Source organism: Tenacibaculum soleae (genome assembly GCF_030549005.1).
GTDB lineage: Bacteria > Bacteroidota > Bacteroidia > Flavobacteriales > Flavobacteriaceae > Polaribacter > Polaribacter soleae.
In genome coordinates this window covers 57,672-115,342 of sequence record NZ_JAUOSW010000003.1, presented here as the reverse complement: position 1 = coordinate 115,342, position 57,671 = coordinate 57,672, and the positions used below count along the sequence as shown (strand labels likewise).

The following is a 57,671-nucleotide window of genomic DNA, read 5'->3' as shown; positions in this document are numbered from 1 at the left end:
TAACCATTAAGATAAGATAGGCGAAGTCTCCCCTGATATCATTTATTGATGAAAGTTCATAATCACCAAACCAACTTATAAGTATTGGATCTTTTTTTTTCGAGAGTTTACTTTTTATAGATCATGCTTTTTCACTAAAGTTTTACTTCTTTTTTACTATTATCTTTCTTACCTATTGATAATATATTTGCAAATAATTTATAAGCTCCAGAAACACCCGCTGGTAGTTCTCTAAAAAAACTTAAACCTGTATAAATATAATTTCCTTTTCCATATTTAGCGATAAGTAGGCTACCTTTTTTGGCTGACTCTCCTTTATCACTCATTGATAAAATCGGTGTATATTCCTTACTCCATTGATTTGGAAAATACAATCCACGCTCTTGTACCCAACCATTAAAATCTGTTGTTGAAATTTTATTAGGATAATTTAAAATTGGATGTTCTTTTGCTAATAAAGAAACTTTCGCATTTTCATCTGTAACTCTATCTCTCGATAATTTTAATTCAAATGGCGCTTTTACATCTACTCTTCTATTTGTATTATATTGTACAATCATATTTCCACCATTTTTTACATAAGCTAACAAGTGTTTTTGTTTAAATTGTAATTCTGGTAAAGTATTGTATGCACGAATTCCTACAACTACAGCATCAAATTCCTGTAAATTTTTATCGTTGATATCTTTAGGATTTATTTCTATTACCTTATATCCTATTTGACGTAAGCTTTCAGGAATTGCGTCACCTGATCCTTGAATATAAGCAACCTTCTCACCTTTTTTCTTAATATCTAAACGAACTAACTTTGCTTGTGATGGCAATAAAATTGATTGTTTAGGTATATGATTGTAGTTAATTTCTACCAATTCTTTATCGTACGTTTTATCATCAATCGTTGCAACTGCTTTTAAAATTCCTTCAGATTGATTTTTAGAGGGGGTAACTTTAAAATCTACAACTTGTTTATCACCTTTTTGTTGGATATTAAAATTTGCTATTTTAGGAGATACTTCCCATCCGTTAGGAACTTGTAAAGCAACGGTTCCGCTTACATTTTTATCTCCAGAACGAACTTCTAATGATACTTTTTGCGACACATCATCAGAAAAAATAATAATTTTACTTTTTAATTTTGTTGTTACTTTTGGTAACACTTCAAACGGTTCGTAAATTTCTCCTTTATCTCTTTTAGAAAATCGATGTACAACAGGTATTGTGTATGAAATTGATGCACTACCTATTATTAAATTATATTGTATATTAATTGGTCGTGAACTTTCTGGATTTCCTATTAAAACCTGATTTTTTACTGTATACATTCCTAACCCCCAAGGTTCTGTTAACCAATAAGGTGACGAATAATCAACGTTTTTAATTGCAATACTTTCTTTAAAATTTTGTTTAGAATTTGGTACTAAATCTAATTCTTTTAAAATCGTTTTTTTACTAGGTAATATTTTAATAGATGCTAATTCTATTACTTGTTTACTTCTGTTTAAAACCTCAAAATTAACCTCAAAATTACTATTTGGTATTGAGCTAGATGAAGTTGCCGAAGCTTCTAAATACAGCCCTGCACTAGCTTTTATAATTTCTTTAAGTTCTTTAGTTTTTATTCTCTTCCAGTGTTCGTCTTTTAAATTCTGAACTAATTCATAAGCCTTCATTAATTCTGGTAAATGCTTTTCCGGATTTACAAAATCAAAACTTTGTTCAATTTTATATAAAATAGCTCCAATTTCTCCACCACCTACTACTCTATTCCATGTGGTATTGATTCCTGAAAAAATATCTTTTTTATCTTTCGGAAAATCACCTTTTAAAAACTCAACATATTCTGTTTGACTTCCACGTGTTGTTAAACGCCCAAAACCCTGACATAAATGCTGGCTACTTGCCATTGAAGCCAATTCATTATTTGATACACCTTTTAACGGATAATAAGTTCCGATATCAAAACTTAACATATTACTCTTGTCCGCTTTTTTAAATTTTTCTTGACTACCATAAAACCACCAAGAGGTATTAAAAAATAATCGTTTTGGTTGCCAAATGCTTGTGTTTTTAAGTTGATTTGTATACTTTGTTTTATCATTTGCTAAATCAAAAGCTTCTACACTTAACATTGCTGATGATGTATGATGCCCGTGCGTTGTACCAGGTGTTCTATGATTAAAACGATTTATAATTACATCAGGCTTAAAGGTTCTAATTGCCCAAACTACATCGGCCAATACTTGTTCTTTATTCCAAATTTTTAACGTTTCATCAGGGTGTTTAGAATAACCAAAATCATTAGCTCTAGAAAAACGTTGTTCACCTCCGTCTACTCTTCTGGCTGCTAGTAACTCTTGTGTTCTTATTACACCTAATAATTCGCGCATTTCTGAGCCAATTAAATTTTGTCCTCCATCACCACGAGTTAATGATAAATAACCTGTTCTTGCTTTTTCATGATTTGCTAAATAAGCAATTAAACGTGTGTTTTCATCATCAGGATGCGCTGCAATGTATAAAGCAGAACCTAGAAAGTTTAATTTTTGAATTTTCTCAAAAATCTGATTAGAACTTAATTTATCAGGCTTTTGTGCAAATATTGATATTGATATCAATAAAAAAGATAAACTTAAAAGTGCTTTTTTATACATTTTAAATTATTTAGTTGATGTAATTTTAAATTTTGTAACAAACAAATGTACTTTTTTTAGATCAAGATTTTATTAAATTAACAAAACACTAACATTATTTAATCTAAAAAATAATCGTCTTTAAAACCTATTAAATATAATTTTTCTTGTGCTCTAGTAACTGCAGTGTATAACCAACGTAAATACTCAACGCTTGGCCCTTCTGGTAAATAAGGTTGTTCTATAAAAACGGTGTTCCATTGCCCTCCTTGCGATTTATGACAAGTCATAGCATAAGAAAACTTTACTTGTAAAGCGTTAAAATATTTATTCTTTTTTACTCCTAAAAACTGTTTATATTTCGATTTTTCATCTGCAAAATCTTCCTTTACAGCTTCATATAATTTATTAGATTCTTCATAATTTAAAGAAGGCGTTTCACTCGAAAGTGTATCTAATAAAAGTACAGTTTCAAAAGGTTTCATATCAGGATAATCAATCATACGTACTTCTACCTCTGCAAATTTAAATCCGTATAAATCTTTAATAGTATTAATTCGCATTATCTCACAAATATCTCCATTAGCTATAAAACCTGCCGATGATGAATCTTTTAACCAGAAATAATTATTTTTAACAACCATAACATAATCACCTGTAGAAATTTCATTTTCTTGCCCTCTAACCTTTGTTCTAATTTGATCATTATATTGATTTGCTCTTTTATTTGAGCGGACAATAAATGCAGTATCTTCTACGCCCATATCTCCGTCATAAGCCATTGTTATAGCATCTTGAATATCATAACCATCTTCTAACCGAATAATATCAGGGTAATTTACATCAAATTTAAAATCAACGATATCACTTTGAATAAGTATACGTAAATCGGTTGCGTTGGCAAGAATTCCTGAATTTTGTTGTTGACGTACTACTTCATCTAACTCAATTTCTGTAACTTCTTTATTAAAGTCAAAGGAAAGCCTATCAGCCTCTAAAGCTGGGCTTACAGTTAATTTTACAGGTGGCAATTGTGCTGTATCTCCTATAAAAACAATTTTACAGTTTTTACCTGAATATACATACGAGATTAAATCGTCTAATAAAGAACCGTTTTCAAATAATTTTGAATTCTGACGACTATCAGATATCATAGAAGCTTCATCTACTAAAAAAATAGTATCTGTATGTTTATTAGGTTGCATTACAAAACTTACCCCGCCATTTCCTTGTTTTTTAGGAAAATATATTTTTTTATGTATAGTAAATGCTTGTTTTTTAGAGTAGCCAGAAATTACTTTAGCCGCCCTACCTGTAGGTGCTAATAATACAGATTTCTTACCTGTTTTCCATAAATTATTAACCACCGTACTAACTGTTGTGGTTTTTCCTGTACCTGCATATCCTTTTAATAAAAACAAAAGATCTTTGTTATCATTAAAGATAAAATTTGTTAACTCATTTAATAATTCTCTTTGTTTTTGAGTAGGTTGATATGGAAAAAACTTAAGTACTTCTTTGTAAAAATCGGGTGCAGATTTAATCATATTTTAAATAAATGTCAAAGATATATCTATTTATACAGAAATATTTTTATGATTGAAAAAAAATTGTAGATTTGCGAATATCATATTATTAAAACGAAAAAAATGAATTTATTATTAATGATTTTAGCAGCCGTAGTTGTTGCAATTCTTTTAGCTGTAATTATAGTTAAATTTGTACCATTGAAAATGAGATGGTTAGTCTCTATATTACTATTAGTAGCCACGGCATTTTTAGTTTCTAAAATATACAATGGTATTATGGAACCAATTCAATTTGCTAAAGAAAAACAAGTAAGATATGCTAAGGTTATTAAGAATTTAAAGTTAATTCGTGATGCTGAAGTAAAATATAAAGAAGTTTATAGAACTTACTCTGATAATAAAGACTCTTTAATTACTTTTATTGAAAAAGGACAATTAGCTATAACTCAAACAAGTAATGTTGAAGAAAAAGTAGATAGAGGTGGTGGTATTTTTATTACTGTTTCAAAAAAGCAAATTGATACTATTGGATATGAGCCAGTAGCTAAATATTTTGAAGGTAAAGATTATAAAGGAATGTTTGATGTTCCTGGAACTGACAAACAGTTTACAATAGCTACAGGTACTGTTGAAAAAGTAACTGGATTGTTTGTACCAGTTTTTGAAGTTAAAGCTGACAAAGCATCTATTTTAAAAGGATTAAGTACTTCTTTAGTTAAACAAGAATTAGAAGCTTTAGAAACTGACCAAATTAAAGGAGCTTATGTTTCTGTAGGTTCTTTAGCTGAAGTTACTACAGGTGGTAACTGGCCTCCTTCATATGATAAAGATGAAGCTCTTGATAAAAAAGACTAAAAAAAGCAGTAATATTATTGCAAAAAATAAAAATCTATCCATCCAATTTAGTTTGGATGGATTTTCTTTTTGTATAACTAATTCTGATACAAAAGAGTTTCTTTTATTTACCCAATATTCTTTTGAGCAATCTATTAGAACCCCTGAGTTATTATTAGAAAAAATAATAACAATCTTTGGTAACGATAAAGATTTACAACAAGATTTTGTTACTGTTTTTGCTATTCATCAAAATAACTTAGCAACACTTGTACCTAATGAATATTTTGATCGAAACAGTTTAGATTCATACTTAAAATATACCGTTAAAACGTTAGCGACCGATTTTATTACCTACGATTCATTAAAATCAAAAACAGCAGCTACTGTATATATTCCTTATGTAAATATTAATAATTATTTATTTCAAAACTTTGGAGAGTTTGAATACAAGCACCACTCAACTGTTTTGATAGATAAATTATTAAACTATTCAAAAGAAGATTCTGAAAAACAGTTTTTTGTGCATGTATCAACTAATCAATTAGATATTGTTGTTTGTCATCAAAATAATTTAGTTTTTTACAATTCATTTTATTTTACAACAAAGGAAGATTTTATTTATTATATTTTATTTACAGCAGAACAATTACAGATGAACCCAAACAAATTTCAATTAACTCTTATCGGAGCTATTGAAAAAACATCTGAACTTTATTCCATTACATACAACTATGTTCGTAATGTTCATTTCTTTAAACCTATTAAAAACTTCTTTACAGATAGTGAAGAATTTTCAAATCATTCTAATTTTATTTTAGTATCCTAATGAGAATTATTTCTGGAAAACATAAAAGTAAGCGAATTTCGGCTCCTAAAAAGTTACCTGTACGCCCAACTACAGACATGGCGAAAGAATCATTATTTAATATTTTAAATAATGATTATTATTTTGATAATATATCTGTATTAGACCTTTTTGCAGGTACAGGAAATATTAGTTATGAATTTGCCTCACGAGGTACAACAACAATACACGCTGTTGATGCTCATTTTGGGTGTATAAAATTTATCAATGAAACAGCTAAAAAACTTGATTTAGATATCAACACCTACAAAAGCGATGTATATAAGTTTTTAGAAAAAACTTCTTTAAAATCGGATGTTATTTTTGCAGATCCTCCTTATGATTTTGAAGAATCTAAATTTTTAAAAATAGCTGATCTTGTTTTTGAACGTAAACTTTTAAACGAAGATGGCGTATTAATTATAGAACACGATAAACATACCGATTTAACAAAACATCCTAACCATAGCTACGATAAACGCTATGGAGGTAATGTTTTTAGTTTTTTTGAAATAGAAACTACTTAATATTATTATTATAAAAAAGGCGAACCGTATGTGTTCGCCTTTTTATTGTTTGATGATTATTTTGAAGATAATTTGGGCGTTACCTAAAGGTCGGGCTTTACGCACTCGCTCTTTTTATTTTTTTAAAAGAAAAAATAAAAAGGAGCTCAAACAATTGCTTCAATCCCTAACGCAAAACAAGTAGCTATAAAATTTATTTTTCTATAAATTTGAATCTGTCAAAAGAAATTTATTTCAGTTTTGCATTATTTTATAAAATGCTTTTTTAGTCCTTTTCTATAAAATTAATCAAATCAATTTCTTTCATTATTTTGTCGGTTTCGGTTAAGGCTACGATAATTTTATTATAATGAAAAATATCTTCGTAATCTAATTCTCGTCCTTTGCGGTCTTTTAACCACTTTTGAGCAGGTTGATAACCGCCAATATAAAAATTCCAAGCAACTAGTGGTACATTATCAAAATAATTAATGTCGTTTATCCAAACTTTTCCGTGTGTATCGGTTACGGCTTCATAACCAATATCGGTTTTTGTTAATTTTCGGGTAATTATATTATCGCCATCGCCTAAATATTGGGTAATTGCATCTTCTACAATGGGGCTTTCTAATAAATGAATTTGGCGTATTTCTCCGCCTAATTTTACCAAGTCCCAAAATGTTTTTTCATCTTTAGGAAAAGGAACTCTAGGGAAATCTATCTTTAAAAATTCTTTGTAGGTTTCTCTATAATTTGGCGAGTGTAAAACGGCATAGATGTAGTCTAAAACATCAATTGGCGCAAAAGTTTTTGCGGTTTCTTCTTTTTCTGTAGTAAATTTTAAACCTAATTTTTTAGCAAGTTTATTGATTATTTTTTTATCTAAATTTGGAACTCGTGCTATTGCTTCTCCTTTTTTATCTTCGGAAAAATTAATATCTTTTTCTTCGGGATATAAATAGAGGGGGAATAAGGGAGAGCTTCCAAATTTCTTTGCAGTTCCTGTTAGATTGCAGTCGGTTGGATATTTTGAGATGAAAACATGCTTAAATTCTCCAGAAAATTGTCTTGGTGTTAATAAGCCTATATTTTTGTTAACCATGTGTTTCATGATGCTAAATGCAGGTCTTCTCTGTAGATTTTCGTCATAATATGAATGGCTAATATCAAAAGGGCGATAGTTTATCAGTCTTATTTTATTGTAGTCTAAGTTTGATAAATTAAACTTGTCTTGAAAGTGAAAGCTTGACGTGTTAGTTATTTTGAATTTATTTATTGTTTCCACTTTATTAGAAAATGAAGTTTCTAAACTTTTTTGTAATTCTTCTTTTGATTTTCCGTAGAAAAAAAGGTCTTTACCTGTTTCTATTCCGTTATTATATTTTATAAATAGTTCGTCAATTTTAAAACCATTATTATATTGTTTTTCTCCTTTAAAGTTTTTGTTGATAAAGAAATAATTAGGTTCTTTTGTTTCTAATGTTTTCCATTTTATTGATGCTAAATTATTTTCAGAAAGAAAACTATATTTAAAATCACGTTTTCCGAATAAATCGGCATGAAAAACTTTACCTAATTCTTTTGGTTTTTTATCGCCTGTTTTTACAAAAATATTAATAGAAACGCCTTGCATAATATCAAACACATTTTGGTCGGGCGAACCATCAGGAGAAGTTTCTTTTTTCTTTGCGTTTCCGTGTAAATCTAAAATATAAATTTTATCAAAAGTTTCTAATAAATTTTTTCGCATTTGTCGATGCGTTATTCCATCAATAAAACTATTATTAGAAATATACGCTAAAACACCGCTTCCATTTTTTTGGATAAAATGCTGTCCGTATCTTATAAATTTAACATAATCATCAGAAAGAGAATTATAACTTTTTTCTTTTAAATCTTTTTTATAATCTGCAATTAAATTTTGTATCCAATCACTTTTATTCGTGCTATTAACGGCATACGGCGGATTTCCAATAATACACATTACAGGGGCATCTCTTTTAATGGCATTTGCTTGGTCGGCTTCATCGGCTAACCAGCTACTAAATAAGGTACCGCTATCTTTGTGAGCTTCTTCTAAACTATTGGTTAAAAATATATTAAAACGCTGGTTGTCTTTGGGTTTGTAGCCAGTTTCGGTAAGTAGCATATCCATTTTTAGGTGTGCCATTGCATAACTTGCCATTAACAATTCAAAACCATTTAAACGAGGAATTAAATCTTTAGAAACATAGTTGCTCCAAATTCCTTGTTGTCCTTTAAATTTTTTGTGAAGGTGTTTTACAACTTCGGCTAAAAAAGTTCCTGTACCAGTTGCGGGGTCTAAAATTTGTACTTTGTGTACTTGTTTATCTACTTCTTTATAACCGCTTTTAAAGTTTTTATTAGCAATATCGGTTTTTACTTTAATGGTTGTTTTGCTGGTATCTGCTAAACCTTTCGAGAGTTTAAATTCTGATTTTAGCACATCGTCAACCGCTCTAACAATAAAGTTAACCACAGGTTGCGGTGTGTACCAAACACCACGAGCTTTTCGCAAATCGGGATTATATTCTCCTAAAAACGTTTCGTAAAAATGTACAACAGGGTCTTCTTGTTTGGTGCTTTTACCAAAGTTTTTCATGATGTCGGCAACATCACTAGCTAAAAAGATGTTTACCAATTCATCTACAATCCACGCAATACGATCATCTAAATCGTAACCTGCAATATCTTGAAAAAGTTTGCGTAAAAAAGGGTTACTTTTTGGTATTAGTTGAGCGGCTTCTGTTCTAGAAAAATTTTCTAATGTTGGGTCATGGTATCTTGCAGCAAACATACCATAAGCGATTGTTTGTGCATAAATATCGGCAAAAGCTTTGTTATCAATATCATGAATTAACATTTGTTGAAACGACAGCATTTGCGATTTTATATTCGAGCGATGTTCGTTTAAATCATCGTTATTTAATGATTTTTCAATAATATTAGCCATTAATTTGGCTTTACCCGCCATCATTTGTGCTAATACGGTTGGCGATTTTATGGTTTGCGATACTGTTTGTGCAAAGTTTTTTATAAGCTGTGTAAACTGCTTAAAGTTTTCGGGGATTCCAACAATTTGCCCATTTTCAATTTTTGCGATGGCAATTTTTGTGGTTAATTCACCATTTCTATAAAACTGAAATTCTAGATAATCGGTAAACGCTAAATTTGTTAAACCAGCTTTGTATCTGTTAAACTGTTCTTTTAGTGTTTTACTGTTTAAATCTACCCCAATATCTTTAGCTTCAATATACCCGATTGGAATGTTTTTGCGTGTTAATACGTAATCTGGCGCACCACAAGCAACTCTAATGTAATTAAATAATCATTCTGATTTTCTTTAAAATCTGTTTAAACTTCATTTAAAAAAATTCATGTTCGGGTATTTATCTTTTTCATAGAAGGCACTCTTTATTTTACTGATAAAAGTATCATTTTATTAGCAAAAATTATAAAAATAAAAGTGTAAAATTAAATGGCTATTAATTTACTATAAAAAATAGACCTCACAGGTTTTAAAAACCTGTGAGATCTGGGAATTAAAATTGTATTGAGAATTTGAATTTTTGATGATAAAATGATGTTTTATATGTTCTTCACTTTCATTATTAGTGTCGCTTAATTTTACAGCATTTATACAATTTTGTAATTCTATTATATAAAATTAGTAACCTCTTTTCTTAGTGGTTTATGTTTTCGGTATGCAGGATTTAAAGCTGTTCGGGTATTTATCTTTTTCATAGAAGACACTCTTTATTTTTACGGATAAAAGTATTATTTTATTAGCAAAAATTATAAAAATAAAAGTGTAAAAATTAAATGGCTATTAATTTACTATAAAAAATAGATCTCACAGGTTTTAAAAACCTGTGAGGTCTGGGAATTAAAATTGTATTGAGAATTTGAATTTTTGATGATAAATAAGTTTTCGATACCTTTTTTGTAAAAAACTCTCAACAAACAAATTTCTATGTAGGTTTTAAAACTAAAATTATTTTATGTTAACGCATTGCCTAGCCCCGATTGAAGCAATTGTTTGAGCTCTTTTTTGTTTTTTTTCAAACAAAAAAAGCGAGTGCGAAAAGCGGGAAACTGCTTCAAAAAAAAAGCATAAAAAAAGGAAGTACAATTATTGTACTTCCTTTTTATAAATATGTAGTAAAATATATTATGAATACATTTTATTTCTTAATTCTTTAACCTTTGGATCAGCTAAATAATCATCAAAAGTAGAATATTTGTCGATTACTCCCTTTGGCGTGATTTCTATAATCCTATTAGCTACAGTTTGCGCAAACTCATGATCATGAGTAGAAAATAATACCGTTCCTTTAAAGTTAATTAATGAATTATTTAATGACTGAATAGATTCTAAATCTAAGTGATTTGTCGGTTCATCTAACATAACAATATTTGCTCTTGTCATCATCATACGCGACAACATACAACGTACTTTTTCTCCTCCAGATAAAACATTACTTTTCTTTAAAGCTTCTTCACCTGAAAAAATCATTTTACCTAAAAACCCTCTTAAAAACACTTCCTCTCTTTCTTCTTCTGTTTGTGCATATTGGCGTAACCAATCTACCAAATCTAATTCTCCGTTTTGAAAAAAAGATGAATTATCTGCTGGCAAATAAGATTGTGTTGTTGTAACACCCCAAGAAAATTTTCCTGAATCAGCTTTTTCATTACCTGAAATTACTTGATAAAAAGCTGTTACTGCTTTTGAGTTTTTTGATATTATAGCAACTTTATCTCCTTTATTTAAATTAATGTCTACATTAGCAAACAATGGCTTTCCTTCAAAGTTTTTTGATAAACCTTCTATATTTAAAATCTGATCTCCAGCCTCTCTATCTCTATCAAAAATAATTGCAGGGTAACGACGACTCGATGGTTTAATTTCATCAACATTTAACTTGTCGATCATCTTTTTACGAGAAGTTGCTTGTTTAGACTTAGCCATATTTGCAGAAAAACGACGAATAAATTCTTCTAATTCTTTCTTTTTATCTTCTGCCTTTTTATTTTGTTGTGCTCTTTGCTTTGCTGCTAGCTGGCTAGACTCGTACCAAAAAGTATAGTTACCTGAAAAATGGTTGATTTTAGCAAAATCAATATCAGAAATATGTGTACAGACTGCATCTAAAAAGTGACGGTCGTGCGATACAACAATTACGGTATTGTCAAAATTTGCTAAGAAATTTTCAAGCCAAGCAATAGTTTCAAAATCTAAATCATTGGTAGGCTCATCCATAATTAATACATCTGGATTTCCAAATAAAGCTTGTGCTAATAAGACACGTACTTTTTTCTTAGAGTCTAAATCGGCTAATAAAGTGTAATGATCTTCTTCTTTAATTCCTAAATTAGATAATAGTGTTGCAGCTGATGAATCAGCATTCCAACCATCCATTTCTTCAAAAACAACCTGTAACTCGCCTATCTTTTCTGCATTTTCATCAGTATAATCAGCATACAGTGCATCAATTTCTGATTTTATTTTATGTAACTCTTTATTACCCATTAATACAGCTTCTAAAGCAGTATATTCATCAAAAGCATAGTGATCTTGGGTTAAAACCGACATTCTTTTTCCTGGTTCTAAATGTACATGTCCCGAAGTCGGTTCTTGTACTCCAGATAAAATCTTTAAAAAAGTAGATTTCCCCGCTCCATTTGCTCCGATAATACCGTAGCAATTTCCTTGCGTAAACTTTGTGTTTACTTCATCAAACAAAACTCTCTTACCAAACTGAACTGATAAATTAGAAACTGATAACATTTATAATTTTTTAAAATTCGGTGCAAAAGTATAAAATATAGTTGCTTAAAAAGAATTTGCGAGTAACTATTTAACATCTTACATTTGGCTTTTGATAATTCTTTTAACAACGAATTAACAACTAAATTATCTAGAGATGTTTACTTTTGAATGTAATATCTTAAAAAGATAACAACTAAAGCATGACTAAATACTTAGTACCCTTACTATTAATATTATTGATTGGATGTAATGACTCTAAACCCCTAAAACCTACTTATTTTGGTGGTAAAATTATCAATCCAAAAGCTAGTTATGTTACTTTATCAGATAATTATAACTTTAATGATACTATCTATTTAAAAAAAGATAATAGTTTTTTAGGTACCTATAAAAATTTAAAAAAAGGCTTGTATATTTTTGGCCATGGACCAGAACATCAATATGTATATTTAGAACCTAAAGATAGCTTACTTTTTAGATTAAATACATGGAATTTTGACGAGTCTTTAGTTTTTAGCGGTAAAAATGCGGCAAGAAATAACATATTAATTGAATCTTTTTTACAAAGTGAAGAGGATAAAAAGAATTTTGCTCAATTTTATACGCTTACACAACATGCTTTTTTAAATAAAATTGATTCTTTAAAAAACAGCAAACTAAATAATATTGAAAACTATAGAAATAACAATGAAAATGTTTCTGATGATTTTATAAACATTTTAAATATATCGTCTCTATATCCAGTATATACATACTTAGAACAATATGCACTTCATAATTTTAAAAAAGAAAAGCCACAAACATTAGCTAATACTTATTTTAATTACAGAAATGAAATAGATTCAAAGAAAGATTCTTTAATTTTCTTTGGCCCTTATTATCGTTTCATAATTGATAAAGTGTATAACGACGCCTATTTAAAAAATAAGAAATCGCCTAATTTTACAGTTGATTTATTAGAAAGTATTAACGTTAATATTACTTCTGAAAGTATCAAAAATAAGTTAATGTATAATACTGTAATTCGTCGTTTTTTCAAAAATCCAAATCAAAAAGAAAATACGCAACCTTTTTTCACTTTCTTTAAGCTAAACTCTAATATTGATCAAAAGAAAAATGTACAACGTTTAGCCAATGATCTTAAACTACTAAATACAACTGATAAATTACCCGCTTTTAATCTTATAAATGCAAAAGGCGAAGAAAAGTGTATTTTAGACATAACTAAAGGTAAAAATGCAGTGCTTTTATTTAAAGATTACGAATATACTTCAGATGAATGGATTGCTTCTCGTATTAATTACTTGATTAAAAAAAATCCTGATATTACTTTTGTAATAATCAACTTATGCTCTAACTCTAAAGAGTATACCAAAAACATTGCCATTAAACACCAGTATACCTTACCTAAAAAGAGTACTGTTTGTGAGTTTTCTTCAAGCAAGTTTCCACGAGTGGTTTTAATTGATAATAAAGGCATTATAAAGAACGGATACACTAGTTTATCTTCAAAAAACATTAATTTTGAAGTTCGAAATCTTCAAAAAAACAAATAAGATTCTTTAATCTATTTAATTTATCATACCTTTGCGGGATTTTATTTTTGAAATAAAATGAAATTTAGATTATTAACTACCAGATTATTAGCCATATAATCTATTGTCCAAAATAAGAATCAGGTTTACAGATACTGGCGTCTGTGAATCTAAAAAAGAACACAGACGTATATATGTCAACATTTTTAGATTTAGGCTTAAAAGAGCCTATCAACAAAGCATTAACAGATTTAGGTTACGAAAAACCTACTGTAATTCAAGAAAAAGCAATTCCACAAATTATTTCTTCAACTGAAGATTTAAAAGCGTTTGCACAAACAGGAACAGGAAAGACTGCCGCTTTTAGTTTACCAATTATCGAACAGATTGATAGTTCTGATAAAAATGTACAAGCAATCATCTTATCTCCTACGCGTGAATTAGCTGTACAGATTGGAAATAACATTAAAGAATTTTCTAAATACATACCAGACTTAAAAGTAGTAACTGTATATGGAGGTTCGAATATTGAAGAACAAATTAGAGGCCTAAAAAGAGGTGCCCAAATTGTTGTTGGTACTCCAGGTAGAACGGTAGATTTAATAAACCGTAGAGCATTAAAATTAGGGAATGTAAAATGGTTAGTCTTAGATGAAGCTGATGAAATGCTTAATATGGGCTTTAAAGATGAGCTTGATAAAGTTTTAGATGCAACTCCTGAAAGTAAACAAACCTTGTTATTTTCGGCAACTTTTCCTAGAGAAGTAGAGGCTATTGCTAGAAACTATATGACTAATCCTGTTGAAATTACATCAGGAGAAAAAAATCAAGGATCAGATAACGTAAGTCACGAATATTATTTGGTAACTGAAAGAACTCGTTACCCAGCCTTAAAAAGAATTGCTGATGTAAATACTGATATTTACGCAATTATTTTTTGTCGAACACGAAGAGAAACACAAGAAGTTGCCAATAACTTGATTAAAGACGGTTATAGTGCAGATGCTTTACATGGAGATTTATCTCAAGCACAAAGAGATAGTGTTATGGGTAAATTTCGTAAAAAGACAATCCAAATTTTAGTGGCAACTGATGTTGCAGCTCGTGGAATTGATGTTAACGATTTAACGCATGTTATCAACCATAAATTACCAGATCAGATAGAAAACTATAACCACCGTAGTGGTAGAACTGGTAGAGCTGGTAGCAAAGGTATATCTGCTGTATTAGTAAATAACAAAGAAAAAGGTAGGTTACGTGCTATTGAGCGAATTATTAAAAAGAAATTTGTTCCAACAAAAGTACCTACTGGAAAAGAAATTTGCCAAAATCAATTAATGCATTTAATTGACAAAGTTCAAAATATTGAAGTGAACAATGAGCAAATTGAAGAATTTTTACCAAGTATTTATGAAAAACTTGAAGGGTTAACAAGAGAAGAATTGGTGCAAAAATTTGTTTCGTTAGAGTTCAATTCTTTCTTAACTTATTACAATAAATCGGCAGACTTAAACGATTTATCATCATCTAGAGATAATTCAAAAGGAAGATCAAGAGATGAAAATATGACTCGTTTCTTTATCAACTTAGGTAGAAAGGATAAATTAAACCCTGCTTCATTAATCGGATTAATAAACGATCAAAAAATTGCAGATAAAATTGAAATCGGAGCTATTGATATTTTAGATACTTTTTCTTTCTTTGAAATTGATAAAAACTTTGAAAAAGAAACTTTAGATGCTTTTGCTAGTAATGATCCTGAGTTTAGCGGGCGTTCTGTAAATATTGAAATTACTAAATCTAACCGCGGTGGCGGTGGCGGAAGAAAACCTCGTAGAAATGGCGGTGGTGGCTTTAGCGGAAAAAGAAGAAGTGGCGGAAATGACAGAGGATCTAGAGATGGTGGTAATAGAAGCGATTCTAGAAGAAGAAATAATGATAACAGATCTTCATCACCAAGAAGAAGCGGAGATAATCCATCTGCAGGTTTTGGAAGAAAACGTAGGAGAGATTAAATTAAGAATCTGATATAAAAAAAGCGAACTCAAATTGAGTTCGCTTTTTTACTTAAGTACTTTAAGATATTATTGATTTCCTAAAATAATAGGCATTCCACTTTTACCAGCACCAATTAATACCACTTTACTATTTGGTGATTCCGATAATTTTAAAGTTGCTTCAATTCCTTTTTCTTGTAAAATTTTATCAGTTAATGATGCACTTAAAATTTTATTTGCTACCGCTTTACCTTCGGCATCAATTTTTTGTCTTTCAGCCTCTTTTTTTGCTTTTGCTAATCTAAATTCATACTCTAAAGATTCTTGCTCTTGCTTTAACTTGGTTTCAATAGCTGTTCTAATAGTTGTAGGTAACTTAACATCTTCAACTAAAACTCTTTTAACAATTAAAAACTGATCTTTTAAAATCAATTTTACTTCATCTAAAATTTCTTGTTCAATTACATCTCTTTTACTAGAGTATAATTGCTCTGGTGTGTAACGACCAACAACACTTCTTGCTGCAGCATTAACTGCTGGATCTAACAATTCACGTTCATAATCCTCACCTTTAGTTTTAATTAGCATTCCTAAGTTAGTAAATTCAGGTTCGTACCAAATAGTTCCGTTTACTTTTACCTCTAATCCGTTTACAGAAAGTACATTCATCTCATCAGAAATTGATTGTTGACGTACTTTTCTTATAATCATTTTATTCCAAGGTGCTACTATATGAAAACCTTCTCCATAAGTTTTATCGGTATTAATACCATCTCCTAAAGTTTCAAAAATAACTCCTCCTTCTCCAGGCCCTATGGTTACTGTTGCTTTTGTAAAAGTTATAATTGCTACTACGGCTAAAATTCCTAATAAAATTCCTCCTTTTGGTAACTGTAATTCTAATTGTTTGTTGTTGTTCATTTTTTTATTTGTTCTAACTTCAAATATACAGAATTAATCACAATCACTTTTGTATAATTCAATTCTATACTATAAAATGATTGTGATTAATTTTTATAGTTTTACTAAAACTCCTGCATTAAAAACAAATCCATCTGTTGGCGCCCAAATATCTGTAAAGGTTGGGTTATTATGTGGCGCATTAACCATTGATTGATAATTTTGTTGCTTGGTATCGGTAAAATTTTCAAAATTTGTATACAAACTAATTTTTCCGAAAGTACGCATTACCATAAACCCCATAGTCCAATAATTAGGTGTCGCTGTTAAATCATTTCTTAATTGTGAGCTTTTGTAATATGCTTCATAACCAATTCGCCATTTATCGTGCACTTCATACATTAAAACACCACCAATACTATGTGCTGGAGTTAATGCTTTTTGGGTATTATTTAGCTTTACATTATTATAGGCATAATTAGTAAATAATATAAAATCGTTGTATTTTAATTTTAAATTAGACTCTAATCCATAACTATTTAATGTACTTGATGCATTTTTAAATTGGTAATTAACTCCGTTTTTTTCTAATAAAAGTGAATTTTTTAACTGTGTATAAAAAACCAATTGATTAAATGATATTGATACATTATCGTTTAATATTTTAGTTTTATAATTTACATCAGCATTAAAACCTATAGAAGTTTCAGCTTTAAAATCAGTAACATTTATTGGCATTACATTTTGATATGAACGTAGTTCAGCATCTTCGGTAAAAATGGTTGGTATTTTATAACCTAGCCCACCACCTATTCTACTTGAAAAAGTATCATTAAATTTAATATAAAATGATAATCTAGGTAGTATAAAAGTTCCGTAATTATTATTATAATCGGTTCTTAAACCACTTTCTAACGTCATTTTTTTATTAAACCTCCAATTGTTTTGAGCAAAACCACCTACTGAAAATTGATTGTAACTACGATTCAAATTTGTTACTTTATCTTCTTTAAAGTTTTCAGTACTAATATTCCCCCCAAAAACCCAATCAGAAGTGCTATCGTATACATTATAAGTTGCTTCTGTAAAAGTTGCTATTTGATTTCCTTTAAATTGATACGTAGGCAAGCTTAACACTCGTTTAAAATAACTTATACTGTTTTTTAGTGTTACTGTTTTTTTATCAGAAATATCTTTATTATAAGTTATTTGCGATGCATAACGTTGTGATTTATTTTCTTCATAAAAATTGTGATCTGACGACATATTATCATTAATAACATCAACATCTCCTCCTATTCTTTTTTCGATTGATGCATTTAATGTTAAGCGCAACTGTTCTGTTTCGTTTGGATAATAAAAAAATGAAGGATTAAAACTGATACTTCTTACTTTTGGAATATCTGTAAAATGATCATTATTTACATCCGTAGCATTTTGATGATTAGTTGCTCCGTATAATGTTATTCCAAATTTATTAAATCGTTGCCTATAAAAAGCATTTAAAGTACTACCACCACGAGAAGTTTGATCAAACATTAAACTGATTTCTTTTTTTTCAGTAGGTTGTTTTGATACTAAATTTACCAAGCCTGCAATTGCTCCGCCACCGTATAATGTTGACGAACTTCCTTTTATAATTTCTACTTGTTTTAAATCTAAAGGCGGAATTTGCATAACACTTAATCCACTTGAAAAACCACCAAATAAAGGAAATCCGTCTTTTAAAAGCTGCGTAAATCGACCATCTAACCCTTGTATTCTTATTGATTGATTTGCAGAATTTGCAGAGGTTTGTTGCATTTGTATTCCAGTACTTTCACGTAAAACCATGGCAATATTGGCTGAGTTCATTATTGTTTTTTCGCCAAGTTCTTCGGCACTAACAACCTCTATTCGGGTTGGTATTTCAGCAATACTCCGCTTACTTCTTGTCGACTGAATTACAACTTCTTCTAACGACTCTTCATCTTCATGAAGTTCAATAATAATTTGTTTTTTTGATGTTGGAAATTGAATTGTTTTTGTTACCGTTTCAAAACCAATAAAAGAAACAATTAATGTTTGTTTTCCGGTTGGAATATTATTTATGGCTGTTACTCCGTTTAAATCTGTTTCACTACCTAATGTTGTATTTTTAATAAGTATTGAAGCGCCTGGTAATGGTTCTTTTTCATCTGAAATTACTTGTATCTTAATTGAGTTTTGAGCGATTAAATTCATGGTAAATAACCCTATACATAAGGTTAAAGCTATTTTTTTTATCATTTTTATATGATTTAATTAATTATAAATATAGGTGTGTAATTAGACATCTTTTAAATAAAAAAGATGCCTTGATTTCAATAAAAAATTGAAGTTTTATAATTAATTAAATCTGCGGAGGTTGAAGAAGTTCATCTAAAAAATTAGATGCATTTAAAACTTTATAAAAATGAATTTTCTTTTTTACTTGAAAATATTTTACAAATTGAAATTTAAATTCTGATATAATAATAGCGCTTGAAATGCCTAACGAGATACAATGATGATGATGTTCGGTATTTTTCTCTTCTTCGGTATCATTTTGATGATGCCTTTCAGAATGTGCTTTATCCATAGTATTGACATGAACTTTTGGCACATTATCATCATTAAAAATAATAGCATCTGTATGTGCTTGTACTGGAGGTACAAGCAGCAACAATGTTAATATGATGATGCTAATGTTTTTCAAACCTATAGATTTAAAGTACTACAAAAATAGAAAAATAATTAATAGCTTTATTATTTTAACCTATCTTTAGCATACTCTACTTTTGTTTTTCCGTGTGCAACAGGACTCCCATTATCATTTAAACTAACCATTATAATTTTATCAATAGCTATAATTGTTTTATGCGTAATTTTATTTCTTACTTCACAATTTAAAGTAATTGATGAATTTCCAAACTTTACAACTTCAATACCTATTTCAATAATATCTCCTTGTTTTGCTGAACTTACAAAATCAATTTCAGACATAAACTTAGTTACTGTTTTAGGTATCTCTAATTGAATAATTGCATATAAAGCTACTTCTTCATCAATCCATTGTAACAAACGCCCTCCAAATAAGGTTCCATTCGGGTTTAAATCTTCTGGTTTAATCCATTTTCGTGTGTGAAATTTCATGTTTTTTGTTTTATACAAATTTCGATAAAAAAAATCTATTTAACTACTTTAAATTATCAGGTTTTTATATTTTACCATAATATTTTCTGATAAACCATTCTAATGAAAATAATACAATTGATAAAAATAGTATCCATTTCCAATCAATTAAATTTTGTTTTTTAGTAATTGATTTTTGCACTGTGTAATACGATTTATCATTCGATAATTCACTTAATAAATTATTGATATTAGTAGGGTAAAAAAGCTTCCCATTAGTTTTTAAAGCCAAAGAATTTAATTTTTTATAATTCGCATTCGTAAATTGTTCTTCAATTTGATAATCGGTAATTTTAAATTTCCCTACGCTATGAATGTTTTGATTTACGACCGACACTTTGTAAGAGTAATTACCTGAAGTAAGATTTGCTACCGATACTTGATAGGAATTATTAACTAATGAAAAAGGAATTATTTTTTGCTGTTTTAATGCATCATTTGTTACCGTTAACTCTAACGAAGCTCTGTTATCAAAAAGGTAATTTTTATCAACATAAAAAGCAGCTATGTTTATGGACGCATTTGATGGGTATATAGGTGCACAATTAACTGTTAATCTTTTTCGCTTTTTATTAGATGCTAAATACTGTACTAAATTAGCTAAAAAAGCATCAAAAACCTCAAAAGATTGTTCTTTTAAAAAACTTGCTGCACGCCATTTCCAAATTCCTTCTCCCAATAAAACAGCATGTTTTTTAGAATTATTTTCTATTGTTGTTAATAACGTTTGTGTAGTGCTAACACCTGCAAATTTTTGATATAATAATGTTTGTTGCTTGCCTTTAAACTGTACCTCTCCAAATTTATCTAACAAAGGCGGAAAATCATTAAAACCAATATCTTTTTGTAAAAAAGTTAAAAAAGCATCATTATAAATAGCTTGATAATCTTCGGTTTGATTAATTACTTTTTTGGTTATTCCGATATTTTCAGCATTTAAAAAATTCCAATCTGTTTTTGTACCAGAAACAATTAAATAATTTGAATTTATTTTTTCAAAAACTTGCTTAAAAGAGCTATTGGGTTGGTATAAAATATAAAATTGATACGCATTATAATTAATATTTTTATCTTTAAGTAAAGCGATATCAACCTTACGTTGCTTGTTACTTACTATTGCTTTTTTTAAGGCTCCTAAATCAGGATGTAAAAACGAACTTAAAATTAATACTTTAGTTTGCTCATCAATAATTTCAACCGAAAAACTTTTAGAGTTATTTTTAGTATTTTTTTCCTCTTTAATTTTACTAACAGTTGCTGTGTAGTATTGAATACCTTTTTTTGCTGCTAATATATTGGTTGAAATTGTTTGTGTAGGTTTTGATGGAGAAAATTCAAGTTTTTTTGAAAACACTTTTTTTCCTTGGTGTGTAATCGAAAAAGTTGTGGTGATTTTTTCATCTCCTTTATAATATAATAAAGTTTCTACAGGAAACTTATTTTCGATATAACTGTATTTATTTACATTTAATTGTGTTATTTCAATATCTTGATATTGTGTTGTATCACCAACAACGACAGGGAAAATTTTATTTTTAGAATTTAAAAACTCATAATCATTTCCTTTAGTTTGATTACCATCTGTTATTAAAACAGTAGCATTTAACCTATTTTTATATAATTCATTTACCGAAGTTATTGCACTGTAAATATCCGTTTGAGGCTCATTAAACAACAAACTATCAATTACAGATACTTGATTTCCGAAAGAAAACGGCTGTATATCAAATTTATGTTGAATTTCCTTATTATTTTTTATCTCTTTTAAAATAGTTGCTACTGTTGCTTCTTGTTTAAAATATTTTGTAGATAATGAATTATCAACTAAAACATTTAAAACAGGTTTACTATTTGTTGTTTCAATTGTTTTTATTTTCGGGTTTATAAATAACAAAAACAATAAAAACAGGCTAATAAATTTTAACCCAAAAAGTAATATATTTATTTTCGGATTGCCTTTGGTTTTATAAAAATATTGAAAAAAAGCAATGGCAGTACTAAGCAAAACTGCCAAAACAATATAAATGATAGTTGTAGATTCCACTAAAAAATATTTTAGTTTGTGAAGATAAAAAAAGCAATCAAATAAAGTGCGTCAAACTTGTTTTTACTTTATGATTTAGGTCATAAAACAAACAACGTGTTCATTCTTAATTTTGTATCAAAATACTTTTAGGCATGATAACAACAGAACAAATACTCGTACAAAACTCAACTTTTAAATTTTATAAACTTAACTTTTTAAGTACTATAAACCACAAAATAGCACAAGAAAAAGAAAACGCCTTTGGAATTTCATTAATTTTATTGATGATTAGCAGTATGATAGCATCTTTTTCAGCTGCACTTGCTGTACATGGTAATGTAAATGTTTTTATACTAGCCATAACTTGTATTTCAGCTATGGGTGCCAATGCAGTAGCAATAAGCCAGCGTAGTTTAAAAACAGTAGTTTGGTCCTTTTTTGTAACTATTTTAATAAATGTTTTATTAATAATTTATCAAATTATTTTTTAGGTTTAGCTTCAAACATTTTAAAAAAGAGCATTGATGCAATATTTCGTGCTCTTTCTTTTGCTTCATTTGCTTTATTTCCAGTAAAATAAGTATCTAAAGTTTCAAACCATAATTGCAACCACCTACCAAAATGTTCTTGAGAAATACTATGATTAAAATTCGTATCCAAATCTTTGTGAGCTTTCATTGGGTTTCCTTTAAATTTTCGTACAAAAAAAAGATTTGTTTCCCAAAAATCGGTCAACTTTTGTAAATGTGATTCCCATTTTTCATCAGGAATAGTTTTTAAAAAAATAGGCCCTATAAAATCATCTTCTTTAATTCTATCATAAAAGGTTGATACTAATAAATAAACATCTTCTCTATTTTCAATTTCTTTTTTATCCATCTAAAAACTATATTAATCTGCCGTAAAAGTATATCTTTACACTATTGCAATTTATGACTTAAATCATAATGATACCAGAAGAACTTTTACTGAAATTTAGCGCTCAATTTAAAGAATTTAAAAAAGGGGAAAATATCTTTGCTGAAAATAACACAGCTTATAATTATTTTCAAATTTGTAGTGGTGCTGTAAAAATGAATAATTACAATGATGACGGCAAAGAATTTATTCAGGGTATTTTTTATAAAAACCAAAGTTTTGGCGAACCTCCTTTGTTTATAGATGTTAAATATCCTGCGAATGCAGTAACTATATCTGAAAGTAAAATTTTAGTAATCCCTAAAGAAAACCTTTTTAAATTACTTCAAGAAAACCCTGAAATTCATTTAAAAATCACACAAAGTTTAGCAAAACGTTTATATTATAAAGCAATTATAGCTTCTGAAATATCTAGTCAAGAACCCGCACATCGTGTACTTCGTTTTATTGATTATTTAAAAAATGATGTTTATAAAGTATCCGGTAATTTTACCTTTAAAGTTGACTATACCCGACAACAAATAGCTGATATTTTAGGGTTACGAGTAGAAACAGTAATACGAGTAATTAAATTGTTAGAAAAAAAAGGTGCTCTTAAAATTTTAAAGCGAAAAGTGTTTCGTTAAAATTCCTGACATATATCGGTTAAATAAAGCAAGTATTTTCTATTTTTGCTACTTACAACTCAACAACAAAACATGAATTTAACACAATTAAACGCCATCTCTCCTATTGATGGTAGATACCGTAATAAAGTTGCCGATTTAGCCAACTATTTTTCTGAAGAAGCTTTAATAAAATATCGAGTAAAAGTTGAAATAGAGTATTTTATTGCTTTATGTGAAATTCCTTTACCTCAATTGGCTGATTTTAATAAAGATTTATATGCCGATTTACGTAAAATATATGAAGATTTTTCGACTGAAGATGCTCAGAAAATAAAAGATATTGAAGCGGTTACTAATCATGATGTAAAAGCAGTTGAATACTTTATTAAAGAAAAATTTGACGCTTTAAACTTACAAAAACACAAAGAGTTTATTCACTTCGGATTAACCTCACAGGATATTAATAATACTGCTATTCCACTATCAATTAAAGATGCGATGGATGAAGTTTATTACCCAACTTTAGATACTTTGGTAAGTAAATTAGCCGATTTATCAGAAGAGTGGAATGCGATACCAATGTTGGCTCGTACGCACGGACAACCAGCCTCTCCTACCCGTTTAGGAAAAGAATTTTTTGTTTTTGTAGAACGTATTAACAACCAAGCAATACACATACAACACACACCACATGCAGCTAAATTTGGTGGTGCAACTGGTAATTTTAATGCACATAAAGTTGCATATCCTGATATTGACTGGAAAAACTTTGGAACCCACTTTGTTGAAGATATTTTAGGCTTACACCACTCTTTTCCTACAACACAAATTGAGCATTATGACCACATGGCTGCTTTATATGATGGATTAAAACGTGTAAACACAATTTTAATTGATTTAGATAGAGATGTTTGGACCTACGTTTCAAACGATTACTTTAAACAAAAAATTAAAGCAGGTGAAGTTGGTTCGTCAGCAATGCCACACAAAGTAAACCCTATTGATTTTGAAAATTCAGAAGGAAATTTAGGAATTGCAAACGCTATTTTTGAGCATTTATCAGCAAAATTACCAATTTCAAGATTACAACGTGATTTAACCGATAGTACAGTTTTACGTAACGTTGGTGTGCCTTTTGGACATACATTAATTGGTTTTGCATCTACCTTAAAAGGATTAAATAAATTACTTTTAAACGAAGCAAAATTTGCTGAAGATTTAGAAAATAATTGGGCGGTTGTAGCAGAAGCTATTCAAACAATATTACGTCGTGAAGCATATCCAAATCCATACGAAGCTTTAAAAGGTTTAACACGTACTAACGAAAAAATAAACAAGCAATCAATTGCCAACTTTATTGACACTTTAGAGGTTTCATCTGAAATTAAAGAAGAATTAAAAGCTATTACACCAGCTAATTACACAGGAATTTAATGAGATATTTACTTAGTTTTTTAGTTGTTTTTTTAGTTTACTCTTGTACTCCAGAAAAAAAAGGTGACCCGAAACGTTTTGTATACGGAACGTTTGAAATTCCTGCAGGTGATAATTATGGAAAAACTACTATTGTACGAAAAGACAGCTTACAGATAGAAGAATACTCTAAAAAAGTTAGTATATCTACCGATAGTTTAGTTACAGAAAAAGAAGTTAAACATATTGATACTCTTTTTATCAAATGGAAAAATAACTTCGCCTATTCATTGCGAATGAAAACACCAAAAACTGATTTAGATAAAGATCCTATATTTGTTCAAATAACACAAGTAACTGATAGTTCGTATAACTTTACAGCAAAAATTGGTTATTCAAATTTTAAACAAAAAGGAACCGTATATAAAGTTGACTAAATGATGGAAATATTTTTACAAGCAGATACATGGGGAGCTTTAATAACCTTAACTTTTTTAGAAATTGTTTTAGGTATTGACAATATTATATTTATAACCATTGCGGCTAATAAACTTCCAGAAAAATTACAGAAAAAAGCAACCAATATTGGTTTAGTATTAGCAATGCTTTTACGTATTGCCTTACTTTTTGGTATTTCATTATTAATTGCAATGAATGCACCACTTTTTCATGTCGATTTTTCTTGGTTTAAGGCTGGTTTTACTGGGCAAGCATTAATATTATTTGCAGGAGGTATTTTTCTACTCTATAAAAGTACCAAAGAGATACATCATAAAGTAGAAGGTTTATCTGAAGAAGAAACTGATACCAAACCACAAAAGGGGTATACCTTAAGTCAGGCTATTATTCAAATAACTTTAATAAATATTGTTTTTTCATTTGACTCTATTTTAACAGCAGTAGGAATGACTAATGGTGTTGAAGGATCGATGATTATTATGATTGCTTCAGTAATTTTATCAATGGTTATTATGATGTTATTTGCCAATCCTGTGGGTAAATTTGTAAACAAACATCCTACGATACAAATGTTAGGTTTATCATTTTTAATATTAATAGGGTTTATGTTAATTGCTGAAGGAGCTCATTTATCACATGCTACTCTTTTTGGAGAAGAAGTAGGTACCGTTCCAAAAGGTTATTTATACTTTGCTATTACATTTTCTTTAGTTGTTGAAATGTTAAATATGAAAATGAGAGGTAGCAAAAAATAAAATTAATAAAATTTTAAGATTTAAAACCACAACTTATTAAGTTATAAGTCGTGGTTTTTTTTATACATTTGCACAATATGTTAAAACTTAAAAAATACATAATTCCATTTTTCTTGTTTGCTTTGTTATTACCAACAGCAATACAAGTAATACATGCACTTAACAAGCATGAGCACGTGGTTTGTATTTCAAAAACAGAACAACATTTACACGAGTTAGAAAATGATTGTAGTGATTTACATTTACAGTTAACTGTTTTTTATTATAACCTTAATAAGCCTAGTTTATTAGTTAATGAATTAGTTTTTGCAAAAAAAGCTAATTATAAATCACAGCAATTAATAACTAACTACTCTTCTAACAAATCATCTAGAGCACCTCCTGTTGTAATTATTTAATTAAAATTAACATAATTATAAATTACAATTAAAACTTTTGGATGAAACTTAAAAGTATATTATTTATACTTTTACTAACTACATCTGTTTTTATAGTAAAAGCCCAAAAATGTAACTATACTTTTTCTGGTTTAGTAGAAGATTTTCATGACAAATCTGCTATTGTAAATGCTACAATCTACATAAAAAACCAAAATAAGTATACCACTACTAATTTTGAGGGAAAATTTACTATAAACAATGTATGTGCAGGTAAAATTATTGTCGAAATTTCTCACGTAGCTTGTGATAAAAAAATCTTGGAACTAAATGTTGTAAAAAACATTTATAAAGTTATAGACTTAGAACACCATATTGAAGAGTTAAATGAAGTTACTGTTAAAACTACAGTTGGTTTAAAAACAAAAACAGCTCAAGAAACATTAATAAAAACAAAAACTTTAGAAAAATTTAGTGCATCCTCTTTAGGTGATGCTATTAAAAATGTTGCTGGTGTATCATCAATAAATACTGGTAATACAATTGTTAAACCAATAATTAATGGTTTACATAGTAGTAGAGTTTTAACTAGTTTTAATGGAGTTCGATTACAAGATCAAGAATGGGGTATTGAGCATGCACCTAATATTGACATTAATGCTGCTGGAAGCATTTCTGTTATAAAAGGAGCTAATGCATTACAGTATGGAGGTGATGCTATTGGTGGAGTTATTATTGTAAATCCTTCAAAAGTAATTTTAAAAGATACTTTATTTGGTAAAACAATTGTTTCACAACAAAGCAACGGTAATTTATTTTCCGCTTCAACTAGCTTGCATAAAAGTTATAAAAAAGGTTGGTTTATTAATGGGCAAGTTTCTTATAAAAGAGCGGGCGATTTTGAAACACCAAATTATAACCTTACCAATACCGGTTTAAATGCTAAAGCCTTTACATTCCATACTGGTTTTAAGCAGTTTAATGAAGGTTTTGAGCTTTTTTACAGCAATACTACTAACGAAATAGGTATACTTCGTGCATCGCATATAGGTAACGTTTCTGACTTAGTTAAAGCTTTAAATAGTGATGTACCATTTGTTATTGATGATTTTAGCTATACTATTAATAATCCAAAGCAAGAGGTAACACACCAATTGTTAAAAGCAAAAGTTTACAAACGTTTAAAAGGTATTGGAAAATTAACTTTTCAATATGATTATCAACAAAACGAAAGGTTAGAGTTTGATATAAGAAGAGGTGGACGTAGCTCAATTGCTGCAACCAATTTATTATTAAAAACACACTCTTTTAAAGGTGATATCAATTTAGATTCAAATTCTGAAAATACTTATAAATTTGGAATTAGTGGAGCATACCAAAATAATTTTTCGGATCCTAAATCTGGAGTTAAAAGAATTATACCCGATTATAATAAATATAATCTGAATGCTTACGCTATAACCGACTTTAGGTTTGAAAACATTGTTTTAAACGCTGGTGTTCGATATGATTTTGAACGAATTAATGCAAAAAAGTTTTATAGAAAATCAAGATGGAATTCCTTAAACTATCAGCAAGAATTTGGTCATTTAATTATTGATGACAGTAGTTATCCATCTGATTTTTTAGTAAACCCGATATTTAATTATCATAATATTTCTACCTCATTAGGTGCATCTTATACAATTGATAATCAAAATGCTATTTTAGTAAATTATGGTTTATCAAACAGAGCGCCTAACGCATCAGAATTGTTTAGCGATGGTTTACACCATTCTGCTGCTAGAATAGAACTTGGTGATTTAAAAATGCAACCTGAAACATCTAACCGGTTTTCAGCAACTTATAAGTTTAATAACAATAATTTAAACGTTGCTTTAGAAGGATTTTATAATTATGTAACCGATTTTATTTACATTGAACCTACTGGTGTTGAAACTACTTTACGTGGCGCATTTCCTGTTTGGTCATACAAGCAAACAAATGCTCATTTATTAGGTTTAGACACTAGTGTTAAGTACAATGTAACTACCAATTTTAATATTACCAATAAGATGTCGTTCATAAAAGGACGCGATTTAACAAACAAAAGAGCTTTAATTGATATACCTGCTTTTAAAACGGCAACAACATTATTCTTTAAAAAAGAAAATTGGAGTAATTTTTATGCAGCCATAGAAAGTGAGTTTAATGCTAGGCAAAATGAGTATCCTGATAACAATTTCATGGCTTTTATTCCAGCTACAAACACCCGTAAACTTGTAGATATTAGTACTCCGCCAAAGGCATATCATTTATTAAACTTTTCTTCTGGATTTGATTTTAACATGTCTAAAACAAAAGTAAATCTTAACTTTTCGATAGACAATGTATTAAATCAATCTTACAGAAATTACTTAAACAGATTGCGTTATTATGCAGATGATTTAGGAAGAAACTTTAAAATTCAAATTAAAATTAATTATTAAAAACTTAACAATGAAAAATATTAAACTTTTAGCAGTATTATTTATCAGTTCAATTATTGTAACTTCTTGTTCTGATAGTGATCCAGAGCACATCCATGATGAAGAATTAATTACAACTATGAAAGTTGTTTTAACTCCTGAAACTGGAGATCCTGTAACTTTAGAATGGAAAAATGTAGAAGATCATGAAGAAGGAGGACATGAAGAAGGAGAGCACGAAGAGGAACATGGAGAACCTGAAATTACCGGAGGTACTTTAATGGCAAACACTACTTATAGTGCTGTTATTACATTATTAAATGAAAATGAAAGTCCTGTTGATAACATTACGTTAGAAGTTATAGAAGAAGCTGAAGAACACCAGTTTTTTTATACAGCTTCAGGTATAGAAAGTACATTTATGTATAATGAAGATGATATTGATACTGATGGAAATCCGTTAGGAGTTAAATTTACTGTAAAAACAGGTGCTACTGGTACAGGTAGTTATACAATTATTTTAAAACATGAACCAACTAAAAATGGTGATAATGTTGCCGATGGAGATATGACAAATGCTGGTGGAGAGACTGATATTGAAGCTACTTTTCCTATCATAGTAGCAGGTAGATAAAACTATTTACGCTTTTATAAACAACAAAAGTTTATTTTTTTTTAATTTCCTCAATTACTTTTTAAGTAATTGAGGAAATTTCTTTTTAAAACGATTCAATCTGGGAATTGAAACATTTTGAATATAAGGGTTTTCAGGATGCATTTTTTCGTAATCTTGATGATAGTCTTCTGCTTTGTAAAACTTTTTTATCTTTTTTACTTCAGTCACTACTTGTCCGTTATAAACTTCGATATTTAGTAGTTTAATTTTGTTTTCAATAATCATTTTTTCTTGTTGATTATTATAAAAAGCAATCGACCTGTATTGCGAACCATAATCAGGATGTTGCCCATTTATTGTAGTTGGATTGTGTGAACCAAAATAAACATCAACCAACGTTTTAAAACTTACTTTTTTGGGGTTATAATACACAGCCACAGCCTCTGCATGTCCTGTTTTACCCGTATTACTACTTTCGTACGTTGGATTTTTTGTAAATCCACCTGCATACCCAGAAACAGCCTCCACTACGCCTATTACACTTTCAAAAATTGCTTCAACACACCAAAAACAGCCACCTGCAAAATAAGCAACCTTAGTTTCTTGTGATATTGATTCATTAATGTTGCTACTCTTTTTTTCTTTAATTCTTGAAAAATTCATCAATAATAAACTGAAAAATAGAATTGCAAAAAATGTAGTTGTTTTAAATCGCTTCATATTATATATATTTTAAACATTAGTCGTACGCAAAGATAAGTTTATACAATTGTTTACAACTTTAGGCTTTCATTAAGAAAATTGTTTGTTAGTTAATATCGGGTTTTCTATTTTTGTTAATATAAACAATGTAAATTAATGGAGCATTTTATAGTATCAGCGCGTAAATATCGCCCTCAAAACTTTGAGGATGTTGTTGGACAGCAAGCCATCACAAATACGTTAGAAAACGCTATAAAAAATAACCATTTAGCACAAGCATTATTATTTACAGGACCCCGTGGTGTTGGTAAAACATCCTGTGCACGAATTTTAGCAAAACGCATTAATCAAGAAGATGCTGAAACCAATGCTGATGAAGATTTTGCTTTTAATATTTTTGAATTAGATGCTGCTTCTAATAACTCGGTTGATGATATTCGTAGCTTAACCGATCAAGTTCGAATTCCGCCACAAACAGGAAAATATAAAGTATATATTATTGACGAGGTGCACATGCTTTCACAAGCTGCTTTTAATGCTTTTTTAAAGACTTTAGAAGAACCGCCTGCACATGCTATTTTTATTTTAGCGACTACCGAAAAGCATAAAATTATACCAACTATATTATCTCGTTGTCAAATTTTTGATTTTAAACGAATCGGTGTTTTAGATGCTAAAAATTATTTAAAAACTATTTGTGCAAAAGAAAATATTACTGCCGATGATGATGCTTTGCATGTAATTGCTCAAAAAGCTGATGGAGCCATGCGTGATGCTTTATCTATTTTTGATAGAGTAGTAAGTTTTTCTGGTAGTAATTTAACTCGCGAAGCTGTTACACAAAACTTAAACGTATTAGATTACGATGTATATTTTAATATCACGGATTTATTGATTGAACATAAAATTCCTGAAGTATTAATGGCGTTTAATAATGTGTTAAGCAAAGGTTTTGAAGGACATCATTTTATAAACGGATTAGCATCACATTTTAGAGATTTATTAGTTGCAAAAGATGAAGCTACCATACCTTTATTAGAAGTTGGCGACAATACTAAAAAGAAATATTTAGAGCAATCTAAAAAAGCTAACATGCAATTTTTAGTTCCCGCAATTGATAAAGCTAATGATTGTGATTTAAAATATCGAGGCAGTAAAAATCAACGTTTGTTGGTAGAATTAACCTTAATGCAAATAGCCTCTATCAATTTTGATGGAGCAAAAAAAAAATCTAACAACTACATAATTCCAGCTACTTTTTTTACTTCTTTATCTCCATCAATAAAGAAAACAGTAACAAATAAAGTTGAAAAACCAGTTACAAATACACCTGAAAAAGTTAAAATAAATCAGGCTGTTGTTAAAGAAAGTGCTCCAAAATCAACAAAACCTCTTTTAAAAAATATAAAGCGACGTAGTTCTGCTTTATCATTAAAAAGTGTACATCAAAAAAAGGTTTATAAAACCATTGACGATGATGATGAAAATTTTGAAAACCACCCTAAAACCCCCTTTACACATGAGGAGCTTAAAGATGCGTGGAAAAAATACTACTTTAAACTACAAGAGCTTGGTGAGCGTAGTATAGCGGCTATATTAGCTTCTGGTGAACCACAATTAGACACATCATTTACCATTATTTTTTCGTTACCTAACGATTTAATGAAAGCTCAATTAGAACGAGGAAAATCTAAACTAACCAGATTTTTACGTGAAAAATTAAACAATTACGGTATTCAAATAAAAGTAGTTGTTAATGAAACCGTAGAAAAAAAGTTTGCCTACACACCACAAGAAAAATACGAAAAACTAAAGGAAATTAATCCCTTATTAGAAAAGTTAAAAAATACTTTTGGTTTAGACTTGTAATTCTTTACCAAGGTAAACTAGCTTCCAATTTTCTATTGTAGTAACTTTCTTTTCGAATTCTGATATTAATAAAATTTCATTATTTTTATTTTTCATTAAAATCGGAATTGATTTCAACTCTGCATAAATTTCATTAATTTTCTTTTTATACTCTTCAATAGAATTTACTGGAGTTTCATGAATCTCAGGAAACTCTCTTACCGTGTCCATTAAATTTAAATAATCATCTTTAATGGTAAATAATTGTGCTTTATTTTCGTATTCTTTAGTAATAATTTCTTGAGAACTTGCTAAACGATACGCTCCTTGTTCACCAAAGGTATTCGAAAAATTAGAAATTGCATATTTGTTAATAGAATCACTACCTGTTACAGATAATAAATATCCTACGTCATTAAACTCAATATTATCGGTTAAATTATCATCATAAATATTTACCTGAAAAGACTCTAAACCTTCATTTTTAGCTTTTTCAATATTATCTTTATTTGAATCGATAATAACAACTCTTCTATTATTTTTCTTTAGATATACTGCTATAAGTCGTGCCATATCTGAAGCTCCAATAATCATAATAGCATTCGATTTTTTTAAGAAAACACCTATCATTTTAGCAAATAATCTTGCAGTGGTTGCGTTTAACAATACGGTACCTAAAACAATCATAAAAACAAGAGGGGTTATATATTCTGCTCCTGCTACACCTTGCTTTAATAACTTACTTCCAAATAACGAAGCAATACCTGCTGCAACAATACCTCTTGGTCCTACCCAACTTATAAATAATTTTTCATTAATTTTTAAATTCGAATTGTAGGCACTTACAAAAACTGCCAAAGGTCTAATTACAAATACAATTAATGCAAAAAGAAGTAATGTTTCCCATCTATATAGTAGCATTAACTCTTCAATATTCATGTTTGCTGCCAAAAGAATAAATAATATAGAAATTAATAGTACACTTAAAGATTCTTTAAAATAAAGTATCTCTTTTAAATTTTTCAACTTACTGTTACCTAATACCATTCCCATTACTACAACAGCTAATAAGCCTGATTCATGAGCAAATATTTCAGATTCAACAAAAACTAAAAGAACAGTAGATAATGAAACTACATTTAATAAATAATGCGGTACCCATTTTTTATTGATAATAAATATTAAAGCATGTGCAAATGTAAATCCAAAAGTAGTACCAAATAAAAGAATTTTTAAAAATTCTAACAATGCTGTTTGTGTAAATCCAGCACCACCACCAACACTAATAAACTCAAAAACTAATACCGCAACCAAAGCTCCTATTGGGTCAATCAAAATACCCTCCCATTTTAAAACTGCGGATACATCTTTTTTTAGCGGAATATTTCTTAAAATTGGTGTTATAACTGTTGGACCTGTTACAATAATTAAACCAGCAAATAAAAAAGATAGCTCCCAACTTAAGTTAAAAGTGTAATGTGCAATAATACCTGCACCAAAAAAAGTAATGCTCGAACCTAAGGTTATTAATTTAGTTATTACAGGGCCTATATTCTTAATTTCTTCTCTACGTAAAGTTAATCCTCCTTCAAAAAGTATAATACTTATGGCTAATGAAACAAAATAATACAGCCCTTCTCCAGGAAACAATCCTTTTTTACCGTTCCAAACAGGCTCTATCCATTTGCTACCATCATCATTAAAAAATTCAGCAGCTATAGGCCCAACAAACAACCCGATTATAATTAAAGGTAAAATTGCCGGAATCTTAAATTTCCAAGCAAACCATTGCGCTAAAATTCCTAATATTATAATTCCTGCCAATTCAATCATAAATGTTATTTTCTTGTAAAAGTAATTTTTTTTTTAACAACAAGAAAATTATATCTTCGAGCGTTTTAAATTTTATACTTTGACAAAAAATATACTTATAGGTATTGCCTTTTCACCCAATTTAAAAGCCAACTTATTTGAAACAATTCGGTTATCAAATATGTTTAATGCACAATTAATTGGTGTTCATGTTGGAAAAAAATCTGACCAAAAGGAAAAACAACTACAACAATTATTAAACGAAGCTCCTAAACCAAAGTTTCCATTAAAAGTTATTTGGCAAGAAGGAAAGCCTGTTGATGTTATTTTACAAACTATAAAAAATGAAAATGTAAATTTATTAATACTAGGTGCTTTACAAAAAGAGAAAATATACAAATATTATGTAGGTTCTATTGCCCGAAAACTTACCCGTAAAGCTCCTTGTTCTGTTTTATTACTCTTAAAACCTTCTGTAAAAAGCGTTGTTTGTAAACACATTGTTGTTAGTGGTTTGAAAGATGAAAAAACTGAAGAAACAATTAAAGTTGCTTTCAATATCTCAAAAGAATTGGGATGTAAAAAAGTAACTATTGTTGAAGAGATTAGTCAGACTGAATTAAATGTAAAAGTTAACGATGATATTTCATTGCGTAAGGCAACCTTAACCAAAGAACGTTTACAAATACGGGAAGACGAACGTGTTCATAAAATGTTAGCATGTATAGATACTAAAGATATTACTATAAATACTCAAAGTATTTTTGGTCGAAGAGGTTATTGTATAGGGCATTATGCAAAAATTAAAAGAGCTGACTTATTAGTAATGAGTGCACCTAAAAAAACAGGTCTTTTAGATCGAATTTTTCCGCATGATTTAGAATATATTTTATCAGAATTACCAACCGATGTTTTAATTGTTAAATAATGAAAAAAGAAAAACGTTTTAAAACATTTTTAAATGAAATACCGCAAAACATTTTTGCTGGTTTTGTTGTTTCTTTAATTGCACTTCCTTTAGGTTTTGGGTTAGCTTTAGCTTCTGGAGCTCCACCAATATCTGGTGCAATTGCTGCTATTGTAGGCGGTATTATTGTAGCTATTTTAGGAGGTGCTAATGTAACAATTACTGGGCCTGGTAACGGACTCGTAGTCGTGGTCTTAGCCGCAATTACAACTCTTGGTGCTGGTGATATGCAACAAGGATATTTATACACGTTAGCTGCCATTGTTTTCTCCGGTGTTATTATGATTATTCTTGGTTTTCTTAGAATGGGATCTTTAGGTGATTTTTTTCCATCTTCCGCTATTCAAGGAATGTTAGCGGCTATTGGTATTGGTATCTTTGCCAAACAAATACATGTAATGTTTGGTAATTTAAACGCCAAAGGAAGTATTATTGAATTACTAATGCAAGTTCCTGGTGGAATTATAAACTTAATTAAAACAGACAATACAAGTGTTTTTTATGCTGGTTTAGTAGGAGTAATTAGTTTATTAATTATGATTTTTTATAGTAAAATTCGTAATAAATATTTTCAATTAATTCCAGCTCCAATGTGGATTGTAGTTTTAAGTGTTGGTTTGTATTATTATTACGATTTGGTTGCGACCACTGCATATCCTATCGATAAAAGTTTACTAATAAATTTACCTGATGATGTTTTATCAAATTTTGCTTTTCCTGATTTTGGTAAAGTATATCAGTTCGAATTTATTAATGCAGTTATTGCCATTACTTTAATTGCAAGTATTGAAAGTTTACTAAGTATTAAAGCGGTTGACAAGTTAGACCCTTTAAAAAGACGTTCAAATATAAATAAAGACATTCGTGCTTTGGGTTTAGCAACAGTTGTTAGTGGTTTTTTAGGTGGATTAAATGTTGTTACTGTAATTGCACGTAGCTCTGTAAATGTAAATAATAAAGGTAGTAATCGATCTGCTAACTTTTTTCATGCAGCATTTTTAATTGTTTTTATTTTACTTTTTGCCACCGAATTACGTAAAATTCCGCTACCTGCATTAGCTGCTATTTTAGTATATACAGGATATAAATTAGCTTCACCTGAAAACATTAAAAAAGTATTTAAAATAGGTAAAGAACAGTTAATTATATTTTTAGCAACTCTCCTTACCACAATTACAACCAATTTAATTACAGGTATTTTAGCAGGAATATGCATAACTTTTATTATTCATATAATTATTAATAAAAACATCACGCTATTTATTAGAAACTTATTAAAACCTAATGTTTTAATGTTTAAAGAAGATGATAAATATTATGTTTCAGTTAAAAACTTTTCTAGCTTTTTAAACTATACTAAATTAAAATCTAAACTAGATCAAATACCTGAAAGTGAAGATGCTATTATCGATTTTTCTTTGTGTGATTTTATAGATCATTCTGTAATGGAAAATCTTAACAATTATGCAGAAACCTTTAAGCGGAAAGGTGGTCATTTTGAAGTAATTGGTTTAGATGGTTATAAAACAGGAAGCGAACATCCGTTTGCTTTACGTAAAAATAATCCTTTTCAAATTCAAGAAAATAAAAATATATTAACAAAAAGACAAAAATCCCTACAAAACATCTGTAGTGAATTAAGATGGAAATATGAAGCTTTTCCTGAAGAAGAAGTTACTAAAATTCCGCATTTTGGGTATTTTAAAACTAGAAAGATTAGTAAAATATCAAATATTTTATCAAATGAAAATTGCTCTTTATTTGATGTTGAATTTTCTGAAGGTGAATTAATTGCAAAACAAGTAATTAAGGTAACCATGATGTATATTGATATTGAAAAATATACACCTGAGTTTACATTAGATAAAGAAGGTATTTTTGAATATATATATCATTTTACTGGTTTTAAAGATATTGATATTGATAAGCACCCTGATTTTTCAAAGCGTTTTTATTTATCAGGAAAAAATGAATCTGAAATAAAACAGTTTTTTTCAGATGAACTTATTTTATTTTTTGAGAGTAACAAATACTATCATATTGAAGGTAATAACAAAGGTTTATTAATAATAGGAAGAGAACGATTAGCTGGTATTAAAGAAATTAAAACATTGGCAGATTATGGTGTTCGTTTGAAAAAAACGGTTTGTGAGAAAAAACTAGAATTTTCTAAAAACTAATAAAAATCCTAGCCCCGATTGTAGCAATTGTTTGAGCTCCTCGCAGAGAGCGAGTGCGGAAAGCGGGAAATAGCTTCTGATAATTAATTTATAATATTTCTAAAAATCGGGTTTTCTCGTTTCCTAAATTATCAATCACGATAATTTTGTGATTCCCCCTTTTCGGTGTTATCGCTAGTTCATGATATTGAGAAGTTTCACCTATAAAAACATCGTTTAAATACCAATATAAAAGAGCATCTGCATTGGCATGTGTAACTTTTAAAATCACAGGATTTACTTTATTATTTAGCCCTTTTGTTAACGATATTTTTGAACGATATTTTGTTGGAAACACAAAATCCATCGTGTTATTTAGCAACTCATTACAATCTTTTCTATAGTTTGGCAATATACTATAATCTGCATTTTTTTGTTGATAATAATGTGCCATTAAAGGTGGTAAAACAAACCAAGTTTTGGTTTTCATGTTAGCAACCGATTCACAATTAGAATTTACTTGGTGTTTTTCTGAAAGATCTACCGTAATTTGTTTGTGGTACGGGCAAGGTTTTGCTCTCACACCGTTTTTGGGTATTCTTTTTACAACTGATTTACAAATAGGCAATGCCAAATAGCCGCTTTTTTGACAAATATTTTCTTCAACTAAAGCTTCATAGGGTTCTAAAAACCAATTCGATTTTGGTAACACATCAAAAACATTAAACATTAAAGGAGCCGCACTACCTACTCCTGTTAAATCGGGTCTTCCTTCTCCGTCTGAATTACCAATCCAAACTCCAACTACGTATTTCGGAGTAACACCAATTGCCCAAGCATCTTTATTACCAAAACTGGTACCTGTTTTCCATCCTATTTTTTGCGAAGAATCAAAATATTTCCAAGCCTGATCGGTAAAAGGCCTGTTAACTTCTGTTAATGTATTTAAGGTTGTAAAAGCAACTCCAGCATCAATATGAGTTTCATTTTCTTGAACGTTTCCAAAAGATATTTTATCTGACTTTATATAACTAGGCTCTGTAAATTCATTCGAATAATAATTATGTTTTGTTTGTTCATAATGATTTATAACACCTGCATAACTTGCAAAAGTTTTACATAAATCCCACAAACTAGCTTCTGCCCCACCTAAAATTAATGACAATCCATAATAATTAGCCGATTTATTGATGTCTCGAATCGAATATTCATTTAAATCTGCTCTAAATTTTTCTAATCCATATGATTGTAACATTCGTACTGAAGGGATGTTTAGCGAACGAGTTAATGCTTGATTTGCAGGAACAGCTCCATCAAAAGATAAATCGAAATTTTTAGGCGTATAACCCGCTATTTCGGTAGGCACATCTGCCACTAATTGCGTTGGTAAAATTGCTCCCGATTGTAACATTTGTGCATATAAAAAAGGCTTTAAAGTACTTCCTGTACTTCGTGCAGAAATTACATTATTTACATTTTTTTGATGTGCTTTATCAGTTGGGCTATTACCTACATAACTTAATATTTTTCTGGTTTTAACATCTAAAACTAAAACCGCCATATTATAAACTTCATTTTGTTTTTGACGTTCATAATGTTTTTTAACTAAACTATTTACTTGTTTTTGCAAATGAATATCTAAAGAGCTTTGCAACTGTTTCCCTTTGTGTTTTTGGGCTACTTCTTGTACAAAATGTGCTGCTAAAGTGGGTAAATTATAGGGCTTTTTAGGAATTTCTTCTAACAACGATAACTCAAAAGTAGTTTTATCAATAATAGCTGTTTCATATAATTTTTTAAGCAATCTGTTTCGTTTTTCTTTTAGTATTTGTTGATTTTTACCCGGATATATCAACGAAGGTGCATTTGGTAAAACAGCTAAAGTTGCAGTTTCTGCCCATGATAATTGGTGTGATTGCAACCCAAAATAACGCCAAGAAGCCATTTCTAACCCCACTACATTTCCGCCAAAAGGTGCGTGTGAAGCGTATAATTTTAAAATTGCTTTTTTTGATAATCGAAATTCTAATCGTGTTGCTAATATTAATTCTTGAAACTTTTCAAAATAAGAACGTTTTTTGTTTTTACGTGATAATCGAATTACTTGTTGCGTAAGTGTACTTCCGCCACGAATTACCTTTTTAGCTTTTACATTTTCAACAAATGCTTTTCCAATAGATACTGGATTAAATCCGAAGTGATTGTAAAAATAAGCATCTTCAAATTGTAAAATACATTGTTCAAATTTTACTGGAACAGAGTCTAATTCAGGAAAACGCCACTGCCCATCATCTGCAATAACTGCTCCTAATAATTCATTATTTTTGTCAGTAACTACGGTTGCTATTGGAGTTACAAATAGTTTTTTAGGTAAGCAGTAATAGTATACAAGTGATAGTATGCTAATAAATAGTAGCTTTAATTTATGTTTCTGTATGGTGTAAATAACTTTATTCATTTGCAATTAGTAAATGTACAATCTCTCTTATTTTTTTAATTTATTGCCAACCTTAATTTGAAAGTTAGCAAGTGTTAGAATAATTAAAATTTCAACTAAAAAATAGCTATATCCTAAAAAAGTAATTTGTTTATATCTGTTTAATAAAATCACTACTGATACAAAGCAATATAAGATATTAAGATAGGCTATTGTTTTTAAAAATAATTTGAGGTTGTTTTTTGCTTTTAAATAACACAGAATATCATAAACAGCAAAAATAATTGGAAATAAAATTAATAAGTACAATACTGAAACAGGAACTCCAAATAAATTTTTAAATTTTACCAAAACAACTCCTAATAAAAAGGCTGACAATAATGCTCCCATAGCATCTATTAAAAATAGTTTTTTAGGATTTAGATAAACTTTTTCTAATAAATTATACAATTTCATTTTTTTTATCATTTATTTTTTGATGCAGGTGTCTTTAACAAAAGTATATCGTTTACAGTTAATTGTAAACCATAAGTAAGTTATATTTGCAACTTATTAAATATTTATGAGTTTTACCCTACTTTCATCACCCTTACAAGGTTTTACCGATTTTCGATTTAGAAATGCACAGCATAAATATTTTGGAGGTATTGATACGTATTACGCGCCCTATATTCGTTTAAACGGAAAAATGAAAATTAAATCGAGTTATGAACGTGATTTATTACCTGAAAATAACGATACCTTAACCGTTATTCCGCAAGTAATTACCAACGACCCTGATGAGTTTTTATTTGTTGCTAAATATGTGCAAACTTTAGGTTACAAGGAATTGAATTGGAACTTAGGTTGCCCATACCCAATGGTTACAAAATCGGGAATGGGATCTGGATTGATTTGTAATCCCGCAAGAATAGATGAAGTTTTGCACAAAGTACATAACGAAACTAATATTGTAGTTTCTATGAAAATGCGAATGGGTTATGAAAACAGCGAAGAAATATTACACTCCTTCCCTATTTTAGAGAAATATCCTTTAAAAAATATAGCTATTCACGCACGAATAGGAAAACAATTGTATAAAGGCGGTGTTGATTTAGATGCTTTTCAGAAATGTATTGATGTTTCTAAACATCAACTATATTATAATGGAGATATTACTTCTGTCGATGGTTTTAAAGCAATGCAACAACGTTTTCCGAGTATTACACATTTTATGATTGGTCGTGGTTTAATTGCCGATCCGTTTTTACCACAAATGATTAAAAATAACACAACCGAGTATCCGAAAGATAGATGGAAACGTTTTGGCGAGTTTCATGATGAAATTTATCAACAATACGACGAATATTTATCTGGACCAACGCCTATTAAAATGAAAATGTTAGGTTTTTGGGAATATTTTTCGCAATCTTTTTCTGATCCACGTAAAACCTATAAGAAAATTAAAAAAGCTACGAATCCTAAAAAATATCAAGCTGCTGTGAAAGAAATTTTGAGTAGTGAGAGCTAAAAAAAAGTAGTTACAAATTGTAACTACTTTTTTTAGCTCTAAATTTAGTTTAAGCTAACGTAATACGCACTTTTTTATTTTTTAAACGTCTATTATTTAAGTTTTCAATTAGCTGTTTTACTTCTGTTATTGGGACAGCAATAAAAGCACAATCTTGTTTTAATTCAATTACACCTAACTGTTCTTTGGTTAAATTTCCTTTTTTAAAGAACAACCCTGCAATATCTCCTTTCGATATTTTATCTTTTCTTCCTCCCGAAATAAATAACGTTTCCCAATATCGTGGTTTTAGTTTTTCTTTTTGAGAAATATCAGCATTTGGTATGTTTTTAAGAAACTCTGGCAAACTTTCTTTTTGCCATTTTAAAACATACGCTGTTCCTTTTGCATTTACTCTGGCTGTTCTACCATTTCTATGCGTAAATTCTTCTATTCGTTGTGGCAATTCGTAATGAATAATATATTTCATTTCAGGAATGTCAATCCCTCTTGCAGCTAAATCAGTCGCAATTAAAACTTGACTTGTTCCGTTTCTAAATTTTATTAAAGAACGTTCTCGATCTCTTTGTTCCATTCCTCCAGAAAAACAACTGTGTGCTATTTTATTTTGTGTTAAAAAAGCACTCACATCATTAATACTTTCTTTTAAGTTACAAAATATAATTCCTTGCTGATTTCCTAAATGTTGCAGCAATTCAACTAAGGTTTGGTTTTTATTTTTTGAAGAAGAAATAACTGTTTTTAAGGTTAATTTTTTGGGTTTTTTACCTGTTAAATAATTCAACATCGTTGGATTGCTTAAGCCAACAAATGCAGGGATTTCAGCTTCCTGCGTAGCAGATGTTAAAATACGTTTATTTATATTAGGTAATTGATTAATTATTCCTCGCATTTCATATTCAAAACCTACTTCTAATGATTTGTCAAACTCATCTAAAATTAAGGTTTTAATACTATCTTTAGCAAAACGATTATTTGCAAAATGGTCTGAAATTCTTCCAGGTGTACCAATTAATATACTTGGTATATGTTTTAATTCCGTCTTATCTTTTGCCATCGATCGTCCGCCATAAACAGCATTTACTTTTAAACCTGTACCCATTTCACGAATTACCTGTTCTATTTGAATCGCTAACTCTCTTGATGGTACTAAAATTAAAACTTGAATGTCTTTATTATCAGGTTCAATTAACTTTAAGGTTGGTAATAAAAAACCTAGTGTTTTACCGGTACCTGTTGGCGAAAGTATTACTGTATTGGTGGTTTGATCAATTGTTGAAATAGCTTTTTGTTGCATTTCATTTAACTCATAAATATTTAATTTTGCTAAAATATCTTCTTGTGTTTTCAGTGTCATTGCCATAATTATTATATCTATGAAGTTTTTATAAGAGCTGCAAAGATAGTTAGTCTTTTTAAAGCTTTTATAAATAACTCGTTTAATCTAGCACAAGATATTTATTTGATTCAAAAGACTAAATCAAAATTTTGAAAAAAACATTTTATTAACCATTTATAAATCCATTTTTTAAAGCATATACAGCTAAGCCTACTCTAGTTTTTAATTCTAATTTTTCAAATAAACTATCTCTATAGTTTTCTATAGTTCGTGGGCTGCAAAACATTTTTTCAGAAATCTCCCTGTAGTTCATTTCGGTAACTGTGTACTTTAAGAACTCTATTTCACGGTCAGTTAATTTTATTTTTTGATTAGCTTCAGAACCATCACTAATACTGTCAAAAATTTTACTAGAAGCCCATTCTGGAAAAAAACGCCCTTTTTCAATGAGTTTTTTAAGTGCTTTTTCTAAATCGGTTGGATATACATTTTTTAGAAGATAGCCTTTTGCACCATTTTTAATCATTTTAATTAAGCTAGATTCATCATCTTGCATGCTTAAAGCCATAATTAAAATACCTTTATGTGTTTCTTTAATCCATTTAGCTGTTTCAAACCCATCCATAACTGGCATACTAATGTCTAATAAAACAATATCAGGAACTCCTTTACTATTAATTTTATCTTGAAAATCTTTTCCGTTTTCACAAACATATAAAACTTCAAATTCTTCAAAATTTGAAATAATATTACTTAATGCTTGTGCTATTAAAATATGATCGTCAATAATAACAATAGTTTTTTTCATTTATATGGGGATTTCAATGGTTAATTTTGTGCCTACCTTTTCAACACTTTCTAATAATATATTACCTCCAATTAATTCAGTTCTTTTTCTAATATTTTGAAGTCCTATACCATTTGATTTTACTGTTTCAGATTTAAAACCAATACCATCATCTTCTAATATAAAACGTATAATAGTATTAGAAATATGTAGTGAAATAAAAATATTCTTACACTGCGAGTGTTTTATACTATTTTGAAGGAACTCTTGAGTGATTCTTAGTAAGATACTTTTAATTTGATAAGAATCTAACTCGATATCGATATGTTTCGAAAACTGAGCATTACATTTTTTTAAATCATTTACCTTTTTACATTCATTTTCAATAAGTTTATCAATTGAATTATTTTTAATAGAGTCATCGGTTAAAGATTTTGACAATTGCCTTAATTCTTGCAATGATTGATTAATAATGTCATTGATACCTTTAATATTTTCGTTAATTTCAGGAGCTTTATTTTCAAAAATTAATTGTTGTGTGTATATACTTGCTAATGTTAATTTTTGACCAATATTATCATGAATTTCTTGCCCTATATACTGCATTGTTTGGGTTTGAATTTCAAGTTGAGTTTCTAATAACTCTTCTTTATGTGTTTCATCAATAGCGTAAATTTGCTGTAAATGCGCTTTCTTTTTCTTTTTATACTCTCTAATAAAAATGAATATAGCTCCTAAAAAAGTAATAAAAATAACATTAAATAAAATTAAAGTTATTATGATTTGTGTTTTCCCCATATAAAAGAAGCTATAAATAATAAATACATCATACAATTAGCTATTAAAAAATATAAATAATATGCATTCCAAATTCTTATATATGGCGTTTTTGCTAACTCATAATAAAAAGCAGTAAACGGATAAGTACCTACGTAAAATAATACAATCGCTATATTTATATAAAACATTTTATTCTCTTTAAATTCAAGGATATTATCCGTTTTAATTTGCTTAATAAATTCAAATACAACTAAGAAAATTAATATAATACTTCCCATTGTTAAATTTATAGAATAAAGTGTTATTATTTTTTTATTATATAATTCCAAAGGAATAAAAGTTAATAAATATATGAAAGATAAAATTAAAAAGAGTTTTTTGTTTTTTAGAGATTTATAAGCATATAACCAATAGAGAAATAAATATTGAAAAGGAATACCTATAAAAGCATAATAACTTTGTTTTCTTATACTTAAAAAAGACGAATTAAATTTCCAAAAAAACTCTTGGATAAAAATAAATACTAAATACACTGCAAACCATTTCCAGTACGTTTTTTTTAATTTATTAATATAAAGCAAAGCAACTAGGGCTGAAAAAAACTCTAACCCTAGTAATATATCATTCATATATGGATATAATTTATACATGTTTTTTTTTAAGAGAAACCTTCACCTGAACCGATTACAGGTGGTATTAAACTTCCATGATTTTGAGACCCTGTATTACTAGAAGAACTTCTTGAGCTTTTACTTCCACTTAATGCTGCTGTTCTGGTTTGTGCCCCATTATTTAAATACGCTTCGTTTTTCTTTAAACTTGTAGTATATGTTTTTTCATCTAATGGGTTAAAGTCAAAATCTACTTCTCCTCTACGAATAGTTGGAATCATAACTAAAGTATGTAATTTTTCATATTTTTCAGTAGTAGAGTTTCCTAAAAAATCTGACAAATCAGTAAAAGGTCTTTTCCATGTTTCCTTTTCAGGATAACGAGAATAATACATACGTATTCCTAAACTTTTACTAGGTACTTTATGTTTTTTTGCATTCATTTCTGTATGGTAAATAAACGCTTTCAGAGTTTCTAATTCAAACCTAATGGAATGAGCATCATTAATATTTAAACTACTGTTAATCTTTGCTAATTGATTGTTTTTATAACCATTTACCATTTCATGAACTAAAGGTACACTTAATTGATTCATTGGTTCAGATGAATAATCTAAACAAATACTGGTTTTAGATGTATGTATTGGTTTTTTTGGTGGGTACTTATAAATATAAATACCGAAAGCAATAACTGTAATTGCTAATAATAAAGATGTAATCATAGTTCGTTAATTTTTAAGTGTTAAATATAATTTATTAAGACACAAAGAAACAATTTTCTTCAAATTCCTTTCAAATTTATAAAACCTAAAGGCATAGGGTTAAACAACCCTAAAGTTTAAGGTTTATTTTACAGTGTATTATACGTTTATCAAACGTCTAATAAACATAAATATATAGTGAAGTTTGTAAAACTCAACAGTAAGCAACTGTATTATAAACTTTAACAAAATTATTTAAATGGAAAACACTGTAATTATCAATTCTATTGGAACCGCAAATCCTAGTGTATCAAAATTATTAGCCGACTCTTTTAAAATGCCACAAGAATTCATTTTAAAAATGTTGTACAATGCGCCTTCTGTTTTATTTCAAAAAATAGATTTAGATTTAGCCGAAAAAGCAGCGTCAACATTAACTAAACTTGGTTTAGATGTACAAGTAACTGATGAAAAAGAAAAAGTAGAAATCAGTAAAGAACAAGTGGAAATCAGTATTTATTTTGATGATATTATTAAGTTACCTAATGTAATTCATCAATTATCTGAATTTTTAGGTTGTAAACAATCAGAAGCTTTAAACATGTTACTCGCTCAGCCTGGTATTGTTTTAGGTGGTGTTTCTAAAGCTACCGCAGTTGCATTACAAGATCGTTTAGATGCTTTGGTTTGTTATTCTAACCCTAGAAATGATCTATTTAGTATTTATATATCTGATAAATTTGCTAAAAATGATTTAAAAAGACTTACTACTAAAATTAACAAACCACTAGAAACCTTAGTAAATGGGGCATATATTTTAAAAGATTTAACTTTTACTGAAAGCAGTAACATTTGGAGAGAACATCAATCTAAAACAGGAATTCGTGTAATTAACCAAACACATCAATTAGTTACTATTAATTTAACTTCTTTTGATGTTAATAACACACAACATGTTTCTTTTTTAACAGATAAAATTGGTATGCCTTCAACTATTTTATCTGATTTAAAACAACACTTACCTATTACTCTTTTTGATCGTATTAGTAATCAATCTGCTCAAAAAACAATAAAAAAATGTAATGAAATTGGTATTGAAATTTCTGTAGAAAATAATTTTAAAACAACAAGAGAATTAGTTGTTGATGAAATTAAAGATCATGCAGCTGTTAAAAAAATACTAGCTCAATTTATTGATGTAAGTTCTTTTAATGAAAATACAAATCACTGGAAAAGCAGTACTAAAATACCTGATTTAATAGCCAATTATTTATATGCTCAATTAGTACTACTAAACTGCGAACCAACACTTATTTAACTTATGGAAAATAAAAAAATGTTGCATTTTAGAATTGCCGAACGTGGTAAAATGCACGCCTTAGATAAAAATTATAAAGAAGCTTTACGTCATTATAAAGAGGCTTTACGATTAACACAAACACAAAAAGATAGCGAACTCTTTTTTCAGCATTATAGTCAATGTGTTATGGAAGCTTTAGAGCAACTAGGTTCTTATGATGAAGTTATATCTTTTTGTAAAAACTACAGAGATTTTTTAGCTGATAAAGAAACCAATGTATTGGTAAAAAAACACAATGCTTTTGTTTGTGAAAGACAAGCCATACAACACATCTTGAAAGAAGAACAAGAAGAAGCTAAAACATTATTAACAAACGCACAAAAGGAAATAGGAAAAGGAAAACATCCTATAACTGATGAATTGTTAAACTGGCTTTTAAGAGGTTATAAAATAAACAAAGATCAGGTAACCCGATTACAAAAAAAACACAATTATTTTATAGTGAGAAAAGAATCTGTAAATCCAAAAATAGCCATGGATTTGCCCGAGGGAATTTCTCCTTTTTAACCATTAAAAACAATTAAATATGGCAAACATTAACACACTTGATCAAGGTGCCAAAATACTACAAAACGTAGATGTTAGTAGTATTGTAACTGGGCTAGCCTTAGGTATTGCTGACGCGCAAGAGCGCTTAGATACCAATTCCGTTAAACAAATTACCAGGCTTTCTGAAACAAAGGTTGGTAATAAATCTCTATTAGAATTAGGGTTTCAACCTGCTTTTTATTCTTTCGAATACGCAGATGTATCTGCTTCTATTAGCTTAAAAATGACAATTCAAGAAGACATTGAAGTTGATTTAAGTATAGAATATGACGCTAGTAAAAAGAAAGGCTATACAGAAAAACATATTCAAGATATTGAAAATAGCTATCAGGAAGAAAAGTATAAAGAGTTTAAAAGTAGTAGAAAATATTGGACAACTTTATCTAATGAACACACACTTAAAGTAAATCAAAGTACTGTAAATACTAGTAAAGAAACTGGTAGCATTAACAGGCTTGAAGAAACTGCTGAAAACTTATCGTCAGACTCAGAAATACAGAGAGTAGATTCTAAAATAATTGAAACTAAAGATGTTGTTAACGCTAGTAGCAGCAATGATATAAGAACACATAATTATAATGGCTTTGGTATGTTGTCCATGCTAAATTATTATGCAGAAGATACAGGTATTCTTAAATTTAAAGACTACTCTAATGTAAGTATTAAAATTAAAGGAACTACTAATGCTAATACTATAACTATAGATAAAACAAATTTAGCAGACAATTTAAATGTTATCGTTAACAGTAGCTTTAAGTTTGGTATACAACATGAAGACAAACTAACTGTTTTTTTCGATTTTTCGAAACACCATGCTATTGATTTTACGTACAGCAAAGGTACAAGTCCAAAAAACACAGAAAACCTAAAAGATAAACTTAGAGCTTTAGCTTTTATTATGCTAAACGATGCTGATGTTACTGTTAAAGTAACAGGTCATACAGATAGTGTTAGTAGCGATAATTTTAATAATGATTTGGGGCTAAAAAGAGCCAATACGGTAAAAAATTATTTGATAGCTTTAGGTGTTAATGAAACTCAGGTAATAGAAATTAATTCTGAAGGTGAGCAAAAAGCTAAAACTAATGTTGGTGACAATAAAAATGATGCTGATTACCGAAAGGCTGTAATTGAAATTGATACTAATGGCAACGAATATATTTTTGTTGAAGGCGGCGATTTTAGCCAAAGCAACTCTGCTTCCATAGTTACAAATTGGGCTACAGCAACATCTGGTATTATGCAAAAATACGCAGCAACTGCTGCTAATACTACACTCAGTTTTGTAATTGGATCTGGTAGTGATGTTAATATAAACGAGACTATAAATAGTCTAGCTGAAGTAAAAACAAAATTAGATAATACGAATAAGTTTTACGCTCAAGTTTCTGGCGATGTGGTGTATTCTCTAAGAAAAGATGCCAAAATAGAATATACCCTATTTTCTAACGATACTGAAGACATAACGATTGAAGATAAATCGTCTAACACCCAAAACTCCAGTAATAATAACGACTCGTTAAACATACACAAAGTAATCAATAGTGAATATTTTGCAAAATCTGACTTAAAAAGTATTAAAGACCCAAAAATTTCTGCCTTAAGCGGTTCTTTAGATGTACGTTATGCAAGACAATTTGGAGTATCTGTAGAAGGAAACGCTTCTGTTTCTGCTCGCATGATTTCTGTTCCACCTCCTACTGGTTTAGAAAACTACATTGAATCATTAACTGGTAATACAACTTCTGGAAGCTAATAATTATGAGCGCAGCACCACAAGTTATACAACAAATCACCAATGCACCTCTACCATTTATGTTAGAGAAACTAGGTGCTTCTATTGCCAATGCACAAGCTGCATTAGATGCTAATTCTATTCGTTTAGCGAACGAAATGGCAACTATTAAAATTGGTGTAGGTGACGAAGAACACAACCTAATAAGTCTTGGCTTTGCTCCTACTTTTTATGCTTTTACAGAAGCTTCTTTTGAAGTGAAAATGGAGTTCTCAGTAGCAGAATCTGAAAGTTATGGTGGTTCTTTAGGTTTTAACTACGGAAACAGTTCTAACTCAAATACCAATACTAACGCAAGTGCAAACAATGCCAACAATAGTTTTAGTGCAAATAATGACAGTACAGAAACCCAAATGTTCGGAATTTCTATATCTGCTCATTATGCACGTAAGTTTTCTGTTTCAGCAGAGGCTTCCTCTTCTATTGCTGCAAAAATTGTATCGCTACCAGCACCAGATGTATATTATGAAATATTAAAATCAACAATAACAAAAGACAAATAAAAACAAAAAATATGTTTAGAAAAAATCCTAGTATAGGACAAGAATTATTAGACGTTCCGATGGGCGATATGATTCGACAAATGGCTTTTTCCATAGCCGAAGCACAAATGGCATTAGACTCTAATTCTATCGAAGTTGCTGAAATGATGGGAGGACTTAAAGCTGTTAAAGACACTATAAAAGATAGTAATGGAAACGAACAAGAATTTATAAATTTTAAAGATAGTCGTGTATTTTTTGGTAAAGAAAAAGTACAACTAACAGATGCGGTCGAACTATATAACTCAAATAACGACCAAGCATATCAAGCTGCTATTGAAGCTAAATTTAATGGTGACACAGAGGCGGGTTATGATAGAGAGGTTATTGATGTAAGTGCCGCTCCTTTAGATACTGGTACAACTTTTACGCCTGATAGTCAAAAAAATCCAGAAGTTTATTATAGGGATAAAGCCAATACTAAATGGTACCAATACAAAGGAGATACATATATTGAGCTGGATGGGACTAATGGAAAAGCTGTTCCAGTAATTGTTCCTGGTAAAAAAATGGTTATTCCTGGTAGAGGGACTAGAGAAGTTATGTTACCACAGCGTTTATCTATGTTAGAGCTAGGTTTTTCTCCTACTTTTTATCAATTTGTAGATACTATGATACGTGTTAGTATTTCTATCAAATTTACAAGAGAAGGTTCTTCATCATTTTCTTATGATCGTAAAACAGAAAGTAAAAACAATAGTGGTGGTGCAAGTGTTAATATTTTCAAAGCTAGAGCTAAATATAATAATAACAGAACTGTTACCACAACACAAGTAAATGCAGGGTTTTCACAAAAATTTAGTTATTCAGCAGAAGGTTCTAGTATTCTACAAACCAAATTAGTACCTATTCCACCTCCTGCTATTTTAGATGAACGTATTCAACAACAAATGGAAATTGCGCGAGAAGAATCAGAATCATAATTTAATAACATACTAAAATGGGACGTATAACGAAAGAAATTTTAAATGCACCTTTACCAGAAATGGTAAAAACACTTGGTATAGGAATCGCTCAAGCACAACGTGCCTTAGATAAAGTATCTATGGAATTGGCAAAAGAGTTGGTAGATACAAAAGTGGATATGGGTGGTGAAGAATATAGTTTGCTTTCCCTTGGTTTTACGCCTACATTTTATCAATATGTAGATACTGTTTTAGAAATGAAAATGTCTGTTTCTATGAGTCAAACTACAGAATTTGGAGTTTCTACGTCTGTAAGTGCTGGCGTTAATGTAGGCTTTGTTGCTGTTAGCGCATCTGTTTCTGCTAGTTTTTCACAAAAATATCAATACTCAGCAGAAGGTAGTTCAATGTTACGCACCAAGTTGGTAGCAGTACCAAATCCACCTGTGTTTGAACAGCGCTTACGTGCAATGATAGCAACTGAACTTGAAGATAAAAGAAACAAACTAAACACTCCTTAAAAATGACTAAACATTGGAAACAGTTTATAAAGCAAGAAGAACTGGCTAAAAAATCGGTGAAAGATGAAGATGCTGAAAACGAAAAATTTTCTTTATCAGATTTAATACAACCTGCCACTAATGATAAATCGTTAGAAGATATTGCTGCGTCCAATGTTAATTTAAAAAGCTTATTAGAGGAGCAAAAAGAACTAGAACAAAACATGAATGCTCTTACTGGTAAAAAAGAAGAGCATTCTTCTACCAACAAGGGCTATGATACTGAGATAAAATCTATTTATCAAAAAAGAAAAGAAGAGTATAAAGAAGCAAAAAAAAAGCTAAAAACTCTTGAAAGAAGAAAAAATAAAGTTAAAGAAAATAGTAATCTAAATAGAAAGGAAAAGGATTTTTTTAATGTAGATTTCATTGAAAAAACACAAAAAAAATCTACAAATCTATTATCTAAAAAAGAAAATAAAAAAGAAGAATTCTCTAGTAAAAAGAAGCAATCAAAAGCTTTACTTAAAACTTTTTATAATGTAAAAAAGACAGCTAAAAAAGTTACAAACGTTAGTAGTAATGCTTTAAAAAATATAAATAAAGTTGATGAAAATCTGGCTAAATTTTCTAAAAAACTTATTCTTGTCAATGAAAAGAAAACGAAAATTCCTGAAGAAATAAAAAAGATTACTAAAACTATAGATAACACTTCTAAAACAATTAAAAAAGTAAATACTGTAGCTAATGATATTTCTCAAAGTTTAAATAAAATAAACGATTTACTTTCTAATAATCTTAATACCCAAAAGGAAACATCAATAAACAACTCTTTTTCTAAAACTATTAAAAAAACAAGTACAATTACTAAAACTGCTGAAAAAACAATAGACACTTTTAATAAAATAGATAAAAAGAAAACAGTTTTTGTTAAAAAAGTACAACAAAACGAATTTAAAACCCCATTACCATCAAAAAAAAAGAATACTGAAAATATTAATGCTTTAAACAAAAACTTGAACAAAGTTAATAACTTTTACAAAACATCAAAAAAACATTTAAATAAAACGAATACAACTGTTAATAATCTTTTTAATAATTCTGGTGAATTAAATAAATTAGATAAGAATGAAAAAGCTTCATTAAAGTTAAATTCCTTAGACAAAATATTCAATAAAAAAGAAGAAAAAGCTTCAAAAGGATTTAATACAATTAATATTTCAGAGATATTTTCTACTGCAAAAAAAGTCAAAGAATTTGCAGATGAACTTCCAACCAAAAAGGAAGCAAAATCTACAAAAGATCCTTTTTCATTCTAATTTACATACCAAATAAATATCATGAGCACACAAAATACATCTATTACCTTAAAAGAAATACTACTCGGAATTTCAGAAAGCTTAAATGAAGCGCAACATCAGTTGCGTAATGCTGCTCCTTATGATGAATATGGACGTCCGAATACTTTATATACCTTGCCATATTTAGATTTTACCTTACAGGTAGAAACCGAATTAGAAACATCCTCTACAACCGATGGAACTTATAATCAAAGTAAAGGTTATGGTAAATATTCAATGGCGGAAATGCCATATTCACCAGCTCCTATGATGACTTATCGTCCAGTAAATAAAACAACTAGCGCTACTGAATCCGATAAAATAACCAGCAGTATTTCTGGTCGTTTTGTTGCTATTGCCCCTAATGATGGTTTGCCTCAATTAATTATTGAAGCAATTCCTAAACAAACCAATACTTCTAATATTTACGATATTGAAGTTGCTATTTTTAATTCTGCTGGTGAGAAAATTCCGGGTGCTTTAGTAGAATTTAATTATAACAGAGATAAAACCATTTTATTAAATACAAACAGCGTTTTAAATCACAATACAAACTTTGTAAAACAAGGAGAAGTTATTACAGATATTAACGGAATTGCTGTAAATACAATTCAAATAGACACAACAGATTATAATGCTAAAAACACCATACAAATTGATATTAATGTGGGAACTGTTTTTACTAAAATATCAATTCAAAAACACTAATTATGGCTACAAAATACCGCTCTTTACTTTTTAAATGCGACTTAATAGCAGCTAATAATACTGCTTTAAAAGCTTATACTTTAGATATAGAGTTTTTAGATATTGAAAACAAAACTTGGAGAAAACTTGTTACGAGGATTGAAACAAAAAAAGGATTATTATCTCATACATATGAAATTCCTGTTCGACTTGCTAAAGAGGAATTGATTACTAGACTTGTACGAGATTGCATGAGCGAAGGAAGTTTACCAATGTTTAGAATTGTAAAATCTAACCAGAAAAAAACTTTAATTATTTCTGAAGCTCCTACTATCTTTTTTGATGAGGATAATTTACAAATCGCTATTGATTTTCAGAAACTTTGGCTTTTAGATGAATCTTTATTTATCAAAAAAAATAATTCAATAATTATTGCCTCTCCTATTTATTTATATGGTTTTCAAAAAGGTTTTTTAATATTAGAAGAAGAAAACAGAAAACTAAACACCTTAACAAAGCAGCAAGAAATCGACCTTAAAAAGGTTAATGAAAAACATGATAGTCAACTTAAAAAACTTCACGAACATTTAAATGAACATGAAGAAACTGAGTCATTATTAAAGCAATCTTTAGATAATAGTCTTAATGAAATTGCAGATTTAAAAGAACAGCTAAATAACGCTCATAAAGATGATACTTCTCCAGAAGTTAAGCTACTAATAAAAAAGTTAGAGGATAAAACCAATGAAATTGAATCTCTTTTAAAAAAATTAAATAACCAAAACGAAAAATTGATTGATTTACAAGAAGAAATTGAAATTTTAAAATCTTCTGAAGTAACTAAAGATGAACTTACTATTCGTGTTAAAGAATTAGAAAAATTAGTTGCTAATTACGAAGAAAAAACAGCGATAATACAATACAATTTAACTGAGAAAAGTCAAGAAATAGAAATGTTAAAAAAAGAAATATCAATATTAAAAAATGATACTTCTAAAACTGATAAACTTAAAAAAGTCCTATTAGAAAAAACAAACACTATTAAGGATTTACAAAAAACTCAAAATGAACTTATAAAAGAAAAACAATCGATTTTTTTAGAAGTTAAAAAAACAAAAAACGATTTACAAACACAACAAAACTCTATTGATGATTTAGTTGAAAAAGTAAAAATATCACAACAACTTGTTTCTGAAAAAAACAATGAAATAGCTACACTTACTCAAAACACAGCGGTAAAAGAAATTGAAATTTCTAAACTAGAAACCAAAGTAACCGAAATACAAAGTTATGTTGATGCTGAGAATCCGAATAAATTAGATGCTAAAAAAGTATATAGTAGTATTATAAATGATATTACAATTGCTGATGCAGAAATGGACAACTCTAGATTCAAAATGGCAAACATTTCATTAAACTTAAAAGCTACGGTAGAAAAAGGACCTCAAGGCACTTTATTTGGTTTGGTTGATTTTGAATCTGCGAAAGATATTAATGCCGCTGCAATTAGTGATATAAGTATTGATATTGTTCCGAATACAACCAGTATAAAATCAAAAAATACGGTTCCGAATATTATAGGGCTTACAGAAACAGCTGCAAGAAAAATCATCACAAATTATGGGCTAAAATTAGATGTGGTTTACCAGCCAACAGATAATCCTAAATTTATAGAAGGACAAGCAATTAAACAAATACCAGAAGTAGGGTCGGAAATAATTCAAGGACAAGAAGTAATTGTAATTTTTGCTAAACCATTAAAAAACTAAAAACATGTCAAACAATTCAAATGATTATTTAAAAGATGCTTTTGCTGCACCTTTAGGAGATTTTATAGCTTCTATTGGCGAGGGTGTTGGTGAAGCACAAGCCGCATTAGACAAAGGCTCATTAAGGCAAACCTTAGAAATTTATAATTCAGATCCTGATAATGCAGAAACATCATTAAAGTTACTCCGCGAAATTGGATATCAACCTACCTTTTACACAATTCCAAAAACAACGGCAAAAGCTAAAATATCATTATCCTTATCACAACAATCATCTAGTGTTTTAAATAAAGGAAAAGCTTTTCGCACCAAAATGTATGCAACACCTGTAAATGCTACGAATACTAATAAATACAATATGAATTTAAACGCAAGTGCCGAAATTCAGTTTGATATTATGCCTGTGCCTCCTTCTGATACTCAAATTATACGTTTTTTACCTGATTTTATAAATTCAACGGTAAAAGATACTAATGGAAACTTTATAAAAAGAACATTTGCTGAGATAAAGGTTTTATTAAATGAATACAATTTAAATTATGCTTTTGGTGAAAATGTAAAAGAAAGTGAATTGCAAGACGAATCAACTTTTTCTGAACAAAAACCTGCTTATATACCTGGAAGTACACAAATTATTCGTGCTGATACAATCATCACTTTCAATATATAAATTAACTTAATAATAACTCATTACAGTAAGAACCTTAACACAGGTTCTTACTGCAATTTTAAAGAATTATTTTAAAAAGGCATTAAACTAAGATTCTAAGTTTTTAATTAATTATTTTTGCTCGGATTTATAAACATCTATAATTTGTTAAATTATTATTCTTACAAACATGCTGTTTCTACCCAATGGGTAACATTTGTACATGGTGCTGGTGGTAGTAGCACTATTTGGTACAAACAACTTCGTGATTTTAAAAAACATTTTAATGTTTTAATTGTTGATTTACGCGGTCATGGAGATAGTAAATCAGTTATAAAATCACCATTTAATCAAAAATACACATTTGATGCTATTACTGACGATATTGTAGAGGTTATTGATTATTTACAGATAAAAAAATCGCATTTTGTTGGTATTTCTTTGGGTACTATTTTAATTAGAAACTTAGCTGAAAAGAAACCAAGTTTAGTGAGTAGTATGATTATGGGAGGTGCTATTATTAAATTTAATTTACGCTCTCGTTTTTTAATTTTTGTTGGTAACTTATTCAAATCAATAGTGCCATATATGCTATTATACAAGCTTTTTGCTTTTATAATTATGCCTAAAAAAAATCATAAAAAATCGCGATTACTTTTTGTTAACGAAGCTAAAAAACTTTATCAAAAAGAGTTTTTGCGTTGGTTTAAATTAACTTCTGAAATTAATCCGCTTTTGCGATTATTTAGAATGAAAGATTTAAAAATACCAACGCTATATATTATGGGAGATGAAGACCACTTGTTTTTACCTGCTATTAAAAATGTGGTTGAAAAACATGTAAACGCTTCTTTAGTAGTTTTAAAAAAATGTGGTCATGTAGTTAATGTAGAAAAGGCATCCTTATTTAACAGCAAAACAATTAGCTATATCAATTCTATTTCCTAAGTATTTTTATTTATAAATTGTCGTCTTGGGCCATTCATTTCTTGAAGCACATCTTTAGAATGTAAAAATTTTACAGCCTCTGCAGATCCTTGTACTTTTGATGCACTACGCGTTATCATTTCTATTTCAAAATCAGTTAATACACTTTCTCTTATTCCTATTTTTCTCCATTCTGATAAAGGTCTACATCCTTTAGATATTCCTCTAGCCAAGGCCAGGGCATCTAATAAAGCCTGATTAGCTCCTTGCCCTTTAAACGGACTCATAGGATGTGCTGCATCACCAATTAATGTTACTTTTTTTGCTTTGGATAACAACTCTGGTTTTAATAATTCTCTATCATACACCGGATATCCTGAAATATTACTTTCATCTGTAGCTGCTAAAATTTGTGGAATAGGATTGTGCCACGGAGTTCTACGACAAGCTTCATCTTTAAGTGCTTTAGGTCCTTTTTCGCTTAATTGTTTTGCAGCTTGTTCTGATATCGGAAAACTTAGTTGCCACATAACAGCATCTGATGTAAAAGGCATCATATAAATACGTTCATTACCATTCGCTGTTTGAAATACAGTAGCAGAATCTAACAAAGAATTATCACTATTTTTAATATCTTTTAAAGGACAAATACCTAATATCACAATACAACCTAAATAACGTAATGGCGTAATATCATCACCTATTAAAAGTTTACGAACAGTACTTCTAATTCCGTCTGCACCTACTACCAAATCTGCTTTTTCTTTTTTAATTTCTCCATCAACTTTAAAACTCAACGTTACTGATTCATCTTCAGATTCCTTAAAATTTATTAATTGATGTCCCCATTTTACAGATTTAGTATCCCCTAATTGTGCTAGTAATTCAAATCGTAAAGACTGTCTGGCGATGTGTATATTTGTTCGTTTCGAAGTTTTTTTAACATTAGAATCTATCCATTTTCTCATACCCCATTCTCCGATAACTTTTCCTTCGGGATTATGAACTACATGTTTTGTTGAAACAACACCTTCTTTCAGTTTAAAAATACCCAACCCTTTAATAGCATTGCTAGCTTGTTGCAAGGTAAGTCCGTAACCTTGTGATCTAGAATTAAAACTAGCATCACGTTCATAAAGTGTAAACGGAATATTACGATGCAAACACGCAACAGCAAGTGCTACACCACCAATACCTCCGCCAATTATAGCTACATGTGGATAATTCTCTATATCTGCTATAGGATATTTGTCAACCGCTAATAATCCTGAACCATTACATTTTAAACAAGCCTGTTGTACTGCCTTTGGGCGAATAGGGGCTACTTTTTGTTTATCGGATTTTTCATATGCATCCAATGTCGCTTCATAAGCAAGTTGTACATTTTTACGCACTCTTTTACTTTTTTTACCTTGCCCTTGACATTCTTTACAAATCGTAAAACTTGATGTACAATTTTTATCCGTTTTCAATTATTTATTGTTTTCTAATATTTTTACAATACGATTAATTATAATTTGTGATAAATTCCATTGATACCCTCTAAAATCAGTCGTATTTATAAATTGAACAACAACCGTATCAATATCTTTATGATATTCTGCCAAACTTT

Annotated in this window: 50 protein-coding genes (2 of these 50 cut by a window edge); 28 read left to right on the top strand and 22 right to left on the bottom strand. The window is 29.2% G+C overall.

Annotated features, from left to right (window positions below; genetic code table 11):
• From Q4586_RS05055 to Q4586_RS05045, 3 genes are all read right to left on the bottom strand, one after another.
• Positions 1 to 7: the beginning of a CPBP family glutamic-type intramembrane protease gene (locus Q4586_RS05055; RefSeq protein WP_303526928.1), read on the bottom strand. It extends 335 nt beyond the left edge of the window; only the first 7 of its 342 coding nucleotides appear in the window; it begins with the start codon at positions 5 to 7; its stop codon lies off the left edge, out of view.
• 127 nt (positions 8 to 134) lie between these two features.
• Entirely contained in the window at positions 135 to 2,651 is a 2,517-nt protein-coding gene (locus tag Q4586_RS05050; protein WP_303526925.1) for a PIG-L family deacetylase, read from the bottom strand.
• A gap of 98 nt (positions 2,652 to 2,749) precedes the next feature.
• Complete coding sequence (locus Q4586_RS05045) at positions 2,750 to 4,177, bottom strand: ATP-dependent DNA helicase (RefSeq protein ID WP_303526922.1); 1,428 nt, start codon at positions 4,175 to 4,177, stop codon at positions 2,750 to 2,752.
• Positions 4,178 to 4,279: 102 nt separating this feature from the next.
• Between Q4586_RS05045 and Q4586_RS05040 the strand changes: the two genes are divergently transcribed.
• From Q4586_RS05040 to Q4586_RS05030, 3 genes are read left to right on the top strand one after another with little or no spacing between them, the layout of a single operon-like run.
• Positions 4,280 to 5,014, top strand: a complete 735-nt coding sequence (locus Q4586_RS05040; protein ID WP_303526920.1) for a hypothetical protein — start codon at positions 4,280 to 4,282, stop codon at positions 5,012 to 5,014.
• On the top strand, positions 4,989 to 5,822 hold the full coding sequence (locus tag Q4586_RS05035; protein WP_303526918.1) for a DUF3822 family protein: 834 nt from the start codon (positions 4,989 to 4,991) through the stop codon (positions 5,820 to 5,822). The genes Q4586_RS05040 and Q4586_RS05035 overlap by 26 nt, the downstream gene beginning before the upstream one ends.
• Positions 5,822 to 6,367 (top strand): RsmD family RNA methyltransferase, encoded by a 546-nt coding sequence (locus Q4586_RS05030; protein WP_303526915.1) that lies wholly within the window; start codon positions 5,822 to 5,824, stop codon positions 6,365 to 6,367. The genes Q4586_RS05035 and Q4586_RS05030 overlap by 1 nt, the downstream gene beginning before the upstream one ends.
• Before the next feature lie 265 nt (positions 6,368 to 6,632).
• Here the strand turns inward: Q4586_RS05030 and Q4586_RS05025 are convergent, their stop codons facing one another.
• Positions 6,633 to 9,344, bottom strand: a complete 2,712-nt coding sequence (locus tag Q4586_RS05025) for a type ISP restriction/modification enzyme (protein ID WP_303526912.1) — start codon at positions 9,342 to 9,344, stop codon at positions 6,633 to 6,635.
• A gap of 1,194 nt (positions 9,345 to 10,538) precedes the next feature.
• The gene (locus Q4586_RS05020) at positions 10,539 to 12,158 is read right to left on the bottom strand and encodes an ABC-F family ATP-binding cassette domain-containing protein (RefSeq protein WP_303526909.1); all 1,620 of its coding nucleotides are present in this window, start codon (positions 12,156 to 12,158) and stop codon (positions 10,539 to 10,541) included.
• 182 nt (positions 12,159 to 12,340) lie between these two features.
• Between Q4586_RS05020 and Q4586_RS05015 the strand changes: the two genes are divergently transcribed.
• Positions 12,341 to 13,696, top strand: coding sequence for a hypothetical protein (locus Q4586_RS05015; RefSeq protein ID WP_303526906.1), 1,356 nt, complete (start codon positions 12,341 to 12,343; stop codon positions 13,694 to 13,696).
• 173 nt (positions 13,697 to 13,869) lie between these two features.
• Complete coding sequence (locus Q4586_RS05010; protein ID WP_303526904.1) at positions 13,870 to 15,690, top strand: DEAD/DEAH box helicase; 1,821 nt, start codon at positions 13,870 to 13,872, stop codon at positions 15,688 to 15,690.
• Between the two features lie 69 nt (positions 15,691 to 15,759).
• Here the strand turns inward: Q4586_RS05010 and Q4586_RS05005 are convergent, their stop codons facing one another.
• The 5 genes from Q4586_RS05005 to Q4586_RS04985 all read right to left on the bottom strand — a co-directional run bounded on the left by Q4586_RS05005 (position 15,760) and on the right by Q4586_RS04985 (position 21,808).
• Entirely contained in the window at positions 15,760 to 16,593 is an 834-nt protein-coding gene (locus Q4586_RS05005) for a prohibitin family protein (RefSeq protein ID WP_068705385.1), read from the bottom strand.
• A 93-nt stretch (positions 16,594 to 16,686) separates the two neighbouring features.
• Complete coding sequence (locus Q4586_RS05000) at positions 16,687 to 18,840, bottom strand: TonB-dependent receptor (protein WP_303526900.1); 2,154 nt, start codon at positions 18,838 to 18,840, stop codon at positions 16,687 to 16,689.
• Between the two features lie 103 nt (positions 18,841 to 18,943).
• Positions 18,944 to 19,288, bottom strand: a complete 345-nt coding sequence (locus Q4586_RS04995) for a hypothetical protein (RefSeq protein WP_141677697.1) — start codon at positions 19,286 to 19,288, stop codon at positions 18,944 to 18,946.
• Positions 19,289 to 19,338: 50 nt separating this feature from the next.
• A complete protein-coding gene (locus Q4586_RS04990) occupies positions 19,339 to 19,725 on the bottom strand; it encodes an acyl-CoA thioesterase (protein ID WP_068705379.1) in 387 nt (128 codons plus the stop codon).
• A gap of 64 nt (positions 19,726 to 19,789) precedes the next feature.
• Positions 19,790 to 21,808 (bottom strand): VWA domain-containing protein, encoded by a 2,019-nt coding sequence (locus tag Q4586_RS04985; protein ID WP_303526893.1) that lies wholly within the window; start codon positions 21,806 to 21,808, stop codon positions 19,790 to 19,792.
• Positions 21,809 to 21,942: 134 nt separating this feature from the next.
• On the opposite strand from Q4586_RS04985, the gene Q4586_RS04980 reads away from it, so the two are divergent.
• Positions 21,943 to 22,281 (top strand): hypothetical protein, encoded by a 339-nt coding sequence (locus Q4586_RS04980; RefSeq protein ID WP_303526889.1) that lies wholly within the window; start codon positions 21,943 to 21,945, stop codon positions 22,279 to 22,281.
• On the opposite strand, the gene Q4586_RS04975 is transcribed toward Q4586_RS04980, so the two are convergent.
• Positions 22,271 to 22,669, bottom strand: a complete 399-nt coding sequence (locus Q4586_RS04975; protein WP_068705375.1) for a group III truncated hemoglobin — start codon at positions 22,667 to 22,669, stop codon at positions 22,271 to 22,273. The genes Q4586_RS04980 and Q4586_RS04975 overlap by 11 nt on opposite strands.
• Before the next feature lie 68 nt (positions 22,670 to 22,737).
• Between Q4586_RS04975 and Q4586_RS04970 the strand changes: the two genes are divergently transcribed.
• The 7 genes from Q4586_RS04970 to Q4586_RS04940 all read left to right on the top strand — a co-directional run bounded on the left by Q4586_RS04970 (position 22,738) and on the right by Q4586_RS04940 (position 29,401).
• The gene (locus Q4586_RS04970) at positions 22,738 to 23,334 is read left to right on the top strand and encodes a Crp/Fnr family transcriptional regulator (protein ID WP_068705374.1); all 597 of its coding nucleotides are present in this window, start codon (positions 22,738 to 22,740) and stop codon (positions 23,332 to 23,334) included.
• 72 nt (positions 23,335 to 23,406) lie between these two features.
• Positions 23,407 to 24,750, top strand: a complete 1,344-nt coding sequence (gene purB, locus Q4586_RS04965) for an adenylosuccinate lyase (RefSeq protein WP_303526886.1) — start codon at positions 23,407 to 23,409, stop codon at positions 24,748 to 24,750.
• Positions 24,750 to 25,166: a hypothetical protein gene (locus Q4586_RS04960; protein WP_068705370.1), complete on the top strand. Its 417-nt coding sequence runs from the start codon at positions 24,750 to 24,752 to the stop codon at positions 25,164 to 25,166. The genes purB and Q4586_RS04960 overlap by 1 nt, the downstream gene beginning before the upstream one ends.
• A gap of 3 nt (positions 25,167 to 25,169) precedes the next feature.
• Positions 25,170 to 25,943: a TerC family protein gene (locus Q4586_RS04955; protein WP_218059525.1), complete on the top strand. Its 774-nt coding sequence runs from the start codon at positions 25,170 to 25,172 to the stop codon at positions 25,941 to 25,943.
• A 77-nt stretch (positions 25,944 to 26,020) separates the two neighbouring features.
• The gene (locus Q4586_RS04950; RefSeq protein WP_068705366.1) at positions 26,021 to 26,341 is read left to right on the top strand and encodes a hypothetical protein; all 321 of its coding nucleotides are present in this window, start codon (positions 26,021 to 26,023) and stop codon (positions 26,339 to 26,341) included.
• A gap of 41 nt (positions 26,342 to 26,382) precedes the next feature.
• The gene (locus tag Q4586_RS04945) at positions 26,383 to 28,788 is read left to right on the top strand and encodes a TonB-dependent receptor (protein WP_068705364.1); all 2,406 of its coding nucleotides are present in this window, start codon (positions 26,383 to 26,385) and stop codon (positions 28,786 to 28,788) included.
• 10 nt (positions 28,789 to 28,798) lie between these two features.
• Positions 28,799 to 29,401, top strand: coding sequence for a hypothetical protein (locus Q4586_RS04940; RefSeq protein WP_068705362.1), 603 nt, complete (start codon positions 28,799 to 28,801; stop codon positions 29,399 to 29,401).
• 54 nt (positions 29,402 to 29,455) lie between these two features.
• Here the strand turns inward: Q4586_RS04940 and msrA are convergent, their stop codons facing one another.
• Positions 29,456 to 30,103, bottom strand: coding sequence for a peptide-methionine (S)-S-oxide reductase MsrA (msrA, locus tag Q4586_RS04935; RefSeq protein WP_438273380.1), 648 nt, complete (start codon positions 30,101 to 30,103; stop codon positions 29,456 to 29,458).
• 138 nt (positions 30,104 to 30,241) lie between these two features.
• Between msrA and dnaX the strand changes: the two genes are divergently transcribed.
• Positions 30,242 to 31,954 (top strand): DNA polymerase III subunit gamma/tau, encoded by a 1,713-nt coding sequence (dnaX, locus tag Q4586_RS04930; RefSeq protein ID WP_068705358.1) that lies wholly within the window; start codon positions 30,242 to 30,244, stop codon positions 31,952 to 31,954.
• Here dnaX and Q4586_RS04925 read toward each other — a convergent pair.
• On the bottom strand, positions 31,943 to 33,766 hold the full coding sequence (locus tag Q4586_RS04925) for a cation:proton antiporter (protein ID WP_068705356.1): 1,824 nt from the start codon (positions 33,764 to 33,766) through the stop codon (positions 31,943 to 31,945). The genes dnaX and Q4586_RS04925 overlap by 12 nt on opposite strands.
• Before the next feature lie 79 nt (positions 33,767 to 33,845).
• On the opposite strand from Q4586_RS04925, the gene Q4586_RS04920 reads away from it, so the two are divergent.
• Together Q4586_RS04920 and Q4586_RS04915 are read left to right on the top strand one after the other, a co-directional pair.
• On the top strand, positions 33,846 to 34,673 hold the full coding sequence (locus tag Q4586_RS04920; RefSeq protein ID WP_303526875.1) for a universal stress protein: 828 nt from the start codon (positions 33,846 to 33,848) through the stop codon (positions 34,671 to 34,673).
• Positions 34,673 to 36,892: a SulP family inorganic anion transporter gene (locus Q4586_RS04915; RefSeq protein WP_303526872.1), complete on the top strand. Its 2,220-nt coding sequence runs from the start codon at positions 34,673 to 34,675 to the stop codon at positions 36,890 to 36,892. The genes Q4586_RS04920 and Q4586_RS04915 overlap by 1 nt, the downstream gene beginning before the upstream one ends.
• A gap of 88 nt (positions 36,893 to 36,980) precedes the next feature.
• Here the strand turns inward: Q4586_RS04915 and pbpC are convergent, their stop codons facing one another.
• Together pbpC and Q4586_RS04905 are read right to left on the bottom strand one after the other, a co-directional pair.
• Positions 36,981 to 39,329 carry a penicillin-binding protein 1C gene (gene pbpC / locus Q4586_RS04910; RefSeq protein ID WP_068705350.1) on the bottom strand — a complete coding sequence of 783 codons (2,349 nt, stop codon included), beginning with the start codon at positions 39,327 to 39,329 and terminating at the stop codon, positions 36,981 to 36,983.
• A gap of 27 nt (positions 39,330 to 39,356) precedes the next feature.
• Entirely contained in the window at positions 39,357 to 39,764 is a 408-nt protein-coding gene (locus tag Q4586_RS04905; RefSeq protein WP_303526868.1) for a hypothetical protein, read from the bottom strand.
• A 106-nt stretch (positions 39,765 to 39,870) separates the two neighbouring features.
• Here Q4586_RS04905 and Q4586_RS04900 point away from each other — a divergent pair, with 106 nt between their 5' ends.
• Positions 39,871 to 40,818 (top strand): tRNA dihydrouridine synthase, encoded by a 948-nt coding sequence (locus Q4586_RS04900; RefSeq protein ID WP_068705349.1) that lies wholly within the window; start codon positions 39,871 to 39,873, stop codon positions 40,816 to 40,818.
• Between the two features lie 49 nt (positions 40,819 to 40,867).
• On the opposite strand, the gene Q4586_RS04895 is transcribed toward Q4586_RS04900, so the two are convergent.
• The 5 genes from Q4586_RS04895 to Q4586_RS04875 all read right to left on the bottom strand — a co-directional run bounded on the left by Q4586_RS04895 (position 40,868) and on the right by Q4586_RS04875 (position 45,057).
• The gene (locus Q4586_RS04895; protein ID WP_303526864.1) at positions 40,868 to 42,181 is read right to left on the bottom strand and encodes a DEAD/DEAH box helicase; all 1,314 of its coding nucleotides are present in this window, start codon (positions 42,179 to 42,181) and stop codon (positions 40,868 to 40,870) included.
• A 142-nt stretch (positions 42,182 to 42,323) separates the two neighbouring features.
• Positions 42,324 to 42,965, bottom strand: a complete 642-nt coding sequence (locus Q4586_RS04890) for a response regulator transcription factor (RefSeq protein WP_303526862.1) — start codon at positions 42,963 to 42,965, stop codon at positions 42,324 to 42,326.
• Positions 42,966 to 43,742: a sensor histidine kinase gene (locus Q4586_RS04885; protein WP_303526858.1), complete on the bottom strand. Its 777-nt coding sequence runs from the start codon at positions 43,740 to 43,742 to the stop codon at positions 42,966 to 42,968.
• Positions 43,721 to 44,353: a hypothetical protein gene (locus Q4586_RS04880; protein WP_303526856.1), complete on the bottom strand. Its 633-nt coding sequence runs from the start codon at positions 44,351 to 44,353 to the stop codon at positions 43,721 to 43,723. Before Q4586_RS04880 ends, Q4586_RS04885 begins: the two co-directional genes overlap by 22 nt.
• A 29-nt stretch (positions 44,354 to 44,382) precedes the next feature.
• Positions 44,383 to 45,057 carry a hypothetical protein gene (locus Q4586_RS04875; protein ID WP_068705339.1) on the bottom strand — a complete coding sequence of 225 codons (675 nt, stop codon included), beginning with the start codon at positions 45,055 to 45,057 and terminating at the stop codon, positions 44,383 to 44,385.
• Positions 45,058 to 45,295: 238 nt separating this feature from the next.
• Here Q4586_RS04875 and Q4586_RS04870 point away from each other — a divergent pair, with 238 nt between their 5' ends.
• The 11 genes from Q4586_RS04870 (at position 45,296) to Q4586_RS04820 (ending at position 56,080) form a co-directional block, all read left to right on the top strand.
• On the top strand, positions 45,296 to 46,354 hold the full coding sequence (locus Q4586_RS04870; protein WP_068705337.1) for a hypothetical protein: 1,059 nt from the start codon (positions 45,296 to 45,298) through the stop codon (positions 46,352 to 46,354).
• A 3-nt stretch (positions 46,355 to 46,357) separates the two neighbouring features.
• A complete protein-coding gene (locus Q4586_RS04865; protein WP_068705335.1) occupies positions 46,358 to 46,903 on the top strand; it encodes a hypothetical protein in 546 nt (181 codons plus the stop codon).
• A gap of 19 nt (positions 46,904 to 46,922) precedes the next feature.
• Complete coding sequence (locus Q4586_RS04860; RefSeq protein WP_303526847.1) at positions 46,923 to 48,701, top strand: OmpA family protein; 1,779 nt, start codon at positions 46,923 to 46,925, stop codon at positions 48,699 to 48,701.
• Positions 48,702 to 48,706: 5 nt separating this feature from the next.
• A complete protein-coding gene (locus Q4586_RS04855) occupies positions 48,707 to 49,243 on the top strand; it encodes a hypothetical protein (protein ID WP_068705329.1) in 537 nt (178 codons plus the stop codon).
• 11 nt (positions 49,244 to 49,254) lie between these two features.
• Positions 49,255 to 50,205: a hypothetical protein gene (locus Q4586_RS04850; RefSeq protein WP_303526844.1), complete on the top strand. Its 951-nt coding sequence runs from the start codon at positions 49,255 to 49,257 to the stop codon at positions 50,203 to 50,205.
• A 17-nt stretch (positions 50,206 to 50,222) separates the two neighbouring features.
• A complete protein-coding gene (locus tag Q4586_RS04845) occupies positions 50,223 to 50,708 on the top strand; it encodes a hypothetical protein (protein ID WP_068705325.1) in 486 nt (161 codons plus the stop codon).
• 2 nt (positions 50,709 to 50,710) lie between these two features.
• Positions 50,711 to 52,006, top strand: coding sequence for a hypothetical protein (locus tag Q4586_RS04840; protein ID WP_303526842.1), 1,296 nt, complete (start codon positions 50,711 to 50,713; stop codon positions 52,004 to 52,006).
• 21 nt (positions 52,007 to 52,027) lie between these two features.
• Entirely contained in the window at positions 52,028 to 52,735 is a 708-nt protein-coding gene (locus tag Q4586_RS04835) for a hypothetical protein (protein WP_068705321.1), read from the top strand.
• Positions 52,736 to 52,737: 2 nt separating this feature from the next.
• Positions 52,738 to 54,483, top strand: a complete 1,746-nt coding sequence (locus tag Q4586_RS04830; RefSeq protein WP_303526839.1) for a PASTA domain-containing protein — start codon at positions 52,738 to 52,740, stop codon at positions 54,481 to 54,483.
• Between the two features lie 4 nt (positions 54,484 to 54,487).
• The gene (locus tag Q4586_RS04825) at positions 54,488 to 55,153 is read left to right on the top strand and encodes a hypothetical protein (RefSeq protein WP_068705310.1); all 666 of its coding nucleotides are present in this window, start codon (positions 54,488 to 54,490) and stop codon (positions 55,151 to 55,153) included.
• A 144-nt stretch (positions 55,154 to 55,297) separates the two neighbouring features.
• Entirely contained in the window at positions 55,298 to 56,080 is a 783-nt protein-coding gene (locus tag Q4586_RS04820; RefSeq protein WP_068705308.1) for an alpha/beta fold hydrolase, read from the top strand.
• On the opposite strand, the gene Q4586_RS04815 is transcribed toward Q4586_RS04820, so the two are convergent.
• Both Q4586_RS04815 and Q4586_RS04810 read right to left on the bottom strand, forming a co-directional pair.
• On the bottom strand, positions 56,077 to 57,531 hold the full coding sequence (locus Q4586_RS04815; RefSeq protein ID WP_303526836.1) for an FAD-dependent monooxygenase: 1,455 nt from the start codon (positions 57,529 to 57,531) through the stop codon (positions 56,077 to 56,079). The genes Q4586_RS04820 and Q4586_RS04815 overlap by 4 nt on opposite strands.
• Positions 57,532 to 57,671, bottom strand: the 3' portion of a protein-coding gene (locus tag Q4586_RS04810; protein ID WP_303527462.1) for a serine hydrolase domain-containing protein. The gene runs 889 nt beyond the window's last position; the window shows 140 of its 1,029 coding nt (coding positions 890-1,029); its start codon lies off the right edge, out of view; it ends in the stop codon at positions 57,532 to 57,534.

Coding starts and splice junctions, on each gene's coding strand:
- Q4586_RS04970 (WP_068705374.1), top strand. CDS start 22,738: ATGATACCAGAAGAACTTTTACTGAAATTTAGCGCTCAATTTAAAGAA.
- Q4586_RS04940 (WP_068705362.1), top strand. CDS start 28,799: ATGAAAAATATTAAACTTTTAGCAGTATTATTTATCAGTTCAATTATT.
- Q4586_RS04865 (WP_068705335.1), top strand. CDS start 46,358: ATGGAAAATAAAAAAATGTTGCATTTTAGAATTGCCGAACGTGGTAAA.
- Q4586_RS04895 (WP_303526864.1), bottom strand. CDS start 42,181: ATGGCAATGACACTGAAAACACAAGAAGATATTTTAGCAAAATTAAAT.
- Q4586_RS05015 (WP_303526906.1), top strand. CDS start 12,341: ATGACTAAATACTTAGTACCCTTACTATTAATATTATTGATTGGATGT.
- Q4586_RS04990 (WP_068705379.1), bottom strand. CDS start 19,725: ATGAAATTTCACACACGAAAATGGATTAAACCAGAAGATTTAAACCCG.
- Q4586_RS04890 (WP_303526862.1), bottom strand. CDS start 42,965: ATGAAAAAAACTATTGTTATTATTGACGATCATATTTTAATAGCACAA.
- Q4586_RS04825 (WP_068705310.1), top strand. CDS start 54,488: ATGTCAAACAATTCAAATGATTATTTAAAAGATGCTTTTGCTGCACCT.
- Q4586_RS04830 (WP_303526839.1), top strand. CDS start 52,738: ATGGCTACAAAATACCGCTCTTTACTTTTTAAATGCGACTTAATAGCA.
- Q4586_RS04850 (WP_303526844.1), top strand. CDS start 49,255: ATGTTTAGAAAAAATCCTAGTATAGGACAAGAATTATTAGACGTTCCG.
- Q4586_RS04835 (WP_068705321.1), top strand. CDS start 52,028: ATGAGCACACAAAATACATCTATTACCTTAAAAGAAATACTACTCGGA.
- Q4586_RS05010 (WP_303526904.1), top strand. CDS start 13,870: ATGTCAACATTTTTAGATTTAGGCTTAAAAGAGCCTATCAACAAAGCA.
- pbpC (WP_068705350.1), bottom strand. CDS start 39,329: ATGAATAAAGTTATTTACACCATACAGAAACATAAATTAAAGCTACTA.
- Q4586_RS04980 (WP_303526889.1), top strand. CDS start 21,943: ATGATAACAACAGAACAAATACTCGTACAAAACTCAACTTTTAAATTT.
- Q4586_RS05025 (WP_303526912.1), bottom strand. CDS start 9,344: ATGATGGCGGGTAAAGCCAAATTAATGGCTAATATTATTGAAAAATCA.
- Q4586_RS04870 (WP_068705337.1), top strand. CDS start 45,296: ATGGAAAACACTGTAATTATCAATTCTATTGGAACCGCAAATCCTAGT.
- Q4586_RS04845 (WP_068705325.1), top strand. CDS start 50,223: ATGGGACGTATAACGAAAGAAATTTTAAATGCACCTTTACCAGAAATG.
- purB (WP_303526886.1), top strand. CDS start 23,407: ATGAATTTAACACAATTAAACGCCATCTCTCCTATTGATGGTAGATAC.
- Q4586_RS04960 (WP_068705370.1), top strand. CDS start 24,750: ATGAGATATTTACTTAGTTTTTTAGTTGTTTTTTTAGTTTACTCTTGT.
- Q4586_RS05020 (WP_303526909.1), bottom strand. CDS start 12,158: ATGTTATCAGTTTCTAATTTATCAGTTCAGTTTGGTAAGAGAGTTTTG.
- Q4586_RS05040 (WP_303526920.1), top strand. CDS start 4,280: ATGAATTTATTATTAATGATTTTAGCAGCCGTAGTTGTTGCAATTCTT.
- Q4586_RS04875 (WP_068705339.1), bottom strand. CDS start 45,057: ATGATTACATCTTTATTATTAGCAATTACAGTTATTGCTTTCGGTATT.
- Q4586_RS04880 (WP_303526856.1), bottom strand. CDS start 44,353: ATGAATGATATATTACTAGGGTTAGAGTTTTTTTCAGCCCTAGTTGCT.
- Q4586_RS04955 (WP_218059525.1), top strand. CDS start 25,170: ATGGAAATATTTTTACAAGCAGATACATGGGGAGCTTTAATAACCTTA.
- Q4586_RS04945 (WP_068705364.1), top strand. CDS start 26,383: ATGAAACTTAAAAGTATATTATTTATACTTTTACTAACTACATCTGTT.
- msrA (WP_438273380.1), bottom strand. CDS start 30,103: ATGAAGCGATTTAAAACAACTACATTTTTTGCAATTCTATTTTTCAGT.
- Q4586_RS04975 (WP_068705375.1), bottom strand. CDS start 22,669: ATGGATAAAAAAGAAATTGAAAATAGAGAAGATGTTTATTTATTAGTA.
- Q4586_RS05050 (WP_303526925.1), bottom strand. CDS start 2,651: ATGTATAAAAAAGCACTTTTAAGTTTATCTTTTTTATTGATATCAATA.
- Q4586_RS04950 (WP_068705366.1), top strand. CDS start 26,021: ATGTTAAAACTTAAAAAATACATAATTCCATTTTTCTTGTTTGCTTTG.
- Q4586_RS04855 (WP_068705329.1), top strand. CDS start 48,707: ATGAGCGCAGCACCACAAGTTATACAACAAATCACCAATGCACCTCTA.
- Q4586_RS05045 (WP_303526922.1), bottom strand. CDS start 4,177: ATGATTAAATCTGCACCCGATTTTTACAAAGAAGTACTTAAGTTTTTT.
- Q4586_RS04900 (WP_068705349.1), top strand. CDS start 39,871: ATGAGTTTTACCCTACTTTCATCACCCTTACAAGGTTTTACCGATTTT.
- Q4586_RS05005 (WP_068705385.1), bottom strand. CDS start 16,593: ATGAACAACAACAAACAATTAGAATTACAGTTACCAAAAGGAGGAATT.
- Q4586_RS04905 (WP_303526868.1), bottom strand. CDS start 39,764: ATGAAATTGTATAATTTATTAGAAAAAGTTTATCTAAATCCTAAAAAA.
- Q4586_RS04885 (WP_303526858.1), bottom strand. CDS start 43,742: ATGGGGAAAACACAAATCATAATAACTTTAATTTTATTTAATGTTATT.
- Q4586_RS04925 (WP_068705356.1), bottom strand. CDS start 33,766: ATGATTGAATTGGCAGGAATTATAATATTAGGAATTTTAGCGCAATGG.
- dnaX (WP_068705358.1), top strand. CDS start 30,242: ATGGAGCATTTTATAGTATCAGCGCGTAAATATCGCCCTCAAAACTTT.
- Q4586_RS05035 (WP_303526918.1), top strand. CDS start 4,989: ATGAAGCTCTTGATAAAAAAGACTAAAAAAAGCAGTAATATTATTGCA.
- Q4586_RS05000 (WP_303526900.1), bottom strand. CDS start 18,840: ATGATAAAAAAAATAGCTTTAACCTTATGTATAGGGTTATTTACCATG.
- Q4586_RS05030 (WP_303526915.1), top strand. CDS start 5,822: ATGAGAATTATTTCTGGAAAACATAAAAGTAAGCGAATTTCGGCTCCT.
- Q4586_RS04860 (WP_303526847.1), top strand. CDS start 46,923: ATGGCAAACATTAACACACTTGATCAAGGTGCCAAAATACTACAAAAC.
- Q4586_RS04915 (WP_303526872.1), top strand. CDS start 34,673: ATGAAAAAAGAAAAACGTTTTAAAACATTTTTAAATGAAATACCGCAA.
- Q4586_RS04840 (WP_303526842.1), top strand. CDS start 50,711: ATGACTAAACATTGGAAACAGTTTATAAAGCAAGAAGAACTGGCTAAA.